Here is a 55,697-nt window from a genome sequence, read left to right as displayed (position 1 = left end):
GGTTTTCATCACGACGATCGTCATCATCGCCTCGGGCATCGTCAAGGTCTACGACCTTGTCGTGGCGCAGACGTCTGGCGGTCCCGGCATCTCGTCGGAAGTCCCAGCAAAATACGTCTATGACTACATGTTCCAGGCGCAGAACCTGGGGCAGGGTTTCGCCGCATCGACGATGATGCTGGTCACGGTTGCGATCATCATCGTTCCGTGGGCCTATCTGGAATTCGGAGGAGGGCGCAAGCGTGGCTAATATCGGAACCCTCAACACCACCGCAGCCGGCATCGATGCTGTCGCACCGAGACTTGGCGACGGCCCAAGCGGCCCGAAGCCGCGCCCGAGGCTGTCTGCGCGCAACATCATCCTCTACGGCACGCTGACGGTTGCAGCGCTTTATTACCTGCTGCCGCTCTACGTGATGGTCGTCACCTCGCTGAAGGGCATGCCGGAAATCCGCCTCGGCAATATCTTTTCGCCGCCGATGGAAATCACCTTTCAGCCCTGGGTGAAGGCCTGGGCGGAGGCCTGCACGGGCTTGAACTGCGATGGCCTGTCACGCGGTTTCTGGAACTCGGTGCGCATCACGGTGCCTTCGGTCATCATCTCGATCGCGATTGCCTCGGTGAATGGTTATGCTCTGGCGAACTGGCGCTTCAGGGGATCCGAGCTTTTCTTCTCGATCCTGATCATCGGCGCCTTCATTCCCTATCAGGTGATGATCTATCCGATCGTCATCATCCTCCGCGAAATCGGCATCTACGGCACGCTGACCGGCCTCGTCATCGTGCATTCGATCTTCGGCATGCCGATCCTGACACTGCTCTTCCGCAACTACTTCGTCTCTCTGCCGGAGGAGTTGTTCAAAGCTGCACGTGTGGATGGGGCGGGCTTCTGGCAGATCTTCCTGAAGATCATGATGCCGATGTCGCTGCCGATTTTCGTCGTGGCGATGATCCTGCAGGTCACAGGCATCTGGAACGACTTCCTGTTCGGTGTGGTCTTCACCCGGCCGGATACCTATCCGATGACCGTGCAGCTCAACAACATCGTCAATTCCGTCCAGGGCGTGAAGGAATACAACGTCAACATGGCAGCAACGATCCTAACCGGCCTGGTGCCGCTGATCGTCTATTTCGTCTCCGGGCGGCTTTTCGTTCGCGGCATCGCCGCCGGCGCAGTGAAGGGGTGATCACATGAACATGAATTCCACTGTCTCCAATGCGAGCGTCTCGATCAGAGACCTGTCGCTGAACTTCGGATCGGTCAGCGTGCTGAAGGATCTCAACCTCGAGATCAACGACGGCGAATTCCTGGTGCTGCTCGGATCGTCCGGCTGTGGCAAGTCGACCTTGCTCAACTGCATTGCCGGCCTGCTCGACGCTTCGGAAGGCCAGATATTCATCAAGGGCAAGAACGTCACCTGGGAAGAACCGAAGGACCGCGGCATCGGCATGGTCTTTCAGTCCTATGCGCTCTATCCGCAGATGACCGTCGAGAAGAACCTCTCCTTCGGTCTTCGCGTTGCCAAGGTGCCGCAGGCCGAGATCGACAAGCGCGTGGCGCGGGCGGCCGAAATCCTGCAGATCCAGCCACTCCTGAAGCGCAAGCCGGCCGAGCTTTCCGGCGGTCAGCGCCAGCGTGTGGCCATCGGCCGGGCGCTGGTTCGCGACGTCGACGTGTTCCTGTTCGACGAGCCGCTGTCCAACCTCGACGCCAAACTGCGCTCGGAGCTGCGCGTCGAAATCAAACGCCTGCATCAGTCACTAGAGAACACGATGATCTACGTCACGCACGACCAGATCGAGGCGCTGACGCTGGCCGACCGCATCGCCATCATGAAAAGCGGCATCATCCAGCAGCTCGACGATCCGACGACGATCTATAACCGGCCACGCAACCTCTTCGTCGCCGGTTTCATCGGCTCGCCGTCCATGAATTTCCTTCGCGGCGAACTGGTCAAAGCGGGTGACGGGATTGCCTTTGTGGCGAATGGGGTCAATTTCTCGCTCGCTGCCTACGATGCCAACGAGACTCTGCAGCCTGGCCGCAAGGTGGTGCTCGGCGTTCGCCCCGAACATATCAAGGTCAATGAGAATACCGGCGGCGAAGAACATGACGCCACCGTCGATATCGAGGAGCCGATGGGCGCGGACAATCTTCTGTGGCTGAAACATGCCGGCCACACGATGTCGGTTCGCGTCAACGGCGCGCGGCGCTTCAATGTCGGAGCCAAGGTGAAGCTGAGTTTCGATATGACCGTTGCCTCGGTATTCGATGCCGAGAGCGAGCTGCGTCTTTAGAGGAGTTTTTCGCGGGCAGGGTGTCTGAGATGGTGCTGCCTGCTTGCTGCAGCTGTTTATATGAATTCGACCGGCGCTTCACCCACCTTCCGGTCTGCGCGCGCTTGGCGAGAGGCCAACTCCGCGCTCCGTCATCCTCGGGCTTGACCCGAGGATCCATGCCGCGGCTGCTGACGGAGGGGAAGGGGTCATGACGACCGACAATTACCGGACTGCGGTTATGCGCCGCCCATTTCAAAATGCAAATCGGAAATGAAATCGTGACGCAACAAACGACCCCCTCCAGCATCGACCTTTCCGGTTCGTGGCAGCTCACCTCCGTTGATGGCGAAATCAAGAGCGTCATCACCTTGCCGGGCGACGTGCACACGGCGCTCCATCGCGCGGGGCTCATCCCCGATCCCTATTTCGGCCGTAACGAGGAGAAGGTGCAGTGGGTCGCCGAGCGTGAATGGGCGGTCGAGCGCAGCTTTACACTGCGGGAGGCCGAGGGCGACTGGTATCTCGACATCGACTATCTCGATACGGTCGCCAGCGTCTATGTCAACGGCTTCCTGGCGCTCGAAGCCGACAACAGCTTTCGCCGCTACCGGCCCGACGTGTCGAGCATGCTGAAATCAGGCGACAACAGCATCCGCATCGTCTTTGCCTCGAACGTCGCCGTCGGCGCCGAGCGGCAGAAGCAGCAGCCCTTCTACATCCCCTACAGCACCGGCAATTCGCCGATCCCCGACGGCAACATGCTGCGCAAGCCGCAATGCCATTTCGGCTGGGACTGGAACATCGCCATTGCGCCATTCGGCCTCTACGGCACGATCGCGCTGAAGAAGCTCGAGACGGCGCGCATCGAACATGTCGTCACCCGCCAGGTTCACAACAATGACGGCTCGGTCGACCTCACGGTCACCGCGAGCCTGTTTTCCAAGCATGCCGGCGTTGCCCAGGTCTATTTCGATCTCGACGGCGAGCGCGTACGCCTCGATGTCGGCGTCAAGGGCGAGACCGAGGTCAACTACCTCTTCCATATCGACGAGCCGCGCCTGTGGTGGCCTTCCGGCAGTGGCGAGCAGGCGCTCTATACGCTTTCCGTGGAAGTGTCCGATGAGCTGGTGACCAGGCAGATCGGCCTTCGCACCATCGAACTCATCACCACGCCAGATGCATCGGGTGCCCGCTTCGCCTTCAAGGTCAACGGCCGCGAGATCTTCTGCCGCGGCGCCAACTGGATTCCGGCAGACGCGCTCTACTCGCTCTCTTCGCCCGAGAAGACGGAAGACCTGCTGCAATCGGCGAAAGCCGCAAACATGAACATGATCCGGGTCTGGGGCGGCGGCTTCTACGAGCAGGATCATTTCTACGATCTCTGCGACCGGCTGGGCCTCCTGGTCTGGCAGGACTTCATGTTCGCCTGCAACCTCTATCCCTCGACCGAGGACTTCCTCGAAAATGTTGCAATCGAGGTCGATTACCAGGTGCGTCGGCTTTCTTCGCACCCCTCCATCGCGCTCTGGTGCGGCGATAACGAGCTTGTGGGCGCGCTCACTTGGTTCGAGGAGTCCAGGAAGGACCGAGACCGTTACCTCGTCTCCTACGACCGCCTCAACCGGGCGATCGAGCAGGCGGTGAAGAAGGCGCTGCCCGGCGCGCTCTGGTGGCCGTCGAGCCCGGCTTCCGGCTATCTCGATTTCGGCGATGCCTGGCATGCCGACGGGTCCGGCGACATGCATTACTGGTCGGTGTGGCACGAGAACAAGTCGTTCGACAATTACCGCTCCGTGCGACCGCGCTTCTGCTCGGAATTCGGCTTCCAGTCCTACACGTCGCTGCCCGTGATCAAGACCTATGCCGAGGCGAAGGATCTGAATATCGCTTCTCCCGTCATGGAACTGCACCAGAAGAATGCCGGCGGTAACGAGCGCATTGCCGCGACCATGTTCCGTTATTTCCGCTTCCCGAAGGATTTCCCGAACTTCGTCTATCTCAGCCAGATCCAGCAGGGGCTCGCCATCAAGACGGCTGTCGAATACTGGCGGTCGCTCAAACCGCATTGCATGGGCACGATCTACTGGCAGCTCAACGACACCTGGCCGGTCGCTTCCTGGTCGAGCCTTGACTACGGCGGTCGCTGGAAGGCGATGCATTATCTCGTCAAACGCTTTTTCCAGCCGGTGGCGGTCGCCGCCATTCCCGCCGAAGACGGCAGGACGATCCGCTTCTCGCTGGTCAACGACACGCTTTCAGATGTCAGCGTCGATCTTTCGATCTCGCTCCTGACGATGAAGGGCGAGCGGAAGCACCTGAAGGACGTGCAGGCCGTGTGCTCGCCGGATGCTGCGGTGACGGCTGCGACGATCGACGTGTCGGATATTTCAGAGGGAACGCTGCTTGCCTGGCATTTCACCGCGTCGAACGGCATGGGCGGTGAGGGGCATTATGTCAACGGCACCTACAAGGCGCTGGAGCTTGAGCCCTCCGGGCTGACGGTAACGCACGAGTATGTCGAGGCGAGCGGCGCCGTCGACATCAACGTCACCGCCAGGGGACTTGCGCTCTTCGTGATGATCGAAAGCGAGACGGACGGCAAATATTCCGACAACGCCTTCGACCTTGCATCAGGCGAAAGTCGCCGCATCACCTTCACGCCGGCAAAACCGCTCGAAAATGGCAGGCCGCCGGAATTCCGCTTCTACGACCTGCATTCCTGCCAATCGGCGGATTGATCCTTCCAAGAAATGGGCACGAGGCCCAAGGAGAACATGATGACTAAACTCAGCTACCAGCTCTACAGCGCGCGCAACTTCCAGCCCTATTCGGCAATTTTCGAAAAGCTCGGCAAGGCGGGCTATGCCGAAGTCGAGGGCTTCGGCGGCATCTATGCCGATCTCGACGATGCTGGCCTGAAGAGCCTTCGCGCAGAGCTCGACAAGAACGGCCTCGTGATGGCGAGCGGCCATTTCAGCCCGGACTTCCTGGAAAAGGAAGTTCAGAAGTCGCTTAATATCGCTAAGATCCTCGGCATGGATTCGATCTATGCACCGCATCTGGCCGCTGACCAGCGCCCTTCGGACGGAGCCGGCTGGCTCGCCTTCGGCAAGCGTTTGCAGGAAATGAGCAAGCCCTTCAAGGACGCCGGCTACGAATTCGGCTGGCACAATCACGATTTCGAATTCGTCAAGCTCGCTGACGGCTCACTGCCGATCGAGCGCATCTTCGAAGGCGCCCCCGACATTTCCTGGGAAGCCGATATCGCTTGGGTCATCCGCGGCGGCGCCGATCCGTTCGCCTGGATCGAGAAGCTCGGGCCGCGCATCACCGCGGTCCACGTCAAGGACATCGCGGCCCCCGGCGAGGCGAAGGATGAGGACGGCTGGGCCGATGTTGGTCACGGCAAGGTCGAATGGGCTAAGCTGGTTGCGGTGCTGCGCGGAACCAAGGCGAAACATTTCGTCGTCGAACATGACAACCCGAAGGACATCGATCGCAACATCAGCCGCTCGATTGCATCCTTCCAGACCTATTGAGGCATATCATGACCAAGGAACTTGGCGTCGGCATCATCGGATGCGGCAACATCTCCACCACTTATTTCTCGCTCGCACCGCTCTTCAAGGGGCTCAGAGTGCTGGCCTGCGCCGATATCAACCTGCAGGCCGCCGAGGCCCGCGCAAAGGAGTATGGCGTCGAGGCACAGACGATCGACGCGCTTCTCGCCAATGACGAGATCGACGTCGTCGTCAACCTGACGATCCCGGATGCGCATTTTCCGGTATCGAAGGCGATCCTCGAGGCCGGCAAGCACGTCTATTCGGAAAAGCCGCTGGTGCTAACGCTGGAGCAGGGCGAGGAGCTTCGCCGCATTGCCAAGGCGAGGAATCTTGCCGTCGGCTGCGCGCCGGATACCTTCCTCGGCGGTGCTCATCAGCTTGCCCGCAAGTTCATCGACGACGGTGGCATCGGCCGGGTGACGTCTGGCGCCTGCTACGTCATGAGCCCCGGCATGGAGATGTGGCATCCGAACCCGGACTTCTTCTTCCTGCCCGGTGGCGGCCCGATCCTCGATCTCGGTCCCTATTACATCGCCAACCTGATCAACCTGATCGGACCGGTGAAGCGCGTCGGCGCCATGACCTCGATGGCATCGCCGACCCGCACGATCACCAGCCAGCCGCGCCACGGCGAGATCATCCCTGTGAAGACACCGACGACAATCCAGGCGCTGCTCGAATTCGTCAGCGGTGCCACCGTGACGCTGTCGGCGAGCTGGGACGTGTGGTCGCACCGCCACGCGAATATGGAGCTCTACGGCACCGATGGCTCGCTTTACGTGCCGGATCCGAACTTCTTTGGCGGCACCGTCGAGGCCAGCGGCCGCGACAAGGATATCAAGGCGCTCGAGGCCTGGGAGCATCCGTTCGGCAAGATCAATCAGGAGAGTCCGAACGGCTCACGCGCCAACTACCGCACGGCCGGCTTAGCAGACATGGCGATGTCGCTGATCGAGGGCCGCGACGCACGCTGCTCGCTCGACCGCACGCTGCACGGTGTCGACGTCATGACTTCGATCCTAAAGTCGGGCGAGGAGGGTCGGTTCATCGATCTGACGACGACCTGCACCCAGCCGGCCGCGCTCGGCATCGAAGAGGCGCAGGCACTGTTGAGGTAGTTGAAACTGGCGCCGTTCGCTTGCCGTATCGGCGCGTTTGATCCAATAGTTTCGTCACGTTCGGGCATGTCCCACGGCTATCCGGCTTGCTCCGATGGCTGCCCCTCATCCTAGCCCTCTCCCCGTTTGGACGGGGAGAGGGGACGTGCCAAACGCAGTTTTGAGTTTGGAGGGAAGCCGGTGCGGCATCTCCCTTCGCCCCGTTTACGGGGAGAAGGTGCCGGCAGGCGGATGAGGGGCTGCAGTCGGCGATCTCTTGGGTCGAGGTGTGGAATGACGACGATATTAGTATTTTATCAGGAGTTATTCAGATGAACTGGCAACCGGCCGCAGACCGTTATTCGAAAATGAAGTATAACCGCACGGGCCGCTCCGGTCTGAAGCTGCCGGCCGTCTCCCTCGGCCTCTGGCACAATTTCGGCGGCGACACGCCGCATGACCGCAAGATCGACATGTGCCGCACGGCTTTCGATCTCGGCATCACGCATTTCGACCTCGCCAACAATTACGGCCCCCCTCCCGGCAGCGCCGAGAGCGCCTTCGGCGAGATCCTGCGCACCGATTTTTCGGGGCTTCGCGACGAGCTGATCATCTCGTCCAAAGCCGGCTACGACATGTGGCCGGGTCCCTATGGCGAATGGGGCAGCCGCAAGTACCTGATCGCCTCCTGCGACCAGAGTCTGAAGCGCATGGGCCTCGCCTATGTCGACATCTTCTATTCGCATCGTTTCGATCCGGAGACGCCGCTCGAAGAAACCTGCGGCGCGCTCGATTATATTGTCCGCTCCGGCCGGGCGCTCTATGTCGGCATCTCCTCCTATAATTCGCAGCGCACCCGCGAGGCAGCCGCCATCCTTAGGGAACTCGGCACACCCTGCCTGATCCACCAGCCGAGCTATTCGATGCTCAACCGCTGGGTCGAGGACGACAGGCTGCTCGATACGCTCGATGACGTCGGCATGGGGTCGATCGTGTTCTCGCCGCTTGCCCAGGGCATGCTGACGACAAAATATCTCGCCGGCATCCCCGATGACAGCCGGGCGGCGCAGAACCACTTCCTGAAGCGCGATTTCATCCGTCCCTCGATCATCGACAATATCAGGAAGCTCAACGAGATTGCCGAAAGGCGCGGTCAGACGCTGGCGCAGATGGCAATCGCCTGGGTGCTGCGCGGCGGACGCGTGACCTCGGCATTGATCGGCGCCAGCCGCTCCTCGCAGATCGTCGATTGCGTCAAGGCGCTGGACAATATCGAGTTCACGGCTGAGGAGCTGAAGGAGATCGATATCTATGCCAAGGAGGCCGATATCAACCTGTGGGCGAAGTCGGCGGAGCGGGAATAGCTAGGAGCGGCAACCGACTTCCTCATCTCTCTGCTCTCGTGCTAGCACGATGGCGCAGGGAATAAGCTGATGAAAGAGCATAGTGCCAAAAATGATGTACGTACCACAACGATAGCTTGGAGGAGCCGCCATGATCCGCAATCCCATTCTGCCTGGGTTCAACCCCGATCCGTCGATCTGTCGCGTCGGCGAGGATTATTACATCGCCACCTCCACCTTTGAATGGTATCCGGGGGTGCAGATCCATCATTCCAGAGATCTGGTGAACTGGACGCTGGTGCGCCGGCCGCTGGAGCGCGCCTCGCAGCTCGACATGCGCGGTAACCCCGATAGCTGCGGCATCTGGGCGCCTTGCCTTTCCTATGCCGACGGGCAGTTCTGGCTGGTCTATACCGACGTCAAGCGCTTCGACGGCAATTTCAAGGATGCACATAATTACATTGTGACTTCGCCGTCGATCGAGGGCGAGTGGTCCGAGCCCGTCTATGTGAATTCTTCCGGCTTCGATCCGTCGCTCTTCCATGACGACGACGGCCGCAAGTGGTTCGTCAACATGCAGTGGAACCACCGGACGGAAAGCTTCGGCGGTTCGCCGAAATCGCCGGCTTTCGATGGTATCCTACTGCAGGAATGGGACCCGGTCACGAAGGAGCTAAAAGGCCCGATCAAGAACATTTTCGCTGGCAGCCCGCTCGGCCTCGTCGAGGGGCCGCATCTCTTCAAGCGCAATGGCTGGTATTATCTGACGACCGCCGAAGGCGGCACCGGCTATGACCATGCCGTTACCATGGCGCGTTCGCGTCGCATCGAAGGACCCTATGAGATGCATCCGAACATGCATCTGATTACCTCCAAGGATCATCCGGGTGCGGTGCTCCAGCGGGCAGGGCACGGCCAATATGTCGAGACGCCGGACGGCGAGGCCTACCACACACATCTCTGCGGCCGGCCGCTGCCGCCGAAGCGGCGCTGCACGCTCGGGCGCGAGACCAGCCTGCAGAAATGCGTCTGGCGCGACGATGATTGGCTCTATTTGGAAAACGGTACATCAGTGCCCGATATCGATGTACCGGGTCTCTTCGGGGCTGTGCCGGTGGAGAAGCCGATGCGCACCGGCTACAGTTTCGATGGAGGCAGGCTGCCGGCCGATTTTCAGTGGCTACGCACGCCCGAGCCCCGCCGCATTTTCAACCTGACGGACCGCGCCGGCCATCTCAGACTGATCGGCCGCGAGAGCATCGGCTCCTGGTTCGAACAGTCGCTGGTCGCACGCCGGCAGGAGCACCATAGCTTCCGCGCCGAGACCGTGATCGAGTTTTCGCCCGACACCTACCAGCAGGCCGCCGGGCTGACGCATTACTACAACCGCCACAAGTTTCACGCGGTTGCGGTGACGCTCCACGAAACGCTTGGCCGCTGCGTTACCATCCTCTCCTGCGGCGGCGACTATCCGAATGGCCGCCTCAGCTTCCCCGCCGGAAGCGGCGTCGCGATCCCCGCCGACGGCCGTGTCCAGCTTGCCATGGAAATCCGTGAGAACGACCTGCAATTCTTCTGGCAGACGGAAGGCAAGGGGAGCTGGCAACCGATCGGCCCGGTGCTCGACGCCGGCGTCATCTCTGATGAGGGCGGGCGCGGCGAACACGGCTCCTTCACCGGCGCCTTTGCCGGCGTGTTTGCTTTCGATACGTCCGGGCGAGGGAAGACGGCGGATTTTGACTGGTTCAATTATGATGAATTGTGAGGAGTAGCATTTGATGCCTCTACCCGCCCTCGTCCTTCGAGGCCGCTGCAAGGCACCTCAGGAAAAGGGCTGATCGGTGTGCCATGTCGCTGAAGCTACGCAAAAGAAAAGCCGGCGCAGAGGCGCCGGCTAAGACGAACGCGGCTGAACAGGGGATACTGGCCGGTTCCAAGGACTTGGTGACTGACAATAACTTTCATTACATGCCGAGGCAGCGGAAAAGGGCGCAACGAGAACGCCGGAAGACGGCTCCGCAAAGGAATGGGCGGCGGGGCGGATGCCGGTGCTTGCCTCGGCTCTCTTATCCGGCATGAATATCACCGGATGATGACATTGCACGCCGGCCGTCGCCTTTCTTTTCGTCACAAGCTTCGTTGTCGCGGCGATAGCCGAAAGCCGGCTATTTAGATGGTATCACCGCCCAGTGACGTCTCTGCCATTGCAACGGTGTTGGTGCTGCGTGAATGCAGTGTTCACGTTCCCGAAGGATGTCAAAGGGCTGCTGACGAACTATATAGCGGGCCGAAATACCTTCCGAAACTGCAAGAGTCCTGCATGGCCCCGATCATTTCCGTTCAGAATCTCACAAAGACTTACGCCAACGGCTTTGAGGCCCTGAAGGGCATCGATCTCACTGTCGAAAAGGGCGAGATCCTGGCGCTGCTCGGGCCGAACGGCGCGGGCAAGACGACGCTGATCTCGATCATCTGCGGCATTGCCAATCCGAGCGGCGGCCAGGTACTGGTCGCCGGCCACGATGTTGTGAAGGATTTCCGCGCGACACGCTCGATGATCGGGCTGGTGCCGCAGGAGCTGACAACCGATCAGTTCGAAACGGTATTCAACACGGTGAGCTTTTCGCGCGGGCTGCATGGTAAGAAGGCCAATCCGGCCCATATCGAGAAGGTGCTGCGGGCGCTCTCTCTTTGGGACAAGAAGGACAATATGCTGCGCCAGCTCTCCGGCGGCATGAAGCGACGGGTGCTGATCGCCAAGGCGCTCTCCCATGAGCCTGATATTCTTTTCCTCGACGAGCCGACCGCCGGCGTCGACGTGACGCTGCGCAAGGATATGTGGCATGTCGTTGAAGAGCTCCGGGCTTCGGGTGTCACAATCATTCTCACCACCCATTATATCGAAGAGGCCGAGGAGATCGCCGACCGCGTCGGCGTCATCAACGGCGGCAAGCTGCTGCTCATCGAGGACAAGGCGGCGCTGATGGCCAAGCTCGGCCGCAAGCAGCTCATCCTCGATCTCGCCGAACCGCTCGAGCGGCTGCCGAACTGTTTTGCCGGCAACGGACTGACGCTGGAAGGGGGCGGCAATCGGCTGACCTATGATTTCGATGCTAGCAAAGAGCAGGAAAGTATCGCGGCCCTGCTGACCCGGCTCGGTGAAAACAATATCCACTTCAAGGATCTCTCGACCCGACAGAGCTCCCTTGAAGATATTTTCGTGGCGTTGGTGGGAGCGGGGAAATGAATTTCGAGGCGGTCAAATCGATCTATTTTTTCGAGATGGCGCGCACGCGCCGCACGCTGCTGCAGAGCGTCATCTCGCCCGTCATCTCGACCTCGCTCTATTTCATCGTCTTCGGTGCTGCAATCGGTTCGCGCATCGAGGAGGTTGGCGGCGTGTCCTACGGCGCCTTCATCACGCCCGGCCTGATTATGCTGACACTGCTCGGTCAATGCATCAGCAACGGCTCCTTCGGTATCTATTTTCCGAAATTCACCGGCACGATCTACGAGGTGCTGTCGGCGCCTGTGGCGATGGCAGAGATCCTGCTCGGCTATGTGGGCGCGGCGGCGACTAAAGGGATGATCATCGGCTTCATCATCCTCTTGACGGCCACTCTTTTCGTCGACGTCAGGATCGAGCATCCTTTGATGATGATCCTGTTTTTCCTGCTGACGGCGATCACGTTCAGTCTGTTCGGTTTCATGATCGGCATCTGGGCCGGCAATTTCGAGCAGCTTAACCTCATTCCCATGCTGGTCGTGCCGCCGCTGACCTTCCTTGGCGGCAGTTTCTATTCTGTCAGCATGCTGCCGCCCTTCTGGCAGGCGGTCAGCCATCTCAACCCGGTGCTCTATCTCGTCAGCGGTTTCCGCTGGAGCTTTTACGGGATCGCCGACGTCAATCCGGTCATCAGTCTGGCGATGATCACAGGCTTCCTGGCGATCTGCCTGGGAACGCTCGGCTGGATCTTCAAAACCGGCTACCGGCTGCGCAATTGATCCGGCCCTGAAGAAGCGCCCCAATTTCAACATCAAGATTGCCCAGCAAGATTCATCGGTCAGGGGGCAATTGGCTGCTGAGCAGCAATGTATTCGGGGTTTTTGCAATCGCATCCATCTGTTGCGTAGCCCCACAGCCAAGTCTGCCAGGGAGGCTGCCCATCCCATCAAGGTTACCTTTGCCGTGGTACTGGACGGAAAGGAGCCATTCGCCGCGCAGGTGTCATGTCTTCCGAACAGTCCCTGCAGTCTCGCCACATATGACGATGGCGACATCGATCTTGAAATCACCGTGTATTCGGGCTCACAAGCGCATGGTGACTTGAGTATTTCCTGTTCGCCGGATCCCTGCTCCTTCCGGAACTATCGATCGCGGATCGATTTCACCGGTCGGCGTTCGAGATCTTGTCCGGCGCGGCGGACGTAGGCACCGCGATCCCGCTGGTTATACGGCAACGACCGGAGATAGGCCACGTGCTTCTCGCGTAGTGAGCGTGTTGCCGTCGGGGTTTCGCCGAAGGACAACGCCGATCGGCGCGCGTTGCAGCTAGAACGCGCGTTGACGGAGTGCTAATTTCTCTTTAGCTGTAACGGTCATGAAGATCGCAATGGTTCTTGTCGTGGTGATAGGGCGCATGGGCAGGATGGTGTAACTATCCGGCGATCAGCCCCATGCGCAATAAAATCTAGCTCCTGACGGGGCTTTTTTTGTGCCCTGAATGTGCGCTTCGCCTCGTCGGATTTCCCGAAAAAATCTCGCTGAAAAGATGGGCAAGACCATGGCACGCGACGATTCCATCCAGAGTTCTCCCAGCAGCCTCACCGGAAAAGCGACTGCAGCCCCGATCGCAGCGCCCAGGCGCACGGTCCTTCTTCTGCTGACGGCGCTCTCCGTATTGCCGGTCAATATATATCTGCCGGCGCTGCCAAACATCGCAGCCACGTTCCAGGTCGATTTCGCGCTCGTCAATCTTTCGATTGCTGGCTACGCGATCATCAATGCGCTGACGGAAATCATCGCCGGCGCGATGTCGGATCGTTATGGGCGTCGGCCCGTTGCGCTGATCGCCGTATCGATTTTCATCATCGCCTCCATCGGCTGTGCCCTCGCTCCCAATATCGGCGTCTTCCTGCTGTGTCGCGTGATGCAAGCCTCCATCGCGGCCTGCTTCTGCGTCGCCCTCGTCGTTATCAAGGAGACGGCGGGCGAACGCCAAGCCGCCAACAGGATTGGTTACGCAGCCATGGGATGGGCCATCGCGCCGATGCTGGGGCCCACCTTCGGTGGCGTTCTGGACGAGATGTTCGGATGGCGGGCGATCTTCGTCGCTCTTGCGCTGCTCGGCGCAGCCATCCTCGCCATTTCCATGCGCGAGCTGAAGGAAACCGCCGGGCTCGCGTCGAGGCCGGGAGGCAATTATTTTGCCTCTTATCGGCAGCTTCTCGGTTCGCCGCGGTTCTGGGCGTATACGCTGTGCATGGCGTGCTCCACCGGCACTCTCTATATCTTTCTCGGAGGCGCATCCTTGGCTGTCGGTTCGTCGCTCGGCGGGTCGAGTGCGAAACTGGGCCTCTTCATGGGAATGGTTCCCGCGGGGTTTATTCTGGGCAGTTTTCTCGCTGCCCGATTGGCGGGCAAATCCCTGAGCACCACGCTCGTCATTGCGCGTTTGTCGACATGCATAGGTCTGTTGTTGGGACTGACCCTGTCGATCACAGGCGTGACGCATGTCCTGGCATTTTTCGGACCCTGTGTCTTCATCGGCATCGGCAATGGCTTGACCTTTCCCGCCGCCAATCTGGGCGTGATGTCGGTTCGCGCCAATCTCGCAGGCACCGCGGCCGGCTTTGCCGCAGCGATGTCGATTGCCGGCGGGGCACTGATCGCTTCGATCGCTGGGCTGTTTCTTCGGGAGGCAGGCACTGTTCCGACGTTGTTCGCGATGTTGCTGACATCGGCTTCGCTTGCCTTGTCGGCAGCGCTTTTCGCAGCTTTTGTCGATCGGCAAGCTGCAAGACGCGTTCCCGATGGAGAGCCTGCCGAAAGCGGATCGGGGGGATGATCTGGTCTGCCGGCTCAATCCCGCATGCGCAGTTCGTCGGTTTGCATCTGCAGCGAGCCCAGTGTTTCCAGGAAGCTCATGCCGAGCAGGCTCTGGTCGAGCCGGCCGTCCTCGGCGACGCTGGCTGCGACATTGTTGCGGACGATCGGCCCGATCGCCACCTGGTCGAGCGTGATGGGGGCTGCGCGGCTGCGGCCGTTGGCGGTCATGACCGTCATCGAATAGGTGAGGCCAGTGAGATCGATGCCGATGCGTTCGGCATCCTCGTGCGAGAGCGCCACCATGCTGGAGCCGGTATCGACGAGCATCTCGACCGTTCGGCCATTGACACTGACGTCGGCTTCGAAATGGCCGTTCAACAGCTTGTGCAGGATGATTTCCGCGCCACCCTCGCTCGTCGTGACGATGACGGCACGGCCGGGAACAAGGCCGGCGAGCACCCGGTTGCCGACCCCAAGCGCTTCCTGGCGATAGAGATAGACGGTCACAAGCCCCAGGATGATGACCAGCCAGATCATCATCTGGCGCATGGTTTCACCGGCGCTGCGCCGGCTTGCCCAAATCCCGGCTGACAGCATCAGCGCGATCGGCAGCAGATAGACAACGCGGCCGAAATCGTCGCTTTGCAGGCCGAGAATGCGGCCGCTGTCGTGGTTGAGGATCAGCACGGCCAGGCCGATGCCGATCACGGCGAGAAAGGCGGTGAAACGGATCATAGAGGCCGCTCCGGCAGCTCGGAGAGACGCATTTTTATCTGGCTCTTCGTGCCGGCGGTGGCGAGCCTTGCCGGCAGCTGCGCCATGATCCCGCGCCGCTCGGCGTCGGTATAGTTCATCCAGCCACCGATTTCCTGAAGAGTGCGGCCGCAACCGGCGCAAAATCCGGTGGCTGAAACCATCGTGCAGACATGAATGCAGGGTGTTTGCATGGAGGATATATCGGCGTTTCAAAGAGCCGTGGCAAGTGCGCAAAGGGTGGCGATTTCGCAAATCTGCTGCGTCGCGCCCAGTGTGTCGCCGGTGTGGCCGGCAAGCTTGCGGCGGATGACGACGGTGAAGGCAAATCCCGCGACGCCGGTGGCGAGCAGGCTGGCGACGAGCGGCCGCAGGCCGAATGCCGGCCAGATCAGAAGCGCTGCGAGGAAACCCGCGGAGACGAGCGCAAAATGCATCGCTGCCTCATTCGGCTGACCGGTCGAGGCAGCGACGCCATCGGCCTTTGCCGGCGGCAGCCGTTGCCAATGCCAGGCGATGCCGCCGCGGCTGAGCGCTGCGACGGCGGCAACGGCAAGGGCTGCGGCGAGCGGCGAGGAATGGCGGACGATGGCGGCGAGGGCTGCTGCACGGATGGCAAAGGAGAGAATCAACGCGATCGCGCCATAGGTGCCGATCTGGCTGTCCTTCATGATAACGAGGCTCTGTTCGCGGTTCGTGCCGCCGCCAATGCCGTCGGCCGTATCGGCCAGGCCATCTTCGTGCAGTGCACCGGTGATAAGAGCCTGAACGGAAAGCGCGACAAGCGCTGCCATCAGTGGATCGGCGCGCATGCCCGAAAGAATGACGAGGGCGAGCGCTGGGACAAAACCGATGACAAGGCCGGCGAGCGGAAAGGCGCGCACCAGCCGCCCGAGCCTGCCGTCATAGCCTTTGAACAGCGCCGGCGGCATGGGAAGGCGGCTCAGGAAGGCGACGGCGCGTGCGGTATCGACCGCATAGTCCTTGATCTTCATTCTGTTTCGTTCTGCCGGAGGGTGCGGCGCTTTTGATGTTGTTCGCTTCGTCCGCCGGCTTTAAGAGAGAGCCATCGCAAAGAAGCTGATTTGCGAGAAAAAAACAAGAATAGCCGATTCATAGGAAAAACCGCACAGATGAGCGTTTCAGGCCTGCCGTTCGACGATTTCCGTACCCTGCTCCGCGACCTGCCGGGGCCGGATGCCCGCGCGCTGGTGGCCGCGCGCGAACGCGACGCGCAACTGACCAAGCCGCCGGGCGCGCTCGGACGGCTCGAGGAGATCGCCTTCTGGCTGGCCGCGTGGACGGGCCGCCAACCTGCCGTCAACCGGCCGCTGGTGGCAATCTTCGCCGGCAACCACGGCGTTGCCAGGCAGGGCATCACGCCCTTTCCGCCCGCCGTCACGCAGCAGATGGTCGAAAATTTCGCCGCCGGTGGGGCGGCGATCAACCAGATCTGCGTCGCATACGATCTCGGGCTGAAGGTTTTCGATCTGGCGCTGGATTATCCCACCGGCGACATCACCGAGGAGGCCGCGCTTTCCGAACGTGACTGCGCCGCGACCATGGCTTTCGGCATGGAAGCGATCGCCGGCGGCACCGATCTGCTCTGCATCGGCGAGATGGGCATCGGCAATACAACAATTGCGGCCGCGATCAACTACGCGCTCTATGGCGGTTCGGCGCGTGACTGGGTGGGACCCGGCACCGGCTCGGAAGGCGAGATGCTGGAGCGCAAGATCGCCGCGGTGGAAAAAGCGGTAGCGCTGCATAACGACCATCTCGACGATCCATTGGAGATCATGCGCCGGCTTGGCGGCCGCGAAATCGCGGCGATGGCCGGCGCCATCCTCGCCGCCCGGATGGAGCGTATTCCGGTGCTGATCGACGGCTATGTCGCGACCGCCGCAGCGGCGATCCTGAAAGCTGCCAATCCCTCCGCGCTCGATCATTGCCTGATTGGCCACGTCTCGAGCGAACCCGGCCATCTGCGTGCGATCGAGATGCTCGGCAAGACGCCGCTTCTGGCGCTCGGCATGCGGCTCGGCGAAGGCACCGGGGCGGCGCTCGCCGCCGGCATCGTCAAGGCGGCGGCTGCCTGTCATTCCGGCATGGCGACCTTTGCTCAGGCGGGTGTGAGCAACAAACATTGAGGCTGCGGTCGGCGCAGTCGACCCACCGGGCTTTGCTTGCGCCGCTCCGGCGGATTCGCTATTGCCTATTTGCTGGCCAATAAGGGAGACGGCGGGGCTTTTCCCCGGTGGCGCAACGGGAAGAGGAGAGCGCGTCTTGACGAAGCCTGCGGTGACGAAAGAGACCGGGTTTCGGCATTTCATCGCCGCCGCCAGCTATTCCTGGGCTGGCTTCCTGCGCGTGCTGAAAGAAGCGGCCTTTCGCCAGGAGCTCGGTTTCTTCATGATTTCGATGGCAGCACTGGCGCTGGTGGGGGCGACGATTGGCGAGATCGTCGTCGCAGTGCTGTTGTTTCTCGGACTTTTTTCGATGGAAGCCATGAATACCGCCGTCGAAGAGGTGATCGACCGGATTTCGCCGGAGATTTCGATCGTCGGCAAACATGCCAAGGATCTCGGCTCCTTCGCGGTAACCTGCATGATCGCCGCCTGCTGTCTCTATCTCGGCTTCGTCATCGGCAAGCACGTGTTATTCGGCCCGGCGTGATATGCGCGAGCTCGATCAGGCAAAACTCTTGCGCTTGCGCGCGACCGCCTGAGCCTCTTCGACGGCCGGCAGGCTCTGGAGCACACGCTTGGCGGGCAGGATGGCAATGACCTCGGTGCCTTCACGCAGCTTCGATTTCAGCAGGAACTGTCCGTCGTGCTTGGCAAGGATCGCCTGGACAATCGGCAGGCCGAGGCCGGTGCCCTGTTCGGCGCTCTTGATGGCGATCGAGCCCTGGCCGAAGGCCGACAGGACAACGGGAATCTCTTCTTCCGGAATGCCGGGGCCGTTGTCCTTGATCGAAATGTACTGTCCCCCGCCGGCCGTCCAGCCGACCTTGACGTGGATCTCGCCGCCCTGCGGCGTGAATTTGACGGCATTGGAGAGGAGGTTCAGCACGACTTGGCGCATCGACTTCTCGTCTGCCCAGATGGCCGGCAGCTGCCGCTCGAACTGATCCGAAATGGCAATATTCTTGGCGCGGGCGCGCAGCTGGACCATGCCGATGCAATCCTCGGTGATATCGAGTAGCGAGATCGCCTCCTCGCTCAGCTCGTATTTGCCGGCTTCGATGCGCGACAGGTCGAGGATCTCGTTGATGAGATCGAGCAGATGCTGGCCGGAGCGATGGATATCCCCGGCATATTCCTTGTAAGTCGGATTGGCGAGTGGTCCCATGACTTCGGCTGACATCACTTCGGAGAAGCCGAGGATAGCGTTGAGTGGCGTCCTGAGTTCGTGTGACATGGAGGCAAGGAAGCGGGACTTGGCGAGGTTTGCCTCTTCGGCGCGGCGGCGCGCCTCGTCAGACATCGATTTCGCCACTTCCAGCTCGGCGATCAGGTCGTCCTTCTCCGACTGGTAGGAGAGGATCCTGAGGTTCGATTTGAAGAGTCGGTCGCTGATATAGTTGAAGAAGACAAGAGTTGTGGTGAAGAGCCCGGTCAGGCTGATTTCGAGGAGGTCGCGCGACAGGCCGCTCTTGGCGCCAAGCGCCAGGACAGCCGGCGCGAAGGCGACCAGCACGGCGGGAGTCAACATGAAGTTCGACATCGCCGTGACAGAGAGCGCAATCAACAATGTTGCGCCCTTATAGAGAATGAAGCTCGACGGCTCGCAGGCGTCGCATCCCTGCAGCGCGAAGACGGCCCAGCAGCAACCGACCAGGAATTGGCCGAGCAGCAGCAGGCGGCGCCATTTGCGGGCGCTCTCGGAGGTGATCTCCTGCCGGCGTGCGCGCCGGGCGAGCAGGATATTGCCCGTATGACAGGTGAGCGTCAGCAGCGCCCAAAAGAGCAGTCGGGTATCCTGAGTGAAATAGACGCCGAGGGCCGTGATAATAACGACGAAGAGCGGCATGATCGTCGCGCCCTGCATCATCGACGTAATATACATGTTGAGTACGTCACGGTCGAAGGCGGAACTGGACGCATGGCCGGACTGCAGGCGTTCGCGCGTCTGCCGCACAGCCTTGGAAACGGCCTTGTTGCGGTGGCTGCGCGACCTGTCGACGATAATCTTGTCGGTCGATGTGCTTACGCCGGTACTCATGTGCACGTTGAAACTTCATCCCAGGGTGGATAAGAGCTTAACCGGCAATTCTTAAGAAGATGTTTGCCATCTTTGCCAAGGATTTGTTTTTTAAGGAGGCGAAAGCGTGACACGGGTCCTGCGCGTGATTCGTGACGGCGTCATCGCTTTTGCATTGTTGACGCTCCTGGCGCTGGTTGCCGCCAAGGTCAACGATAGCGCAACAACCAAGCATGCGGGCGCCTTTCATGCTGCCGATGGCGACAGTCTGACCTTGGGGGAGGAACGCTTCCGCCTCGAAGGCATCGATGCGCCTGAGCTTAACCAGCGTTGCGAGCGGGGAGGAAAGGCGTGGGCTTGCGGGCGCGCGGCGCGCGAGGCGCTGCAGGAGATGGTGCTGGCATCGGGAACGCTTTGTCGAGGCAGTCGGCGCGACCGCTACGACAGGCTGCTTGTCGTCTGCCGGAGCGGGGCGGGCGGCGACATCAATGCCGCCATGGTGCGCCGGGGTATGGCCATTTCCTATGGCGGTTACGGCAAGGAAGAAATCGAGGCGAGGGGTGCGAAGGTGGGGCTATGGGCTGGAACTTTCGAGCGGCCGCGCGATGTGCGCGATCATGCCCGCCATAATTCCGGTTTCGATGAGGCGCTGCGCTTCATCGGGCGGATCGTCGGATGGGAGTAAAACGATGACCGACGAAGCCGAGCTGGAAACCCTGCGGCGGGAAATTGCCGCCTGCCGAATCTGTCGTGACGCCCCACAAAAAGGGCCTCATAACCGGCTGCCGCACGAGCCGCGGCCGGTGGCCGTAATCTCTTCGACTGCGCGCATCCTGATCGCCGGGCAGGCGCCCGGCCTTCGGGTGCATGAGAGCGGTCTGCCATTCGACGATGCCTCGGGCGACCGGCTGCGGTCATGGCTCGGCGTTGACAGGGCAAGCTTTTACGACCGCGAGCAATTCGCCATCGTGCCGATGGGCTTCTGTTTTCCCGGCTATGACGACAAGGGCGCGGACCTGCCGCCCCGTCGCGAATGTGCGCCCTTCTGGCGGCAAAGAGTAATTTCGGCGATGCCGCAGATCGAATTGGTGCTGGTCATCGGCCAATATGCGCAGGCCTGGCACATGGGCGGCGGAGGCAGGGGCGGCATGACCGAGACTGTGCGGGCGTGGCGCGGCAGCCTCCTGTCCGGCCGCTCGCCGGCGGTGCTGCCGCTGCCGCATCCGAGCTGGCGCAACAGCGGCTGGCTCAAACGCAATCCCTGGTTCGAGGAAGAACTGCTGCCGATCTTGCGGGAGCGGACGAAAACACTGCTTTCCTGAAACAAAATTCTTTTCGTCGCGCGGAATCGAGTTATACAAAGAAAATAATTCGAAAGGACTGACGTGCGCATGGACCGCCTCGACCGAAAAATACTGCGTCTTCTGCAAGAAGATTCAACCCTTGCCGTTGCCGACCTCGCCAAAAAGGTCGGGCTCTCGACCACACCGTGCTGGCGGCGCATCCAGAAGATGGAAGAAGACGGCGTCATCAAGCGCCGCGTCGCCATCCTCGATCCGGAGAAGGTCAATACCAAGGTCACGGTTTTCGTGTCGATTCGCACGGCTACCCATTCGATCGAATGGCTGCGGCGCTTTTCCGAGGTGGTCGCCGAATTCCCCGAAGTGGTCGAATTCTACCGGATGAGCGGTGATGTCGACTATCTCTTGCGCGTCGTCGTACCCGATATTGCCGCCTATGACGCCTTTTATAAGCGGATGATCGCCAAGATCGAGATTCGCGACGTCTCCTCCGCCTTTGCTATGGAGCAAATCAAGTATTCGACGCAGCTGCCGCTCGACTACATGATTCTCGAGAATGCCAAGTCCAACGAGGATTGACGTTCAGCGTGCGCGCTGCGATCGCCCGCGACCTATCCACAAGGTTGCATCGGACCGGCAGTCCGCAGTCGTTCCGTCGCGTCCGCTCGTGCCTCAAGCCAAGGCGTCCGAGGTGATTCGAGCGCACGCGGAAAGGCGCCGGCCGAAATGCGGCTTTCCGAAGAATCCGGCTCGGCTGCAGAAAAAGCCCGAAATATCGCGAAAAAAAGCTCCGATTTCGCCAAAATCCCGGAAATATATATAGCCTGGTAACGATTGCGAGGCTATATTGTGTGGCATCAGTGAGCGCTATGTCATCATTTTGTCTCATTGGTATCGAATTCAGAACACCATGTTCTACACCGCTGCCTTGTATATGTTCGTTAGTCGGCGGTAGAGTTTATGCACTTCACCAATATGTTCGACAGAGGTCGGACGGTGGAGAATTTGACAATGGGGTTTAGCGGTTGTGGCTTGCGATGAAGGTTTTCATCGGCGGGCCATTCTGCGCGTTTTTTTGACGCATATATTTGAAATTGTTGTATAAAAATCACGTCTGTAGCGAAAGTTGCTCAAGCAGACCCATCTGACATCCATCGCGAATTGCTTGATACGGCCTTCTATGTGATGACGGTTTGGCGGTTCGATCGATCCGCACGCCGAGATGGCTGTTCAAACTGGGCCGACTTCAAATCGACTACCCGATGAGACGTCAGCCCCGATCGACAAAGGAATGGATTGGTAAATGAACATCAGAATGGTTTTGCTCGCATCAGCAGCAGCATTTGCTGCATCGACGCCGGTTCTTGCAGCTGACGCTATTGTTGCTGCTGAGCCGGAACCGGTTGAATATGTTCGCGTCTGCGACGCTTACGGCACCGGCTACTTCTACATCCCCGGCACCGAAACCTGCCTCAAGATCGAAGGTTACATCCGTTTCCAGGTTGATATCGGTGAAGAGCCGCTCAACGGTTCGGAAAGCAACGACTCGGATTGGGATGCCCGCACCCGCGGTCAGGTTCAGTTCACGGCCAAGAGCGACACCGAGTATGGTCCGCTGACCGGCGTCATCGTCATGCAGTTCAATGCTGACAATGCCTCCGACCAGGATGCCATCCTCGACTCCGCTTACCTCGACATCGCGGGCTTCCGCGCTGGTCTCTTCTACAGCTGGTGGGACGACGGTCTCTCGGGTGAAACCGACGACATCGGCTCGATCGTAACGCTGCATAACTCCATCCGTTATCAGTACGAAAGCGGCACGTTCTACGCTGGCATCAGCGTCGACGAACTGGAAGACGGCTTCTACAAGACCGGCGAAGAGCCGAACAACGTTGGCGTTGCCTTCGGTCTCGGCGGCACTGCAGGTGCCTTCAGCTACCAGCTTACCGGCGGCTGGGACTTCGACAACGAAGACGGCGCTATCCGTGCAATGGGTACGGTTGAAATCGGTCCCGGTACGCTCGGCCTCGCAGCCGTGTACTCTTCCGGCCCGAACTCCTACTACTCCGCAGCTGAATGGGCTGTCGCTGCCGAATATGCTATCAAGGCAACCGACAAGCTCAAGATCACTCCTGGCGTCCAGTACTACGGCGACTACTACGTTGCCGGCGACGACTTCAGCGATGGCGACGCTTGGAAGGTTGGTCTGACGGTTGATTATCAGATCGTCGACAACTTCTACGCCAAGGCTTCGGTTCAGTACCTCGATCCGGAAGATGCTGACGACTCCACGACGGGCTACTTCCGTCTGCAGCGTTCGTTCTAATCCACTTCGTGGACGCCCCCGGTCTTCGGACCGGGGGCACTTCAAAACAGTTTCTGATCCGAGTGACCTCCGATCAGCTACGGGGACGGGTCCGGTCTTCCCTGCCGGGCCGTCCTTGCAGTGTTTTTGGCCAGCATTCTTATTGCGTCTTTTAAAGCCGCCATCCACATTGCTGTCGCACGTCGGCATCCTGCCAGCCTTCATTGAGGGCCATTTCCCGATCTCAAGAATACCGGCGCGTGCATCCGCCTCCGGTCGATGCTGATGCTGCAGGTGCGAGTTGCGCCTCCATAGGTGTTCCCGTACTGCCATTGGAAACCTCCTCTGTGAGATAGGGCGAGTATCCAAGAGGTGGGCGGGTTTCCAGCTTTTACCATTTCCGCCGAGCCAGAGCGCATGTTCTATCTCAGCCGCGCCAGCAGCTTTTCGCCGGCGAGCTCCCTGACGGCATCCTTGCCAATCCAGCGGGCGGTCTTATCGGGGCTTTCAGCCAGAAGCTTTGCCAGCTTCAGCGCCGGGCCGTGGCAGGCGCGATTGCGCTTGCCGATGCTGCGCAGCGCCCAGCTGACCGCCTTGCGCACGAAGTTTCTGGAATCGCCGGAATGGGCCTCGATCAGCGGCAGCCAGGCGAGGATGGCGGCGTCAGGTTCCTTTCGCCGATGAACGGCGGCGCCTGATATCATGGCGAAGGCCGTACGCCTGACAAATTCGCGCTCGTCGGCGGCGAATTCTGAGATGAGCTCGTCCAGGCGCGCCTCGACGAAGAGGTCGGCGGCGCAGTCGACGATTTCCCAGGAGTTGAAATCATCGGCCCAATGTCTTGCCTCGTCCAGCGTCAGCCGCTTCGGCTCAGCCGTGTAGAGGGCGAGCAGGCGGGCTTCGCGGATATCGCTTCGCCAGAGCAGCATTGCCCTGACGTGATTCCTCTTCGCCAGCCTGCCAATCGCCCTGATGTCGGGATTGGAGATGCCGAGGGCGCGGCCGGTGACAATGCCGAAGCGCGCCATGCCGGCGATGTTCTCCTCCGAACGCAGCGTTTCGAGATGGGCGATCAGTTCAGCCGGATCGGAGGAGGGGCCGATCATTTCTCGAGACGAGCGAGCAGCGAGGACGTGTCCCAGCGATTGCCGCCCATCGCCTGCACGTCGCCGTAGAACTGATCGACGAGAGCAGTGACCGGCAACTTGGCGCCGTTGCGGCGCGCCTCTGTGAGGACGATGCCGAGGTCCTTGCGCATCCAGTCTACCGCGAAGCCGAAATCATATTTGCCGGCGTTCATCGTCTTGTGGCGGTTTTCCATTTGCCAGGAGCCGGCCGCGCCCTTGGAGATCACCTCGACGACCTTTTCGATATCGAGGCCGGCGCGCTTGCCGAAATGCAGGGCTTCGGAAAGCCCTTGGACGAGGCCGGCGATGCAGATCTGGTTGACCATCTTGGTCAGCTGGCCCGAGCCGGCCGGCCCCATCAGGCCGACCATGCGGGCATAGGCTTCGATAACCGGTCTGGCGCGTTCGAAGACGGCCTCGTCGCCGCCGCACATGACGGTCAAGACGCCGTTTTCCGCGCCGGCCTGGCCGCCGGAGACAGGAGCGTCGATAAAGTCGACGCCTCTTTGCTTTGCCGCGCCATAAAGCTCGCGGGCGACCTCGGCGCTGGCCGTCGTGTTGTCGATCATGACCGAACCCGGCTTCATCCCGTGCAGGGCGCCGTTCTCGCCTGAGGTCACCGATCGGAGATCTTCGTCATTGCCGACGCAGACGAAGACGAAATCAGCGCCAGTGGCGGCCTCGGCCGGGGTGGGGGCGGATTTGCCGGAGAATTTCTCGGCCCATGCGGCGGCTTTTTCGGCCGTACGATTATAGACGGTGACATCGTGGCCGCCCTTCGTCTTCAGATGACCGGCCATGGGAAAGCCCATGACGCCGAGACCGATGAACGCGACTTTAGCCATATGTCCTATCCTTTTTCAGAAGTGCAGGCACGAGGATTAACCGAAACGGCGCGGGCAGAAAAGCCCGTGAAGACAGACTTCGGTAAGATCGGGATATCGAGGCTAGCTGCCGCTCGGTCGGGCTCTAGATTGGGGAGGAAGGCAGATGTTTCCGGGAGGTGACATGAGTGAAATTCCGACGATCAAACAGCGACGCAAAGGCCGCAGCGGGATGCAGGCGATGCTTATTCCATCACAGCAGATGGTCGTAGAACAAATTCGACAGGCGCCGGAAGGTGTTTTCACCGAAGTCGGCGTCCTGCGCCGCGGTCTCGCTGCCCGATATGGTGCGGATGCCTGTTGCCCGGTGACTGTCCAGAGGCATTTGCGTGCGATCGCCGAGGCTGCCTTCGGCGCATTGGAGAAGGGGGAGCCGGCTTCGACGGTCACGCCCTATTGGCGCATGGTCGATCCGGCAAGCCAATTTGCGACGCGTCTTGCAGGCGGCCCAAATTTTATCCGGGAGCGGCTGGCCGCCGAGCGTTCGAAGGGGTTGTGAGTTCAGGACGCCAAGAGCGCGAAAAAATTCCGCTCAAAGCGGCTTTTCCGGGCTGCATAATCTCGATCAAGTCGGAATATTGCAAATAAAATTGTCGATCTAAATTATAGATTTCATCATCATGGCATTCATAGTGACAAGCCGTCCAGCCGAAAACAGGCTCGGCACCGTTTAAAAAAGGGGATAGCCATGATTTCACGTCGACAAACGCTCGGGCTTTTGGCCGCAGCTGCAGCCACCACCGTGCTGCCGGCTGTCAGGCCGGCGCGCGCTGGCGCCAGCGAATTCCGTATCGGCTGGCAGAAGAACGGCGTGCTCGCCCTTGCCAAGCGGCGTAGTGCACTTGAGAAGCGGCTGGCAGATCGCGGCATCACCGTCAGCTGGTCGGAATTCACCTCGGGGCCGCCGCTTCTCGAAGCGCTGGGCGCCGGTGCTCTCGATTTCGGCGCGACCGGCGACGTACCACCGCTCTTTGCCCAGGCGGCCGGAGGGCAGCTCTATTATGTCGGTATTTACAGGGGCAGTCCGGCGGCTTCGGCCATCCTCGTGCGCAAGGATTCGCCGATCAAGACGCTTGAAGACCTGAAGGGTAAGAAGGTCGCCTTCAAGCGCGGTTCCAGCGCTCATAACGTAACCGTCAAAGCCTTGCGCAAGGCGGGCCTGAAGCCGGAAGATGTCGAACAGCTCGACCTCTCGCCGCCGGATGCCGCCGCGGCGTTCAAGAATGCGAGCATCGACGCCTGGTCGATCTGGGATCCTTATCTGGCGATTGCTGAAGCCGATCCGGAGACGCGCATCCTGGCGACAGCCGAAGGCATCGTCGATTCCTACAGTTTCTTCCTCGCCAACCGCGATTTCACCGATGCCAACGGGCAGGTGATCGTCGACGTGATCGACGAACTCGCCAAGGTCGGTAAATCGGCACAAAGCAATCTCGACGCGACGGTGAAGGAGCTTGCGGAAATCACGGGCGTGCCGGTTGAAGTAACTCAGGTTACATTAAGGCGCAAAGGCGCCGACCTCGGCAGCGTCTCCACCATCACCGATGCGGCCGCCGGCTTTCAACAGGCGCTCGCCGACGAATTCTACGGGCTCGGTATTCTGCCGAAGAAGCTTGTGACCGGCGATATCGTCTGGCGTCCCAAGGCGAGCTGACTTTTCGCGGTGTCGGGATTTCCGCGCGGTAAGGAGAGGGCCTTTATGCCGCCGAGCCGGAAAAATATTCTCCAAATTCGATTACAATAGCAAATTGATATTGTCGATCTAATTGATGGTCTATGGCAGTATCCTGGCGATCGACAGCGGGCGGGAACACCGTCTGGCCACCATCGGATCGAAGGATATTTCAGATGCTCGCGCACAAACATACCTCCGGCCTTCCCACGGCCTCTGCCGCCACCGCGATCCTCCCAAGCATCGGCGTGGCGGCGGCACTGGAACGCAGGCGGTTTGCGCCTCGCCAGTTGCCAAGGCCATCTCGACGACGTGAGCCGATTTCGAATTCCGCAGCAAAGGACCGTCTTTCATGACCGCAACCTCTGATCCCATCAATTTCCTCTGGTTCATTCCGACATCGGGCGACGGCACCTACCTCGGCTCCTCCGAGCTCAACCGTGCACCCGAGATCGGCTATCTTACCCAGATCGCCCAGGCCGTCGACCGGCTCGGCTATTCCGGCGTGCTGCTGCCGACCGGGGTTGCCTGCGAGGAATCCTTCGTGACGGCGGCTGCCCTCGCCGCCAAGACCGAGAAGCTGCAGTTCCTGGTGGCCATCCGCCCAGGCACTGCGTCGCCCGCCTATTACGCGCGCCTTGCGACGACGCTTGACCGCATCTCCAACGGACGGCTGCTGCTCAATATCGTCGTCGGCGGCAGCCCGGCAGAGCTTGCCGGCGACGGCATCCATCTCGAGCATGATGAGCGCTATGCTCACGCCGAGGAGTTCTTCACCGTCTTCGAGGAACTGCTGGAAAAGGGAACTGCAAGCTTTGACGGCAAATATATCAAGGCGACCAATGCGCGACTTGGTTTTCCCTCGGTTCAGAACCCGCGTCCGCCGCTCTATTTCGGCGGTTCGTCGGATGCCGGCATCGATTTCTCCGTCGGCCGCGTCGACAAATATCTGACCTGGGGCGAGCCGCCGGCACAGGTGGCTGAGAAGGTCGCCAAGGTGCGCAAGGCCGCCGCCGAACGTGGCCGCGAAGTGAGCTTCGGCATCCGCCTGCACTTCATCGTGCGCGAAACCGACGAGGAAGCGTGGGAGGCTGCGGAGCGGCTGATCCGCCATCTCGACGACGATACGATTCGTGAGGCGCAGGAGCGCTTCGTCCACGAGTCCGACTCCGTGGGTCAGAAGCGGATGGCCGCCCTTCACGGCGGCCGCCGCGACAGGCTCGAAGTTTCGCCAAACCTCTGGGCAGGCGTCGGTCTGGTGCGCGCCGGGGCGGGCACGGCGCTTGTCGGATCGCCGAAGACGGTGGCCGCGCGCCTTGCCGAATATCAGAAGATCGGCATCGATACGGTCATCGGCTCTGGTTACCCGCATCTCGAAGAGGCCTATCGCGTCGCAGAGCTGCTTTTCCCCGAGCTTGGCATCACGCGTGAGCAACAGCGCCTGGGCTTCAACAACGAGTTTGGCCGCAAGCAGGTCTTCGCGGGCGGCAGCCATGGCGGCAATCTGAAGGTCGTCTCCGGCTCCTGAGTTCGCAAGACACAGAGCGTGGCGCGCTGCAAGCGTTTACGGCTTGCGGCATCCGGCTCCCGATAAGCGCGAGGACAACACATGTCGACTTTCGATACTCCGTTCGTCACGACGGTCGCTTCCGACAAGGCCGGGAAGGCGGGTTTGCGCCTACTGCTGCCCGGGCGGGTGAAACTGGCGCCCTATCTGGTGCCGGCGGCCATCGTGGCATTCTGGCAGCTTGCCTCCTCGGTCGGCTGGATCTCCTCGCGCATCATGCCGTCGCCGGCCGATGTCGGCCTAGCCTTCTGGTCGACGACGGTTTCCGGCCAATTGCCGAACGATGTGCTGGTGAGCGCCGGTCGCGCCCTTGCCGGCCTTCTCGTCGGCGGCTCGATCGGCTTCCTGCTCGGCATCGCCAACGGCGTGTCGCGCATGTCCGAGCAATTGACTGATACGACGCTGCAGATGATGCGTACCGTTCCGCATCTGGCGATGATTCCGCTCGTTATCCTGTGGTTCGGGATCGGTGAGGAATCGAAACTGTTTCTCACCTCGCTTGGCGTGCTCTTCCCCGTTTATCTCAACACCTATCATGGCGTGCGCAATGTCGACCGTGACCTGGTCGAGATGGGCAAGGTCTACGGCATGGGCAGTTGGACGCTGTTCCGCAAGGTGATCTTTCCAGGTGCGCTGCCGTCGATCTTCGTCGGTCTGCGTTACGCGCTCGGCATCATGTGGCTGACGCTGATCGTATCGGAATCGATCGCCGCATCGTCGGGCATCGGCCATATGGCCAATGAAGCCCGCGAATTCATGATGACGGATGTCGTCGTGCTGGCTCTCGTCATCTATGCTGTGCTCGGCAAACTGGCGGACGTCATTGCCCGCGGGCTGGAGAGGCGGCTGCTTGCCTGGAACCCGGCCTATCAGAAATAGGAGAGACGCGATGACCATTGTTCGCCATGAGCGTTTCCATGCGCTTGCCGAGCAGCCTGATTACGAGCGCGCCGGTGCGACGGCGGTTGGCGCGAGGGCTGCGGCAATCAGTCTGACGGGGCTCGAAAAGAGCTTCGGGGCCAACCGCGTGCTTCGCGGCATCAACCTGCATATTCCGGCCGGTCAATTCGTCGCGGTGATCGGCAAGAGCGGCTGCGGCAAGAGCACGCTGCTGCGCCTGCTCATGGGGCTCGACGCGCCGAGCGCCGGCGAGCTGCGTTTTGAGGGGGCGGATGGCGCGACAGCAAGCCCGAATACGCGCATCGTCTTCCAGGAGCCGCGGCTTTTGCCCTGGCTCAGCGTCGCCGACAATGTCGCCATTGGCCTCGGGGATGGCATCAACGCCCAAGCGGCGCTGGAAGCCGCCGGCGTGGTGCTCGCCGACGTCCAGCTTGGGGAAAAGGCCCGGGAATGGCCGGCGAAGCTTTCCGGCGGGCAGAGGCAGCGCGTGGCGCTAGCGCGGGCTCTGGTGAGCCGGCCAGGGGTGCTGGCGCTCGACGAGCCCCTTGGCGCGCTCGATGCGCTGACCCGGATCAGCATGCAGGAACTGATCAACCGCGTCTGGCGCGACCTCGGCTTCACCGCCGTGCTCGTCACCCACGATGTCAGCGAGGCCGTGCACTTGGCCGACCGGGTCATCGTGCTTGACGAGGGTCGCGTCGCGCTTGATCTTGCCATTCCCTATCCGCATCCGCGCCGGCATGGCCATTCCGGCCTTGCCGAGCTCGAAGGCCAGTTGCTTGCTGCAATCCTGGGGTCCGACGCCAGGCAATGATCGAAATCCTTGCGGCCTGACGGCGATGCCGTTCCGATTGGCGGGGCAGGGATGGCAGGCAGATTTCGGCTGATCGTTGAATTTTCACGGCCGGCTGGGCGCGGCCACTGATCCCGGTCCTGTTCACAAAAGGTTGGCTTGGATGGCGCGATGCGCGGTACAGCTCCGGCGCGCAACCGATACGAAACGCATCGATATATAGCTTGTGAGCTATCTGGAAACTGCGCGACTTTTGGAGTGCATTGCGTCGCACGCCTTTCTGTGCCCAAGGTTTGTCGCTTGACATACATATGCCTCGTCAGCTATCCGTCAATCCATAGCTCCTTGGGTATGGATTTTCGATGAAAAATGCTCACGACGTGCTCTTCCGGACACTCGCCGATCCAACCCGGCGGGCTCTGTTCGAGCGGCTGTGCCGGGAGGGAGAGAAGACGGTCGGGGCGCTGACGGCTCGGGCGGGTGTCTCGCAGCCGGTTGTTTCGAAACATCTGGGGATCCTGAAGCAGGCCGGATTGGTACGCGACCGCCACGAGGGGCGGCAGACGCATTACAGTGCGCAGCTTGGCGCGCTGGCTCCGCTGGTCGACTGGACGAGGGAGATGGCCGGCTTCTGGCAAAGCCGCTTCAACGATCTCGAAGATTTGCTGAAAAGGATGGATCAATGACCGACACTTCGACAGAAACGCGCTCCGTCGTCATCGAGCGGGAAATGCCTTTTCCTTCGGAAAAGATCTGGCGGGCGCTCACCCAGCCGCATCTTATTCAAGAGTGGCTGATGAAGAGCGACTTCAAGCCTGCCGTCGATCATCGCTTCAGTTTCAACGCGGATTGGGGGTCTGTCGATTGCAAGGTGCTGGAGGTCGAGCCGAACAAGACGCTGTCCTACACCTGGGAAGCTTACGGACTGCAAAGCGTCGTAACCTGGACCCTCACCACGACCAGCGCCGGCACGCATCTTCGGATGGAGCAGTCCGGCTTCAGACCGGACCAGCGGCAGGCTTACGGCGGCGCGAGGAGTGGGTGGACGCAATTCTTTGCAAATCTGGAGCAGGTTCTGGCTCGGCTGGCGTGAGGTTGTCGCAGGGCGAACCGCCGGTCGCCAGAACTTTCACGCGGAGGAGGTTTTATTGAAATGGAACAGCGGGTTTCGGCAGGTTCATCGCTGGTTGTCCCTCGCCTTTACCGCGGCGGTCATCGTCAATATGATTGCCATGCTGCAGGAGAAATCGACCGTCTGGGTAGGCCTCTTGGCGCTGCTGCCGCTCGGCCTTTTGATGCCGACCGGTCTTTATCTGTTCCTGCTGCCTTATGCCGCGATGTGGCGCCGGAGATAGGAGCGAACGCGATGGCCGAGAAGCAATCCAGGACGGTAGCCAAGGCGACAAAACAAACGGTCGTCGAACCGGTCGTGGCGCCGAAGCTTCTGTCGGGCGGCAACCCGCAGATCGCCAAGGGCTATGGCGATGCGCCCGTGCAAGCCTATATCGCCGCCATGCCGGGCTGGAAAAGCGAGATCGGGCGTCGCCTCGATGCGCTAATCAGCAGGGCTGTGCCCGGCGTGTGCAAGGCGGTCAAGTGGAACTCGCCCTTTTATGGCATGGAAGGGCAGGGCTGGTTCCTCGGTGTTCATTGCTTCAATCACTACGTCAACGTGGCCTTCTTCCGCGGCGCCTTGCTCGATCCTCAGCCACCGGGAAAGTCCAAGCAGAACGAGGTGCGCTACCTCAACATCCGCGAGAACGACGATATCGACGAAGCCCAGTTCGCCGCCTGGGTGGAGCAGGCGAGCCGCTTACCCGGCGAGCGGATGTGAGCGGGCACCAAAATTATCAACGCGTGGGGCAATTGTGAAAGCGACGGCAACGATGAAGACAAGCGAGACCGGGACAGGAAAAGAGGGAGCATCTCCCTCCCAACTGATCGATGCGAGAATCGAGGAGCTCGGTGACTGGCGGGGCGATACGCTCGCCCGAGTCCGGGCGCTCATCAGGCAGGCCGAGCCTGAGGTGGTCGAGGAATGGAAGTGGCGAGGGGTTCCCGTGTGGGAGCGCGCCGGCATCATCTGCACTGGCGAGACCTACAAGAGCGCGGTGAAACTGACCTTCGCCAAAGGTGCCGCGCTGGAGGATCCTTCGGGTCTCTTCAACTCCAGTCTCGACGGCAACATCCGGCGCGCCATCGATATCCACGAGGGCGACGCGATCGACGAGGAGGCGTTGAAGGCGCTCATTCGCGCAGCCGCCGCGTTGAACACCTCAGCCAAGGCATCTCGTTCCAAGAAGTGATGCAACATCTGACCGGCTAATGGACCGGACCCGTCTCCCGCTCGAGAAAGAGCGCGAGGTTGTCGAGGCCGATCTCGGTGCCCTGAAGGCGGGCGCCGTTATCGGCGTAACCGTCGAGGAACACCGCCTGCTCGGTGAAGAGCATCATCGTCCCACCGGCTTCGGCTTCGAAAGTGACGGTGGCAAGTGAGACGGAGATGCGGGCCTCGCCAAGCCTCATCTCATAGGCATAGATGATGCGGGTATCGGGCACGATGTCGATGTAACGCGCGTCATAGGCGTGCAGGAGCCCGTCGGTATCGGCGACATGGTTCCTCTCCAGGCCGCCAGGGCGGAAATCGAGACCGTATTCCAGCGGCACCCAATCGCCGTGGCAGGCGAACCACTGGCGCTTGGCTTCCGGCGTCGACCAGGCGCGGAAGACGCGGGCGACCGGCGCCTTCAGGTGGCGTTCGATGACGATGGTGGCGTGTTCTGCGGATCGTGTCGTCATTCGGGCAGTGTCTCCGGCTCATCGGCGAGAAATTGATCCAACCTGTCAAAGGCGGTGGTCCAGCGGGTCTTTCGCTGTTCCACCCAGCGTTCGATGGCGGCGAGTGCATTCTGCTGCAGGCGGTAGGTCCGCACCCGACCGGATTTTTCCGAGAGTACGAGGCCGCTCTCCTCCAGTACCTGCAGATGTTTCATCACCGTCGGCAGGGCGAGGGCGAGCGGCGCAGCCAGTTCGGTGACCGAGGCCGGGCCGCGACCGAGGCGGTCGATCATGCCGCGGCGACTCCGATCGGAAAGCGCGTGGAACATCCGGTCGAGATCCGCCTGACCTTCGATCATTCCGCCGCATCCCGAAAGCGGGCGGGCAGCCTGTCGTGGTAAGGATAGAATTTGAAATAGGGGCGTGCCTCTTCCAGCGTCCTGGCGAAGGAACGACGCGCCAACAGCCTGGTGTAATAGGCGCGAAGCTTCGGTTGATCCGATGAAAAGGGAACCAGCGTTTCGGCGTAGAAGAGAGAGGGGGCGGCGGCGCAGTCGGCCATGGTGAAGGCCTCGCCCGTTATCCATGGGCTTTCGCCCAGTTGCTTTTCGATCATCGCATAGGCCGTAGCGAGCGTTGCCCGGGAAGCAGCCATTTCGATTTCGTCCGCCTTGCCTTCGGGACGCCGGTGATTGCTGACCAGCGTCTGCATGGGCACCTGAACATAGTGGTCGAAGAAGCGGTCCCAGAGACGGACCTGCAGCGCCCGGTCGATCTCCAGTGGCAGCAGGGCTACCGGACCCGGATAATAGTGATGAAGATATTCGATGATGATCGAGGTCTCGGGAATGGTGCTGTCTCGGGCTTCATCGCGCAGCAGCGGCATTTTGCCGATCGGCCAGAACCGGAAGAGATCGGCCCGTGAGGTTTCGTCGGACAGATCGACGATACGGTTCTCGAAGGGCGTGCCATTTTCGTAAAGCGCGATCAGCACCTTATGGCAGAAGGAGGCAAGCGGATGCCCATAAAGGACTAGCGACATGCGGCGACCTTTCCTGTCGTTGCGATAAACTTCACCGATCGACTAAGTATCAGATAGGGAAGTTTCGCGCAATGGATACTTCGCCAATCGCGCAACTATTCCCTTAGCCGACATATTTGGCGATCACCAGATGGCCGGGAGTCGGCTGGCCGTCTTCCATGCGCACGTTGATATCCGATATCTCGACGAGTTCGAAACCGGTAGCCGTCAGCCTTTCCCTCACATAGCTGTCGGCATGGACGAAGCGCTGATGCGGGCCGACGATATAGGCGCGGCCGGCGAGGGCCTCCTCAGGCAGGGTCTCCGAGGAGAAGATAAACAGGCCACCCGGCGTGAGGTTTTCGGCGGCGCCGAAGAATAGTGGCTCAAGCGCGCCGAGATAGGGCAACACATCGGTCGCAGTGATGATGTCGAAGGCTTCCTCGTCGTTGTCATCGAGGAAGTCCTCGACCTCGGCGACGAAAAGCGTCTCGTAGAGATCCTTCTCATGGGCAATCTCGACCATCTTCTCCGATATGTCGATGCCGGTCATATCTTCGCAGAGGTCGCGCAGGGCGCCGCCCGTGAGACCGGTACCGCAGCCGAGATCGAGCAGCCGCTTGAACGGTCCGAGCTGCAGCTGCTGCAGGCGCTGGCGCACCAGCATCGGTACGTGATAGCCGAGCTGCTCGACGAGCACGTCCTCGAAGACCTCGGCGTGCTGGTCAAACAGGGTTTCGATGTATGCGTCCGGCGCCTTGGCCGGCGTCTCGCCTCGGCCCATCGCGGCAATGCGGACGGCGGCCCCGCCGTGGTCGTCGGGATCGATCGCCAAGACTTGCTCATAGGCCGCCACGGCCGCGTCGACGTCGCCGGACTTCTCCAACGCCAGTGCGCGGTTATAGGCCTCGGCAAGGGCTTCTTCGTCAATTTTCTTTGCCATCGCGGTCTATGTCCTTCTGTTTTCAGGTTTGGCTCTACGGCGGCTTTCGATCTTTTGCAATGGCGCGGCGATAGGCGCAGAATGGCCAAAAGGAAGACGGCGGGAGGAAATACCATGAAGGCGGAGCAAGATAGGATGCCACCGGCAAGCGAAGAAGAGGGTGAGCGCCCCTTGCTGCTGCCCACGACGCCGGGCGAGACCACCAACACGCTTATCCATTATTACCGCGGCGAACTCGGACGGATGACGAGCTGGCGCGACCGCATCGACCGAACGTCCAACTGGGCGATCACCGTGGTGGCGGCGCTGCTCTCGGTGTCGCTGTCGACGCCGACCTCGCATCACGGCGTGCTGGTGTTCGGGATGATGCTGATCACGCTGCTTCTGATGATCGAGGCACGGCGCTACCGTTTCTTCGACATTTACCGGGCCCGCATCCGCCAGATTGAGCGCTCCTATTTTGCGCAAATTCTGGCGCCCGACCCAAAGCGCGGCACCGAATGGGCCGCGGTGATTGCCGGCAGTCTGCGCCATCCGCGCTTTCTGCTGAGTTATGGCGAGGCGATGCATCGCCGTCTTAAACGCAATTACGGCTGGATGTATTTCATCCTGCTGCTTGCATGGTGCCTGAAGATTTCGACGCCGAAACTGCAGACTGAGGGCGTACCGACGCTGCAGGCGCAGTCATGGACCTATGTCATAGACAATGCCGTGCTCGGACCGATTCCCGGGCTAGCGGTCATCGCGGCGGTCGTCGCCTTCTATGTCGGCATGCTCTGTTTCGCGCTGCGCCCGGATCGCGACGAAGGCGAATTCGGGCATGGCGAGGCGCATGTCTGATCAGTGCAGGATGAACTCGCCCTTCAGGGCCCGCCACTCTGTTGCCGAGATCAGCTTGCGGTGGACGTAACGTACCGAATGCAGCGGCCCGTCGAGCTTTTCCTGCCAGAATTTCAGGAAACCGCGCATTTCGGGAAAATCGGGGGCGAGGTCATAGTCCTGCCAGACGTAAGTCTGCAGGATCGTCGGATGGTCCGGCAGACGGTAGAGGATCTGGGCGGTCGTCAGACCGTAGCCCTGCAATTGCTTTTCCATGTCCTTGTGCATTGTATTCCGCTTCTTCTTGTTCCCACTCTCGCGCTTATTAGTGCTATGTAAAATGAAAGCATGCGAGTGGTTAACGCAAGATTAACAGATGCGTTGCACAGGGAGTATTCTTTTTTGTTTTCAATGCCTTGGCAGCATAAGACGGAGAGTGCTGCCAGTCGTTTCACCGCTTGAGGTGCCGCGTCAGGCGGCGCTCGATCCAGCCCCAGAGATGTCGCAGCGCCTCGACGATGGCAAGGTAGAAAATCGCAGCCCACAGATAGGTCTGATAGTCAAAGGTGCGGGAGAAGGCGTAGCGGGTTTCGCCCATCAGGTCGAGCACGGTAATGATGGCAACGACCGCCGACCCCTTAATCAGCAGAATGATTTCGTTGCCATAGGGGCGCAGCGCGACGATGAAGGCCTGAGGAAGGATGATCTTGCGGAACGCGATGACCTTGTGAATGCCGAGGGCGGCTGCCGCCTCGCGCTGGCCGTGGGGTACGCTTTCGATTGCGCCGCGCAGGATTTCCGCCTGATAGGCCGCGGTGTTGATGGTCATGGCGAGCAGGCCGCAATACCAGGCGTCGCGGAAGAACCACCATAGGCCGACAGCCTCCAGCTGAGGGCGGAACACGCCGAGGCCGTAATAGACCAGGAAGAGCTGTGCAAGCAGCGGTGTGCCGCGAAAGAAGTAGATATAGCCATAGGATAGAAAGTTCAGCAGCCTGCTTTTCGACAGGCGCGCCATGGCAAGCGGCAGCGACAGCACGGCACCGCAGACCACAGAAATGGCAACCAGACTGAGCGTCACCCATAGGCCGTGCAGATAACGCGGCCCGTAGCGCGTGAATTTCTCGATATCCCAGCCATTGATGACCGTGAAGACCAACAGCGCGGCTAGCAAGGCCCAAAAACCGACGAAGATATAGCCAGCGAGGCGTGCCGCCGTCATCGGCTTCGCTACCTCACGCGGCGCGGGCTGCGGCGGGATCAATGTTTCGGCGAAACTCATCGGCGGACCTCCGAACGCTTGGCCCAGCGATCGACATAGGCGAGCAGGAAGGAGGAGAGGATGGCGAGCGCCAGGTAGAGACAGCATGCGATGCCGTAAAAGAAGAAGGGTTCCTTGGTCACGCGAACGGCGACATTCGTCTGGCGCAGGATGTCGGCAAGGCTGATGATCGAGACGTAGGACGTGTCCTTCAGGAGCACCATCCAGAGATTCGTCAGGCCGGGGAGAGCAATGCGCACCAGTTGTGGCAGAACAATCAGACGGAGCGTGCGGCCGCGATGCAAGCCGAGCGCATCTCCCGCCTCATATTGGCCCTTCGGAATAGCGCGGAAGGCCGAGAGCAGCACTTCCGAGCAATAGGCGGAAAAGACGACCGACAATGCAATCACGCCGGCAAGGAAGGCGTTGATCTCGACCGGCGGCCCCACGTAGCCAGCGAGCTCCAGAAGAGACTGGATGAGCATTTGCATGCCGTAATAGATGATAAAGAGCGTCAGAAGCTCCGGCAGGCCGCGGAAGATCGTCGTGTAGATGCCGGCCGCCAGCCGCAGCGACTTTTCTTCCGACTGCTGGCCGAGGGCTACGAGGAAACCGATAACGAGACCGATCGGGAGGGTGACGATCGCCACCGAAACCGTGACCTGAAGTCCAAGCGCGATCTCGTCACCCCAGCCGGTGTCGCCACAGGCAAGGATCGTCGACGGACCCAACCAGGTGAAGATCCCGACAGGTCCGCAGAGCGGATCGAAAATGTGCACAAGTGAGCTCCAGAAGGAGCCAAGCGCGGAAAACAATCCGCCCATGCGAGAATTCCCCTCACGGCTTTTGCCGTTTTGATCTTGCCACCTTTGTCAAACAAAAATGGCGGAAGAGCAAGCCTTCCGCCATTCGCTTGATCGGCCAGATACCGAATTTCTCAGTCGCCGTAAACGTCGAAATCGAAGTACTTATCCTGGATCTTCTTGTACTCGCCGCTGGCGCGGATCGCCGCGATCGCCGTGTTCAGCTTTTCTTTCAGCGGATCACCCTTGCGGACGGCGATGCCTGCGCCTTCGCCGTTGATTTCCTTGTCGACCGGCAGGGTCGTCAGGATCTTGCAGCAGGCGCCGGCGTCGGACTTGACCCATTCGGAGAGAACGACGACGTCGTCGATGACGGCATCGACGCGGCCGCTGGAAACGTCGAGCTTGTATTCGTCAGCCGTCGGATAGAGCTTCAGTTCGGTGTCGGCGAGGTGCTTCTCGGCGTAGTTGGCATGCGTCGTCGAGGTCTGCGCGCCGATCACCTTGCCCTTGAGGCCAGCGACGTCGGTGACCTTGGAGTCCTTCGGCACGGCGATTGCGGGCGGGGTGTTGTAATACTTGTTGGAGAAGTCGACGAGCTTGAGACGCTCCGGCGTGATCGACATCGACGAAACGATCATATCGAACTTCTTGGCATTCAGCGCAGGGATAATGCCGTCCCAGTCGGTGCTGACGAAGGAGCATTCGGCCTTCATCTCGGCACAGAGCGCCTTGGCAATATCGATGTCGAAGCCCTGGATGGTGCCGCTGGCATCGACGAATTCGAAGGGCGGATAGGTCGAATCGGTGCCGATCACGTATTTCTCGCCATCGGCCATGGCCGAACCGGCAAAGAGCGACATTGCCGCGATCGAGGCTGCCGCGAAGATACGGGTGGAGTTAAACATAAGGATCCTCTCTGTTGGTGGCCGCTGCCTGTTTTTGTCTTGGACTGGCGACCGCAATTCAACGGTGTCGACACCGCCTTGTGGCGATAATCAGACTTTTTTTCATGGAATTGCAACACAAATTCCCGCGCAATTGTGCGGTGCAAATAACAGGCGAGATGAACGAAAGCAGACTGCAACATTCACGCGAGGTTAATCCGCGGCTTCCTAGAACCGGAACAAATCGGCGGCTTGGCGCTTTGCCAATTCGCCGTTTCGCCTCATTGCGAAGCTAGGGGCGAACCAGCTCAAACAGGATCGAGGAAACCCGATGGGCAAGAAATCAACATTGTTTGCTAGCGCAGCTTTTCCGCTGCTCTCCCTATCGCTAGCTCTCCAGCCGGCCACAACGATGGCAGCGCTACGCGATCCAGCGGCGCCCGCCGCGGCCGTGCAGCAGGCGGAACAAGGCAGTTTTCAAGTGGCGCAGGATGCGCCGTCCGAGGAGGAGCTCCTAAAGAAGAAGCGCAAGCAGAAGGAGGAGGCCCCCGCCGAACAGGCGCCGGCAGCCGAGCAGCCGAAGGAGGCTCCTGCCGAGAAGCCCAAGGCCGAGCGCAAGGAGGCGCCTGCGCCTGAACCGAAGGCAGAGCCGGAACCGCCGAAGGCCGAAGCGCCGAAGGAGGAGCCCGCGCCGAAAGCCGAGAGCAAGCCTGAGCGCAAAGCCAAGCAGGCAGCCGAGCCGCAGCCGGAAGAACAACCGGTAACGCAGGAAAAGCCGAGAAAGTCGAAGAAGCAGCAGACGGAGCAAGCCGAGCCGGAGGTTCAGCCGGCGCCCGAACAGCAGCCGGCCGCCAAGGAAGTTCAGCCCGAGACGGAACAAGCACAGCCCGAGGCGAAGCCGGAAGGCGGCAAGCGGGAAAAGGGCCAGGATAAGGCCCAGAGCCGAGATAAGGGCAAGGCAAAGACCGAGACGGCCGCTCCCGAGACAGTGACGCCCAGCGAGGAACAGGCCAAGCCGGAAGCCAAGCCGGAGGCAAAACCCACAGCCGAAGCACCTGCCGAGCAGAAGCCGAAAAAGGGCGAGGCTGCGGCACCCGCGAAGAAGGCAACCGAAGACAAGGCGGCCGCTCCGGAAGCAACGCCCACCGAAACGCCCACGGATGGCACGGCTGCCAAGCCTGCCGCCAAACAGCCCGCGGGCGAACAGCCCGCCGGAGAACAGCCGGCTGCGCCCGCCACCGACACGGCCCTGCCGCTGCCGGATGCCAGCGGTGGTCAGCAGGTCGAGCAGGCGATTCCGGCGCCGGAAAAGGTTTCTCCCGAGGAGCTGGAGCGTCGGAAGAAGATCGCCGCAGATCCGGCCAAGAGCAACGAGACCGTCGTGCTGCCGGTTGAGAATGGTGCGGCCGTGCTCGACAGCGACAAGGATGCCGACCGCAGCAAGGGCCGGGAAGGTCGCCGTGACCGCGACAAACTGCGCGCCGAGAGCCAGGAGGTAAAGGTGCCGACCTCGGATGCGGATGCGCAGGCCCCTGCCGCCGCTGCAGCCCCGGCGATCAAGCTCGAGGCGGTGACCAGCGAGAAAGGTACGAGGCTGGACACGCGGCCGCAATTTGCCAGTCCCGAGGGGGCGCGTATCGACGGCAGCACCGACGACAACCGCGTGATCATCCAGTACAACAATCAGGTGATCGTGCGCAGTGACGACGACAGGCGATTCCTTCGTGACGGCGAGCGGCCGATCTATGAGGAATTGTCGGGCGATCGGTACCGCGAGACGATCACACGGCCGGAAGGCTATCGCATCGTCACGATCCGCAACCGCTACGGCGATATCATCCAGCGGTCGCGCGTCGATGATCGCGGACGCGAATATGTGCTCTACTACTCGCCCGATCTCTATGAGGATCCGGATCGCGGTTATTTCGAGGATCCAGGCGCCGATCTGCCGCCGATGCGACTGCGCGTGCCGCTTGAGGACTATATCATCGACACCAGCAGCGATCCGGACCGGGACTATTACGAGTTCCTTAGGGAGCCGCCCGTCGAGCAGGTGGAGCGTGTCTATTCGCTTGACGAGGTGAAGTATTCCGCCCGTATTCGCGACAAGGTACGACGCATCGATCTCGATACGATCACCTTCGCGACCGGCAGCGCCGAAATTCCGATGACCCAGGCGCGCACATTGCGCAAGGTGGCCGATGCGATCAACAAGGTGCTGGAGAAGGATCCGAGCGAAACTTTCCTGATCGAGGGTCACACGGATGCCGTCGGATCCGACCAGAGCAACCTGGTTCTTTCCGACCAGCGGGCGGAATCGGTCGCCAACGTGCTCACCGACGTCTACGGCATCGCGCCGGAGAACCTGGCGACGCAGGGCTATGGCGAACGTTACCTGAAGGTCAACACGTCGGGCCCCGAACAGGAAAACCGCCGCGTCACCATCCGCCGCGTCACTCCGCTGGTCCGTCCGGTCGCCGCCAACCAGTAGGTGCTTTCGCCCCTCCCTCACGTGAGGGAGGGGCGCTGACCTCCTCTTTGCCCGCCGGGAGAAGAGGAGGTGGCCCTGTCTACCCTCTCCGTTGACCAGCCTTCCCAGCCGCCTGCTCGATAACATCGGCGACTTTTTCCGCCTGCGATGCGAAGACGGCGTGACTGCCCTTGATCTCCGTCACTGCGCTGCCTGCTCGTCTGGCCATTTCACGCTCCAGCTCGGGGTTGATGGAGCGATCCTCGGTGGCAACGATCGCCCAGCTCGGCTTCGTCCGCCATGCAGGCTCTCCGATCTTGGCGGAAAAGGCCTGCTTCGACGCGAAGACCTGCGATCTTGCCAGGAAATCCGTTTCGGCTTTCGGCAGGTCGGCTGCGAAAGCCGCGGCGAAGGCGCCGGGATCGAGATAAAGATATTTGCCGTCTTTCGTTTCCTTGATGTTCATACTGCCGGCCGGCTTCGAGCTGGTAAGGCTTAGCAGGCTTTCCCCCTTGTCGGGCTGAAACGCCGCGACATAGACGAGGCCAGCAACATGCGGATCGTTGCCGGCTGCGGTGATGACCATGCCGCCATAGCTGTGGCCGACGAGCAGCGTCGGTCCTTCCTGGAGGTCGAGGACCCGCTTCGTCGCCGCCACATCGTCGTCGAGCGAGGTGAGAGGCTCCTGAACGATGGTGACGTTGAACCCGCGCTTTTCGAGGATTTCGGTCGCTTTGCGCCATCCCGAGCCATCGGCCAGCGCGCCGTGGACGATCACGATGTTCTTGACCGCCGCAGCCTCGGCCGCAAACGCGATTCCGGCGGTGGCAAAGGCAAGGGCTGCGATGAAAGTCAGATGCTTGGTCATGGTATTATTCCTTATGGTCGATGGTGAAGGCCGGGGCATGAAGTGGTCGCGGGTTCAGCCGAAGGTGAAGGCGTAGGCCTGAACGCCCGGATCGAGGAAACGGATTTCGAAAGTGCGGGCAGCGACGGTGCCGGACTGGCGAACGAGCTGGTAAAGCCTGGTCGCAGTGACCGTGCCGTTGCCGTCGGCATCGATGTCGGAGCCGTGATCCGGTCCGGGCGCCTTGCCATCGATCTTCACCTGGAACCGGATCGGTTTGGTGTCGGCGCCTGGTCCGAGAACCAGATGCAGATCGCGGGCGCTGAAACGATAGGCGATGCTGCCGCCCGGCTGGTCGAGCGTTGCCTGATCCTTACCGACGGTCCAGGTGCCGGACAGGCCCCATGCATTGATGCCGGGCTTGGCGATCGAATAGCTCTGCGGCGTATCGGCCTGCAGCCCTTCGGGAGAGACGAAATTCGCGGCCTGTCCATAGCCGAGATAGGTCTCGCCGGAGCCGATGTTGGCGAGGTCGGGACCCGCTTCCACACCCTTGGCATCGGGCGCGACCGGGGCCGTTTCCGCCATCTGGCTGCCCCCTTCGCGCAGCAGATCCTGGATGGCCTTCTCAGTCCTGCCGTAATTGCCCTCGCCGAAATGGTGATAGCGGATCTGACCTTTGGCATCGATCAGATAGGCGGCAGGCCAGTAGCTGTTCTCAAAGGCGCGCCAGATTTTGTAATCATTGTCGATTGCAACGGGATAGCCGATCTGAAAGTCGCCGACGGCCTTCTTGACGTTGTCGATCTTCTTCTCAAAGGCAAATTCCGGGGCGTGCACGCCGATGACGACCAGCCCCTGATCGGCGTATTTTTCCGCCCAGGCCCTGACATAGGGAATGGTGCGAATGCAGTTGATGCAGGAATAGGTCCAGAAGTCGACGAGCACCACCTTGCCCCGCAGCTGCTCCGGTGTCAGCGGCTTCGAGTTCAGCCATTCGACCGCGCCGTCGAACGAGGGCGCATAACCTTCGACGGGCAGGTCACTGCGGAAAGGTTTCTTTGCATCGGCCGCAGGGATGGTGTCGTTGCTCGCTAACTCAGAGGGTGTGCCGACGGCGGGCTTGGCATGCAGCCTGTCCAGCACGGCCTGTTCCAGCGAGGCGGTGCTGGCATAGGAAAGGCGCGCCAGCAGGCTGGTGTCGAGGCCGAGTGCGATGACGGCGACGCCCGCCAGCACGGCGCCGCCGACCACCTGGCGAATTCTGTCACCGACGCCAAGCGAGCGCTTCATGGCGGCAAAGATTTTACCGCCGACCAGCAAGGCGACCGAAAGGGAGGTCGCAGCACCGGCTGCATAGGCGATCAACAGGAAGGTCGTCTGCAGGTTGGCGCCCTGCAACGCCGCGCCGGTCAGCACGAGGCCGAGAATTGGTCCGGCGCAGGGCGCCCAGAGCAGGCCGGTGGCGACGCCGAGAATGAGGGGGCTTTTGACGGTCGGCTGGGCGCGTCCGCCGCCGCTGGCGTTCACGAGGTAGTTGCCGAGGTCGACGATCGGCCTGGCGAGCGTACTGGCGAAGCGCGGCGAAAGCAGGCTCGCGCCGAAGAGCGCCAGCAGCACGATCGCCGCAAGCCGGCCATATTCGTTGGCGCGGATCGCCCAGCTGCCGCCGATGGCGGCGAGGGTCGCGACCAGCGCGAAGGTCGTGGCCATGGCGGCCAGCATGGGCAGCGTGCTTTTGACAAAGGGTTGTCCGGCGCGCGCGAAGACGAAGGGGAGGATGGGGAGGATGCACGGGCTGAGGATCGTCAGCGCCCCTCCGAGATAGGCAACAATCAGAAGTGTCATCATCGTTTCCTCTGAAACCGATTGATTGGGCTCTGGACGGCGATGGGCCTGAACCAGCAACGGCGGGGATATGGCCGAGCGGACGTATCCCCGATGTGTCCGGTTTCGAGGAAAAATGTACCGAACTATTGCCGTGGCGTGCGGTCGATACAGAGCGATACAAACGAGCGGCACCGTCGCCGGCAGCGGCGAAAGCAGGTGCTGCCGGACGGTGCTCTCCTTCGGTCGGCGCGATTGTATCGGAATGTATCATGACGGGCGGAAGCTACATCCGCATTCAAAACGGACGGCACGCGACATATCAGGGATACAAGGGCAACACTAAACCGGGATCGTTATCCATTTGACAGGAGAGACCGATGTCAGAGCAAATCAACCATCACCGCCGCCGCTTCTTCGGCATGACGGCAATCGCGCTTGCGGCCGTCGAATTCGGGCTGACTGGCGCGGCCGTTGCTCAATCAGCGCCCGCCGCATCCCTGCCTGGCTTGAAGGCCGGAACAAATACGTCCTTTGCAGCGCTGAAGCAGGTCAAAACCGACGTGCTCGATATCGGCTATGCCGAGGCTGGGAAGGCGGATGGTCCGGTGGTGCTGCTGCTGCACGGCTGGCCCTACGACATCTATAGTTTTGTCGACGTCGCGCCGCTGCTTGCCTCTGCCGGCTACCGGGTGATCGTGCCTTATCTCCGTGGCTACGGCACGACCCGATTCCTGGACGCCGCCACACCTCGAAACGGCCAGCCCTCGGCGCTCGCCGCCGATATGATCGCCCTGCTCGACGCGCTCGATATCGAACGGGTGATCGTCGCCGGCTATGATTGGGGCGGGCGGACCGCCAATATCATGGCCGCACTCTGGCCCGAACGCTGCAAGGCGATGGTATCGGTCAGCGGCTACCTGATCGGCAGCCAGGAGGCCAACAAGAAGCCGCTTCCGCCGAAGGCGGAGCTTGCCTGGTGGTACCAATTCTACTTCGCCACCGAACGCGGCCGTCTTGGCTATGCGGCCAACACGCATGATTTCGCAAAGCTCATCTGGCAGACGGCCTCGCCGAAGTGGAATTTCGACGATGCGACATTCGACAGGTCTGCCGCAGCCTTCGACAATCCCGACCATGTGGAGATCGTCATCCATAACTATCGCTGGCGTCTCGGGCTCGTCGAAGGCGAGGCCAAGTACGATGCCTATGAGAAAAAGCTTGCCGCTCTGCCGATGATCTCGGTGCCGACGATCACCATGGAAGGCGATGCAAACGGTGCGCCGCATCCGGAGCCTTCCGCCTATGCCGGCAAGTTCTCCGGGAAATACGAGCACCGCACGATCGGCGGCGGCATCGGCCACAACCTGCCGCAGGAGGCGCCGCAGGCCTTCGCCCAGGCGGTCATCGACGTCGATCGCCTCTGATCGGCGGCAGAGGCTCGTTGCCCGGGCCGGCGGAATATGCGTAGGTCGCGTCTGGCGCTTGGACGTTATGAACGAAGCGGCGGGCGCGGCCGCAATCGTTGAGGAATAGGCAAATATGGATCATGTCGATCACATCCTGATCGTCGACGACGATCGTGAAATCCGCGAGCTGGTCTCGGGTTACCTGCAGAAGAACGGTCTCAGGACCAGCGTCGCGGCCGACGGGCGTCAGATGCGCAGTTTTCTGGACGCCAATGCCGTCGACCTGATCGTGCTCGACATCATGATGCCGGGCGACGACGGGCTGGTGCTGTGCCGCGAACTGCGCGCGGGCCGGCACAAGGCGATCCCGATCCTGATGCTGACGGCCCGCACCGACGAGATGGACAGGATCCTCGGTTTGGAGATGGGCGCCGACGACTATCTTGCCAAGCCTTTCGCCGCGCGCGAGCTTCTCGCCCGTATCAAGGCGGTGCTGCGGCGCACGCGCATGCTGCCGCCCAACCTGCAGATCAGCGAGGCGGGACAATTGCTGACCTTCGGCGACTGGCGGCTCGATACGGTTGCCCGTCACCTTCTCGACAAGGAGGGGACCGCGATTGCGCTGAGCGGCGCCGAATACCGGCTGCTTCGCGTCTTCATCGACCATCCGCAGCGTGTGCTCAATCGCGACCAGCTTCTGAGCTTGACGCAGGGCCGCGACGCCGACCTCTTCGATCGCTCGATCGATCTTCTCGTCAGTCGCCTGCGCCAGCGGCTGGGGGACGATGCGCGCGAGCCAACCTATATCAAGACAGTGCGCAGCGAAGGTTACGTCTTCTCGGTTCCGGTCGAAATTTCGGAGCCGCGCCAATGAGGGCCGAGATTCCCATTCTGCCGGGCCTGATGTGGCCGAGCACGCTGCGATCCCGGATCTTTCTGATTCTTTTGATCGGTCTGGCCCTGGCTTATGGGCTCTCCTTCAGCGTTCTCTACATGGAGCGCTACATGTCGGCCAAGGCGGTGATGCTCGGCACGCTGGAGAACGACGTTGCGACATCAATTGCTGTTCTCGACCGGCTTCCGCCAGGTGAGCGCGGCGACCTAATGGACTGGCTGAGCCGCGGCAATTACCGTTTCGAGCTCGGGCCTGGCCTGGCGGGTGTGCCTGACACCTCCAGCAAGGGCAGGGAGATCGCAGGAAAGATAGAGGCGGCCGTGGCGCACCGCTTTCCGATCCGCATCGAGCGGATACCGGGCGAGGTGAACCGGCTGCAGGCGCATCTGACGCTGAGCGACGGCAGCCCGCTCACCGTTGATGTGACGCCGAGGGGCGTCATGCCGATCGCGGAATGGCTACCCTATGTCTTCGCCGTCCAGATGGCGCTGCTCATCCTCTGCACCTGGTTTGCGGTCCGCCTGGCGATCCGGCCGCTCGGAGAGCTCGCCGCCGCCGCAGATGCGCTCGATCCTGATAGCAACGGCCCTGGTTTGAGCGAAACGGGGCCGAGCGAAGTCGCGCATGCGGCGAGGGCGTTCAATGCGATGCGGGAGAGGATCGCCCATTACCTCGAAGAGCGCGTCCAGATATTGGCGGCGATCTCCCACGATCTGCAGACACCGATCACCCGCATGCGGCTGCGCGCCGACATGGCGGAAGATTCACCCGAGAGGGACAAGCTGGTGAGTGATCTCGCCGAGATCCAGCGCCTCGTGCAGGACGGGATCGCCTATGCGCGCAGCGCCCACGGCAGCGGAGAAAAGAACACCCGCATCGACCTCTCCTCGTTCATCGACAGCATAGCCTACGACTATCAGGACACCGGGAAGGCCGTCACGGTCGTCGGGCTGGTCGATGGCGCCGTCTTCACAAAGCCGCATGCCCTGCGCCGCATCCTGTCGAATTTCATCGACAATGCGCTGAAGTTCGCCGGCGCTGCCGAGATCAGCGTCGAGCGCGGCGCAGATAATGCCGTCGTCATCAGTGTTATGGATCGCGGACCCGGCATTCCGGACGATATGCTCGAAGCGGCGATGCAGCCCTTCTTCCGGCTCGAGCAATCTCGTAACCGGGAGACAGGCGGTACCGGTCTCGGACTGGCGATCGCCCAGCAGTTAACGGCCAAGATCGGCGGTTCGCTCAGGCTCTACAATCGCTCCGGTGGCGGACTTGCTGCAGAAATCACCCTTCGGTGACAAGTGTTTGTGGGAGAAAATCGCAAGGCATTTGTAAGGCAAGATGTACGGAATAGCCGGCGCTACATTCTGTGACATTTAGCAAAATTTCAGAAACATGGGCGATACATCGGCCAGTCAAACCACACTCCGTCAACCCGGCCGCACAAGGCGGCCCAGTCGCGGAAAGCGATGCAAACAAGGAGTGTTCCATGACCAAGATCGACAAGGTTCTTTATACCGGCAAGACCCATACGACCGGCGGGCGCGAAGGCGCTTCGCAGAGCGACGACGGCCAGCTGGATATCAAGCTCTCACCTCCCGGCAGCGCCCGGCCCGGGACCAATCCGGAACAGCTTTTCGCGGCCGGCTGGTCGGCCTGCTTCATCGGCGCGATCGGCATTGCCGCGGGCAAGCTGAAGATTAGGCTCCCGGCAGAGACCGCCGTGAACGCCGAGGTCGATCTCGGAACGACCGACGGCGACTATTTTCTGCAGGCCCGTCTCAAGGTTAGCCTGCCTGGCATCGAAGCGGATGTCGCAAAGGCGCTGGTGGATGAGGCGCATCGGAGCTGCCCCTATTCGAAGGCGACGCGCGGCAACATCCATGTCGAATTGACCGTTGCCTGACCAACAAGGAGGTCGGTCGGCCTCCCGATGGAGCATTTGATGAGACTGATGATCATTTGCATTCTGGGAGCGGCGGTCTTCGCCGCGCCCTGCGTCTACGACGTGCGCTCGCGCGAGCCTTCGCCGCTTGCGGGCCTTGTCACGGCGGCGTCCGCAGCCTCCTCAGGTCAACATGGAGAAAGACAGTGAAACTCTACCAGAACGAAATATCGTCGGCGACTTCGAGGGTCCGGATCGCGCTCGCCCTGAAGGGATTGACGGCCGAAGCGCTGCCGGTCGGCATTCTCGGCGAAGAGGCCGAGAGCCGGCAGGCGGGATATCGCAGCGTCAACCCACAGGGGCTGGTTCCGGCCTTGCTGACGGATAGCGGTGTTCTCATCACCCAGTCGATGGCGATCGTGGAGTATCTCGACGAGGTTCAGCCTGAGCCGCCGCTCCTGCCCTGTAACGCCGAAGACAGGGCGCAGGCCCGCTCGATCGCGCTTGCGATCGCAGCCGAGATCCACGCGCTGCTGCCGCCGCGGATCGGCCTGCATCTGAAGGCTGCCTTTCAAGCCGATGCCGACGCCGTTGCCGCCTGGAGCCGTCATTGGGTCGGCGAGGGAATGGCCGCGGTCGAGACGATGATTGCCGGCCGCAGGAATGGCGCTTTCGCCATCGGAGACCGGCCTGGCATAGCCGACATTTTCCTCTTTCCGCAGGCAATCAGCGCAAGACGCATGGGCTTCGATCTCGGTCGATGGCCGAATGTTGCAGAGATTGTCGGCAGACTCGAGGCGATACCGGCTTTTCTGGAGAATGCGCCGGCACCGAGGAAATGATCAGGTGGTGAAGATGCAGCCACAAAAGGACATGGCGGTGGTCGGCGCTGCGCCGTGCCAGTGCCTTTCGCCGGGCGGGAACCAGATGACGTCTCCTGGCCGAATCTCCTCGATGGGGCCGCCGTCGCGCTGGACCCGACCGCAGCCCGAGGTGACGATCAACGTCTGGCCAAGGGGATGCGTGTGCCAGGCGGTGCGGGCGCCGGGCTCGAAGGTGACGCTGGCGCCGGCGGCGCGAGCCGGATCGGTGACGGAGAACAGCGGGTCGATGCGCACCGTGCCGGTGAACCAATCCGCCGGTCCCTTGGCCGATCGCTGTGAGCCGTTTCGTTTGATTTCCATGATCGTGCTTCCTGTGTCTTGGGCTGCGAACCCAATCGTCCGCGGTGGACCGAGAGCGTCCGCGATAGAGCATAGTTAGCGCGTGGCGTCAGCCTCGATAAGGTGGCGTCGGTGGCAAGGACCTATGAGAAAGTTTCATGAATGCCGCGTCCTGGCGGGAATGACCTGACCGCCTTCCTCGCCGTTGCGCGTGAACAAAGCCTCACGAAGGCGGCGGGAAAGCCGTGCAGGCACATCTGGAAAGCGGGCAGCTGGTGCCTTTGTCGAAGACCGGTGTCCGCCTTTCGTCCCATCTTTTTATTCCAGCCGCAGGCTCCCCTCGGCAGCCTTTGCGGTCGTCGCCGATGCGCTTCACTATGGCGGATGGAGGCTTATTTCAGCCTGGCGGCAACCTATTGAGGAAGCCCGAAGTCTACTGTGCGGTCTATTTGACATTCCATCGTTCGCTACTAGTTCAAGCTTAAAAACGAAGGAACCAATAGATGAATACTGCTCTGCCTGCCACGAAAGCTCGGACCGGAGTGTCCGGTTTGGACACAATCCTGGCGGGCGGCCTTTCTGTCGGCCACGTGTTTCTCCTCGAGGGAAATCCAGGAGCCGGCAAGACCACCATCGCACTGCAGTTTCTGGTCGAAGGCGCGCGGCTTGGCGAGCGCGGGCTCTACATCACGCTCTCGGAAACCGAGAGCGAACTGCGGGCCGGAGCTGCGTCGCACGGCATGATCATCGACGGCAATATCGAGGTCTTCGAGGTCGTGCCTCCGGAGAGCCTGCTGGATTCCGACCAGCAGCAGAGCCTGCTTTATTCGTCAGATCTGGAGCTTGGGGAGACCACCAAGGAAATCTTCGCGGCGTTCGAGCGGGTGAAGCCAAGCCGCGTGGTTCTCGACAGCCTGTCGGAGATAAGGCTGCTGGCCCAGAGCTCGCTGCGCTATCGCCGGCAAATCCTTGCGCTCAAGCATTACTTCGCCCGCCAGGGCGCGACAGTGCTTCTGCTCGACGACCTGACGTCCGACTTGCTCGACAAGACGGTGCACAGCGTGGTGCACGGCGTGATCCATCTCGAGGAACTGGCACCCGGCTATGGCTCCGAGAGGCGACGCCTGAGGGTCATAAAATATCGCGGGCAGGCCTTCCGGGGTGGCTACCATGATTTCACCATCCAAACCGGCGGCGTCGTCGTATTTCCGCGCCTGGTTGCGTCAGAGCACAGGACGAGTTACTCCCGCGACAACGTTTCGAGCGATATTGCGGAACTGGATCTTCTCCTGGGTGGCGGACTGGAGAGGGGATCAAGTACGTTGATCCTCGGGCCCGCCGGCACCGGCAAAAGCACCTTCTCCTTTCAATTTCTGGCAGCAGCGATCGGGCGAGGAGAGAAGGCGGCGGCCTTCATTTTCGATGAAGAACTCGGGCTGCTCTTCGGACGGCTCAAGGCGCTCGGCATGGATATCGAGGCGATGAGGGACTCGGGTCTCGTCCATATCGAGCAGGTTGACGCAGCCGAATTGTCGCCCGGCGAATTTGCGTATCGCGTGCGGGATTGCGTCGACAAGTCGGGTGCCAAGACCGTCCTCATCGACAGCATCAACGGATATCAGGCGGCGATGCCCGATGAAAATTCGTTGATCCTCCACATGCACGAACTGCTGCAATATTTGAACCGGCAAGGCGCGAACACCTTCCTGACCGTTGCCCAGCACGGGCTCGTCGGCGACATGAAGTCGCCGGTCGACGTCACCTATCTCGCCGATACCGTCATTCTGCTGCGTTATTTCGAGGCGGCCGGCAGGGTCCGCCGTGCCGTTTCGGTGATCAAGAAGAGGACGGGTTTCCACGAGGATACGATCCGGGAATATCGCATCGACGCGTCGGGCCTGACATTCGGAGGACCGCTCGCCGGATTCCAGGGAGTGCTGCGCGGCGTTCCGGAGTTTGTTTCAGACACGATGTCCCTCATGTCGCGCGATGGCGGGGATAGCGGCAATTCCTAATTCCGGCAAACCAAAGGCGCTGATCTACACTCCAACAGGGCGTGATGCCCTGGTGGCGGTATCTCTCGTGAACGAAGCCGGCGTGACAGCGGTTACTGCTCCGGACCTTCCGATGTTCGCAGCCTTGCTCGATGACGATGTCGCATTCGGCGTGCTGACGGAGGAGGCTGTCCGCTCAAGCGATCTGAAGCAGGTTGCAGCCTGGATTTCGGCGCAGCCAAGCTGGTCGGATCTGCCGTTCATCGTGCTCACCACGCGGGGCGGAGGGCCTGAGCGGAATCCCGCAGCTGCCAGACTTTCCGAGGTTCTTGCCAACGTTACCTTCCTGGAAAGACCTTTTCACGCGACCTCCTTCATCAGTATTGCCAGGACCGCGTTTCGGGGTCGGCTGCGGCAATACCAGGCACGCGCCCATCTCGAGGCGCTGAGCGAGGGGGAGCGGCGATTGCAAACCGCGCTTGCTGCCGGGCGCCTGGGTGCATGGGAGCTCGAACTCTCCTCGATGAATTTGTCAGCGTCCGATACCTGCAAGGCAGTCTTCGGCCGAGGGCCGCACGAGGAATTCACCTATGAGGACCTGGTAAAGAGCATCTATCCCGACGACCGACACCTCGTGCAGGCAAGCCTGGACCGGACGATCGAAACAGGACGCGATTATTCGGTCGAACACAGGACGATATGGCCGGACGGCTCTATTCACTGGGCGGAGGTGCACGCGCAGCTCTACACGGATCGCTATGGATCGGCAAAGAAGCTCGTCGGCGTTTCCTCCGATGCCACGGCGCGCAAGACCAGCGAGGAGAACCTCAGGCGGCTGAACGAGAGCCTCGAAGAGCGGGTGAGGGAGCGAACGGCCGAGGTCCATGCGGCTCACCAGAGCCTGCTCGAGCAGGTTGCCCAACGTGAGAAGGCGGAGGAGCAGCTTCGCCATTCGCAAAAGATGGAGGCCATCGGCCAACTCACCGGCGGCGTCGCACATGATTTCAACAATCTGCTGATGGTCGTTCTCGGCAATCTCGAACTGCTCGGCAAGCATGTCGCGGGAGACCGGAAAGCGTCGCGCTTGATCGATGGCGCGCTTCAGGGCGCCCGCCGCGGCGCGGCCCTGACGCAGCGTCTGTTGGCTTTCGCCAGACGGCAGGATCTGCAGGTGAAGCCAGTCGATCTGGCCGAGCTGGTATCGGGCATGAACGACCTGTTGCGTCGCTCGGTAGGATCGTCCGTCAGCATTGAAGCCCAGCTTCCGCCGGCGCTGCAGCCGGCGCTGGTCGATGCCAACCAGGTCGAATTGGCGCTGCTCAACCTTGCCGTCAACGCGCGCGATGCGATGCCGGATGGAGGCTCGCTGTCGATCTCGCTGCGCGAAGAACAGGTCATGGCTGTCGGCGGCGACCTCGGCCAGGGGACCTATATCGTCCTCAGTGTGACCGATAACGGCAGCGGGATGGACGAGGCGACGCTGAAGAAGGCCGTCGATCCCTTCTTCTCGACCAAGGAGCTTGGAAAGGGCACGGGCCTTGGGCTGTCGATGATCCATGGCCTTGCCGTTCAGCTCAACGGGGCGTTGCGCCTGGCGAGCAAACCCGGCGTGGGAACGACTGCCGAATTATGGCTTCCGGCGACGGAACGGCGCCCCGAACAGCCGGCTGAGACCGATATGGCCCCTGCGCAGGCCGCATCCAGGTTGAAGATCCTTCTGGTCGATGATGACACCTTGATCGCCATGAGTTCGGTCGAGATGCTTGAAGATCTCGGCCATGATGTCGTGGAAGCAAACTCCGGCTCGCAGGCGCTGGAACTTATCCGAAGCGGTGGGCATTTCGACGTGATGATTACCGACTATTCGATGCCCGGCATGACCGGCGCGCAGCTTGCACAGGCGGTGCGGACCATTCGGCCGAAACTGCCGATCGTGCTGGCGACAGGTTATGCCGATCTTCCTGCCGGCGCAGAGGTCGATCTTCCAAGGCTGGCAAAGCCGTACAACCAGGCCAAGCTTGCGAGGGAAATTCACAAGGCGTTGGCAAGCGAGATGGATCTGCCTCTGAAATCGGCGAGCTAAGGTCGAGCCTCAAGACCGACGATCTCAGCGATGAAATCGGCGATGGCGGCGGTGTCGTCGAGGTCGAAGACGGGCAGGGCCGTGTCCGTGACGGGATGATCGGTGGCGATGGCCGCGATATAGGGATCATCGGGCGCAAGCGGCGTACGGTTTGCCGCTTCGAGGCGGCGAGCCTCGATCTTCGGGATGGGCTCGCGCTTGTAGCCCTCGATCAGGACGAGGTCGCAGGGGGAAAGCCGGGCGAGAACCTCGTCGAATTCCGGTTCGGCGGCGCCTCGCAGCTCGTGCATGATGGCGTAGCGGGTGCCGGAGACGATGGTGACTTCGTGAGCGCCGGCCTGGCGGTGGCGGTAGCTGTCGGCACCGACCTTGTCGATGTCGAAATCATGATGGGCGTGCTTGATCGTCGAGATTTTATAGCCGCGGCGGGTGAACTCGGTCACCAGCCGGACGGCAAGCCCTGTCTTGCCGGAGTTCTTCCAGCCGGCGATGCCGAAGACTTTTGGTGCCGTCATGTGCGAAGGGCCTCCAGCCAGCGTTCCGCCTCGACGAGGTCGTCGGGCGTATTGATGTTGAAAAAGGGGTCGAGCAGGCTGGCGCGTGTCGGATGAAGCGGGAATGCCACTTCCGTAACGTCATGCCGCAACAGGAAGTCGCGCACGCGGCGCTTTTCGTCCGTGGCGATCCAGGCTTCGAGATCGGCCGCCAATGTCACCGGCCAGAGACCGAAGACCGGGTGGCTGCGGCCTTCGGAGGCGGCAATGGCGATCTGCGACGGGCGCTCGATCGCCGCCGCCAGCCGGACGACGAGATCGGCCGGGAAGAACGGGCAATCGACCGAAACAGTGACGACATGGCTGACCGAAGGGATGCCGGCGGCATAGACCATGGCTGCATGGATGCCGGCCATCGGCCCGGCCTTGCCGGCAATATGGTCGGGAACGACGGGCACATTCTCGCTGGCGGCATCGGCATTGACGGCAACGGAGAAGACCTGCGGCGCGAGCCGGGCCAGCACGTGGCGGAGCAGGCTCTGAGGCCCGAGGATCACGCCTGATTTGTCGCGGCCCATGCGCTGGGAGCGGCCGCCGGCCAGCACGACGCCTGCTATGTCGGATCCATCCAATGAGAACTCAGCCATCATCCTGCCTCGGAATGCTTCGTCACACCGGCACGCGCGGTTCGGATTCCTGCGCGATGGATGAAACGTGGCGCTTGGCCTCACGATAGAACGTATAGAGGCCGGAAGCGATGACGATTGCGGCACCCATCAGCGTCCAGCCGTCCGGCACTTCGGCGAAGAAGAAAAAGCCGAGCAGCGAGGAGAAGATCAGGCTGGTATAGCGGAACGGTGCAACGAAGGAGATTTCGCCGGTGCGCATGGCAAGGATGACCGACTGGTAGCCGACGAGGACAAGTACCGAAGCAAGCATGAGATGCCCGAGCGAGGTAAGGCTGACCGGCTGCCAGCCGCCGAGCACCGGGATGAGCAGCGCCCCGAAGAAGGAGGCGGAGGTGGCGGTGATGACGGTGATCATCAGCGAGGGAACTTCCGGATCGATCGAGCGGGTGGCGAGATCGCGGCCGGCCGTCGTCAGAACCGCGCCGACACAGAGGAGGGCGGCGGCGGTGAATCCTTCAGGGCCGGGGCGGATGATGATCATCACCCCGACGAGGCCGACAAGGATCGCCGACCAGCGCCGCCAGCCGACGGGTTCGCGGAAGAACAGCGCGGCGCCGAAGGTGACGACCAGCGGCAGCGACTGCAGGATCGCCGAGGCATTGGCGATCGGCATCATGCCGAGCGCGGTGATATAGGTGACGGCCGAGAGCATCTCGCAGACGATGCGGAGAATGATCATCGGCTTCAGCACGACACGCCAGGAGCGCAGCGCGCCCATTTTCCACGCGATCAGAAAGACGAGCAGGCTGGTGAAGAGGCCGCGCAGGAACATGATCTCGCCGGCATTCATATAGGCGATCACTGATTTGGAGAGTGCGTCGCTGGAGGAAAAGCCGGCCATCGCCATGCTCATATAGATGGCGCCCTCAGTATTGCGTGACCGCGGCATGAAGAGATTCCCTTACCTGTGCGCCCCTTCTTAGTCGGGAAGCTACATGAAGGGAATCGAATGAATGTCACACCCAGGATAAATCGATGATGCAGTGCACAAGGTCGCTCACGCTGCGGCCGGGGGCTCTTCGAAAACCGCGGCAAATGACCGTTTTATTTGGCGAATCCTCACTTCCCTCTCGACTCGGTTGCGAAACTCAGCGCTGACCAAGGCCGTCCGCTATCGGCGGCTTTGCTTCTGCGCGCGGGAAACGGGTGGCTGCGCCGCCTGATGTTTGAGATCTGGGATGCCTCAACAACCGAGGAGAAACGGACATGACGCTTCTGAAGGACAAGATTGCAATCATCACCGGTGCAAGCTCCGGCATCGGCCGCGCCGCGGCGAAGGTCTTTGCGCGGGAGGGCGCGAAGCTGGTGATCAACGGGAGGCGTGAGGATGCGCTCAACGCCGTCGTCGCAGAAATCGAGATGGATGGCGGCGAGGCTGTCGCCATTGCGGGCGATGTCAGGGACGAGGCGCTGCAGGTGAGGCTCGTCGACATGGCCATCTCGCGCTATGGCAGGCTCGATATCGCCTTCAACAATGCCGGCAGTATCGGCGAGATGGGGCCCGTCTCCGGCCTGTCGCTGGGGGGCTGGCGCGAAACGATCGAGACCAACCTGACCGCGGGCTTCCTCGGCGCCAAACATCAGTCGGC

The 55,697-nt window shown here is 61.3% G+C and carries 58 protein-coding genes (2 of these 58 only partly in view); 38 read left to right on the top strand and 20 right to left on the bottom strand.

Translation table 11 applies throughout. From position 1 onward, the window contains the following. The 11 genes from J0663_RS21895 to J0663_RS21845 form a co-directional block, all read left to right on the top strand. Positions 1–250, top strand: partial view of a carbohydrate ABC transporter permease gene (locus J0663_RS21895; RefSeq protein ID WP_207242430.1) — the 3' end only. Its footprint begins 656 nt before the window's first position; the window shows 250 of its 906 coding nt (coding positions 657–906); the start codon falls outside the window, past its left edge; the stop codon is at positions 248–250. Further along, a complete protein-coding gene (locus J0663_RS21890; RefSeq protein ID WP_207242429.1) occupies positions 243–1,187 on the top strand; it encodes a carbohydrate ABC transporter permease in 945 nt (314 codons plus the stop codon). The genes J0663_RS21895 and J0663_RS21890 overlap by 8 nt, the downstream gene beginning before the upstream one ends. A 4-nt stretch (positions 1,188–1,191) precedes the next feature. Next, positions 1,192–2,298, top strand: a complete 1,107-nt coding sequence (locus J0663_RS21885) for an ABC transporter ATP-binding protein (protein WP_207242428.1) — start codon at positions 1,192–1,194, stop codon at positions 2,296–2,298. 260 nt (positions 2,299–2,558) lie between these two features. After that, entirely contained in the window at positions 2,559–5,018 is a 2,460-nt protein-coding gene (locus J0663_RS21880) for a beta-mannosidase (RefSeq protein ID WP_246590331.1), read from the top strand. A gap of 39 nt (positions 5,019–5,057) precedes the next feature. Next, a complete protein-coding gene (locus J0663_RS21875; RefSeq protein ID WP_207242426.1) occupies positions 5,058–5,819 on the top strand; it encodes a sugar phosphate isomerase/epimerase family protein in 762 nt (253 codons plus the stop codon). An 8-nt stretch (positions 5,820–5,827) separates the two neighbouring features. Continuing rightward, positions 5,828–6,961, top strand: coding sequence for a Gfo/Idh/MocA family protein (locus J0663_RS21870; RefSeq protein ID WP_207242425.1), 1,134 nt, complete (start codon positions 5,828–5,830; stop codon positions 6,959–6,961). A gap of 311 nt (positions 6,962–7,272) precedes the next feature. Beyond that, positions 7,273–8,304 (top strand): L-glyceraldehyde 3-phosphate reductase, encoded by a 1,032-nt coding sequence (gene mgrA, locus J0663_RS21865; protein WP_207242424.1) that lies wholly within the window; start codon positions 7,273–7,275, stop codon positions 8,302–8,304. A 130-nt stretch (positions 8,305–8,434) separates the two neighbouring features. Next, complete coding sequence (locus tag J0663_RS21860) at positions 8,435–10,048, top strand: glycoside hydrolase family 43 protein (RefSeq protein ID WP_207242423.1); 1,614 nt, start codon at positions 8,435–8,437, stop codon at positions 10,046–10,048. Between the two features lie 555 nt (positions 10,049–10,603). After that, positions 10,604–11,530: an ABC transporter ATP-binding protein gene (locus J0663_RS21855; RefSeq protein WP_207242422.1), complete on the top strand. Its 927-nt coding sequence runs from the start codon at positions 10,604–10,606 to the stop codon at positions 11,528–11,530. Then, positions 11,527–12,288 carry an ABC transporter permease gene (locus J0663_RS21850; protein ID WP_207242421.1) on the top strand — a complete coding sequence of 254 codons (762 nt, stop codon included), beginning with the start codon at positions 11,527–11,529 and terminating at the stop codon, positions 12,286–12,288. Before J0663_RS21855 ends, J0663_RS21850 begins: the two co-directional genes overlap by 4 nt. A 779-nt stretch (positions 12,289–13,067) precedes the next feature. Next, complete coding sequence (locus J0663_RS21845) at positions 13,068–14,351, top strand: MFS transporter (RefSeq protein ID WP_207242420.1); 1,284 nt, start codon at positions 13,068–13,070, stop codon at positions 14,349–14,351. A 14-nt stretch (positions 14,352–14,365) separates the two neighbouring features. On the opposite strand, the gene J0663_RS21840 is transcribed toward J0663_RS21845, so the two are convergent. The 3 genes from J0663_RS21840 to J0663_RS21830 are packed head-to-tail and all read right to left on the bottom strand — an operon-like array spanning position 14,366 to position 16,080. Beyond that, positions 14,366–15,067 (bottom strand): TIGR02281 family clan AA aspartic protease, encoded by a 702-nt coding sequence (locus J0663_RS21840; protein ID WP_207242419.1) that lies wholly within the window; start codon positions 15,065–15,067, stop codon positions 14,366–14,368. Next, positions 15,064–15,279 carry a DUF1289 domain-containing protein gene (locus J0663_RS21835; RefSeq protein ID WP_207242418.1) on the bottom strand — a complete coding sequence of 72 codons (216 nt, stop codon included), beginning with the start codon at positions 15,277–15,279 and terminating at the stop codon, positions 15,064–15,066. The genes J0663_RS21840 and J0663_RS21835 overlap by 4 nt, the downstream gene beginning before the upstream one ends. A gap of 18 nt (positions 15,280–15,297) precedes the next feature. Then, entirely contained in the window at positions 15,298–16,080 is a 783-nt protein-coding gene (locus tag J0663_RS21830; protein ID WP_207242417.1) for an adenosylcobinamide-GDP ribazoletransferase, read from the bottom strand. 138 nt (positions 16,081–16,218) lie between these two features. Between J0663_RS21830 and cobT the strand changes: the two genes are divergently transcribed. Beyond that, positions 16,219–17,235 carry a nicotinate-nucleotide--dimethylbenzimidazole phosphoribosyltransferase gene (gene cobT / locus J0663_RS21825; protein WP_207242416.1) on the top strand — a complete coding sequence of 339 codons (1,017 nt, stop codon included), beginning with the start codon at positions 16,219–16,221 and terminating at the stop codon, positions 17,233–17,235. Between the two features lie 136 nt (positions 17,236–17,371). Beyond that, the gene (locus J0663_RS21820) at positions 17,372–17,761 is read left to right on the top strand and encodes a diacylglycerol kinase (RefSeq protein ID WP_207242415.1); all 390 of its coding nucleotides are present in this window, start codon (positions 17,372–17,374) and stop codon (positions 17,759–17,761) included. Positions 17,762–17,776: 15 nt separating this feature from the next. On the opposite strand, the gene J0663_RS21815 is transcribed toward J0663_RS21820, so the two are convergent. Further along, the gene (locus J0663_RS21815) at positions 17,777–19,312 is read right to left on the bottom strand and encodes a sensor histidine kinase (protein ID WP_207244567.1); all 1,536 of its coding nucleotides are present in this window, start codon (positions 19,310–19,312) and stop codon (positions 17,777–17,779) included. 106 nt (positions 19,313–19,418) lie between these two features. On the opposite strand from J0663_RS21815, the gene J0663_RS21810 reads away from it, so the two are divergent. The 4 genes from J0663_RS21810 to J0663_RS21795 all read left to right on the top strand — a co-directional run bounded on the left by J0663_RS21810 (position 19,419) and on the right by J0663_RS21795 (position 22,918). After that, complete coding sequence (locus tag J0663_RS21810; RefSeq protein WP_207242414.1) at positions 19,419–19,976, top strand: thermonuclease family protein; 558 nt, start codon at positions 19,419–19,421, stop codon at positions 19,974–19,976. 4 nt (positions 19,977–19,980) lie between these two features. Continuing rightward, the gene (locus J0663_RS21805) at positions 19,981–20,613 is read left to right on the top strand and encodes a uracil-DNA glycosylase family protein (RefSeq protein WP_207242413.1); all 633 of its coding nucleotides are present in this window, start codon (positions 19,981–19,983) and stop codon (positions 20,611–20,613) included. Positions 20,614–20,682: 69 nt separating this feature from the next. Beyond that, a complete protein-coding gene (locus J0663_RS21800) occupies positions 20,683–21,171 on the top strand; it encodes an Lrp/AsnC family transcriptional regulator (protein WP_004678404.1) in 489 nt (162 codons plus the stop codon). Between the two features lie 724 nt (positions 21,172–21,895). After that, a complete protein-coding gene (locus J0663_RS21795; RefSeq protein ID WP_207242412.1) occupies positions 21,896–22,918 on the top strand; it encodes a porin in 1,023 nt (340 codons plus the stop codon). Positions 22,919–23,319: 401 nt separating this feature from the next. Here the strand turns inward: J0663_RS21795 and J0663_RS21790 are convergent, their stop codons facing one another. Both J0663_RS21790 and J0663_RS21785 read right to left on the bottom strand, forming a co-directional pair. After that, positions 23,320–24,003 (bottom strand): DNA alkylation repair protein, encoded by a 684-nt coding sequence (locus J0663_RS21790; RefSeq protein WP_207242411.1) that lies wholly within the window; start codon positions 24,001–24,003, stop codon positions 23,320–23,322. Then, positions 24,000–24,869: an NAD(P)-dependent oxidoreductase gene (locus J0663_RS21785; protein WP_207242410.1), complete on the bottom strand. Its 870-nt coding sequence runs from the start codon at positions 24,867–24,869 to the stop codon at positions 24,000–24,002. The genes J0663_RS21790 and J0663_RS21785 overlap by 4 nt, the downstream gene beginning before the upstream one ends. Before the next feature lie 163 nt (positions 24,870–25,032). On the opposite strand from J0663_RS21785, the gene J0663_RS21780 reads away from it, so the two are divergent. From J0663_RS21780 to J0663_RS21735, 10 genes are all read left to right on the top strand, one after another. Beyond that, positions 25,033–25,407: a hypothetical protein gene (locus J0663_RS21780; RefSeq protein ID WP_207242409.1), complete on the top strand. Its 375-nt coding sequence runs from the start codon at positions 25,033–25,035 to the stop codon at positions 25,405–25,407. 189 nt (positions 25,408–25,596) lie between these two features. Beyond that, positions 25,597–26,562, top strand: a complete 966-nt coding sequence (locus J0663_RS21775) for an aliphatic sulfonate ABC transporter substrate-binding protein (protein WP_207242408.1) — start codon at positions 25,597–25,599, stop codon at positions 26,560–26,562. A gap of 370 nt (positions 26,563–26,932) precedes the next feature. Continuing rightward, the gene (gene ssuD / locus J0663_RS21770; RefSeq protein ID WP_207242407.1) at positions 26,933–28,108 is read left to right on the top strand and encodes an FMNH2-dependent alkanesulfonate monooxygenase; all 1,176 of its coding nucleotides are present in this window, start codon (positions 26,933–26,935) and stop codon (positions 28,106–28,108) included. Between the two features lie 81 nt (positions 28,109–28,189). Beyond that, a complete protein-coding gene (gene ssuC / locus J0663_RS21765; protein ID WP_207242406.1) occupies positions 28,190–29,026 on the top strand; it encodes an aliphatic sulfonate ABC transporter permease SsuC in 837 nt (278 codons plus the stop codon). Between the two features lie 10 nt (positions 29,027–29,036). Next, positions 29,037–29,861 (top strand): ATP-binding cassette domain-containing protein, encoded by an 825-nt coding sequence (locus J0663_RS21760; RefSeq protein ID WP_207242405.1) that lies wholly within the window; start codon positions 29,037–29,039, stop codon positions 29,859–29,861. Between the two features lie 341 nt (positions 29,862–30,202). Beyond that, the gene (locus tag J0663_RS21755) at positions 30,203–30,526 is read left to right on the top strand and encodes an ArsR/SmtB family transcription factor (RefSeq protein ID WP_207242404.1); all 324 of its coding nucleotides are present in this window, start codon (positions 30,203–30,205) and stop codon (positions 30,524–30,526) included. Continuing rightward, on the top strand, positions 30,523–30,933 hold the full coding sequence (locus tag J0663_RS21750; RefSeq protein WP_207242403.1) for an SRPBCC family protein: 411 nt from the start codon (positions 30,523–30,525) through the stop codon (positions 30,931–30,933). The genes J0663_RS21755 and J0663_RS21750 overlap by 4 nt, the downstream gene beginning before the upstream one ends. A 55-nt stretch (positions 30,934–30,988) precedes the next feature. Next, complete coding sequence (locus tag J0663_RS21745; protein WP_207242402.1) at positions 30,989–31,195, top strand: hypothetical protein; 207 nt, start codon at positions 30,989–30,991, stop codon at positions 31,193–31,195. An 11-nt stretch (positions 31,196–31,206) separates the two neighbouring features. Beyond that, complete coding sequence (locus J0663_RS21740) at positions 31,207–31,674, top strand: DUF1801 domain-containing protein (protein ID WP_207242401.1); 468 nt, start codon at positions 31,207–31,209, stop codon at positions 31,672–31,674. 31 nt (positions 31,675–31,705) lie between these two features. After that, positions 31,706–32,146: a DUF1801 domain-containing protein gene (locus J0663_RS21735; protein ID WP_207244566.1), complete on the top strand. Its 441-nt coding sequence runs from the start codon at positions 31,706–31,708 to the stop codon at positions 32,144–32,146. Between the two features lie 16 nt (positions 32,147–32,162). On the opposite strand, the gene J0663_RS21730 is transcribed toward J0663_RS21735, so the two are convergent. The 4 genes from J0663_RS21730 to J0663_RS21715 all read right to left on the bottom strand — a co-directional run bounded on the left by J0663_RS21730 (position 32,163) and on the right by J0663_RS21715 (position 34,582). Next, positions 32,163–32,639 carry an SRPBCC family protein gene (locus tag J0663_RS21730; protein WP_207242400.1) on the bottom strand — a complete coding sequence of 159 codons (477 nt, stop codon included), beginning with the start codon at positions 32,637–32,639 and terminating at the stop codon, positions 32,163–32,165. Then, positions 32,636–32,977 (bottom strand): ArsR/SmtB family transcription factor, encoded by a 342-nt coding sequence (locus tag J0663_RS21725; protein ID WP_207242399.1) that lies wholly within the window; start codon positions 32,975–32,977, stop codon positions 32,636–32,638. The genes J0663_RS21730 and J0663_RS21725 overlap by 4 nt, the downstream gene beginning before the upstream one ends. After that, entirely contained in the window at positions 32,974–33,660 is a 687-nt protein-coding gene (locus J0663_RS21720; protein ID WP_207242398.1) for a glutathione S-transferase family protein, read from the bottom strand. The genes J0663_RS21725 and J0663_RS21720 overlap by 4 nt, the downstream gene beginning before the upstream one ends. A gap of 103 nt (positions 33,661–33,763) precedes the next feature. Then, positions 33,764–34,582: a class I SAM-dependent methyltransferase gene (locus tag J0663_RS21715; RefSeq protein WP_207242397.1), complete on the bottom strand. Its 819-nt coding sequence runs from the start codon at positions 34,580–34,582 to the stop codon at positions 33,764–33,766. Positions 34,583–34,696: 114 nt separating this feature from the next. Between J0663_RS21715 and J0663_RS21710 the strand changes: the two genes are divergently transcribed. Next, positions 34,697–35,422 (top strand): DUF2270 domain-containing protein, encoded by a 726-nt coding sequence (locus J0663_RS21710; RefSeq protein ID WP_207242396.1) that lies wholly within the window; start codon positions 34,697–34,699, stop codon positions 35,420–35,422. Here J0663_RS21710 and J0663_RS21705 read toward each other — a convergent pair whose 3' ends face one another. From J0663_RS21705 to J0663_RS21690, 4 genes are all read right to left on the bottom strand, one after another. Continuing rightward, entirely contained in the window at positions 35,423–35,689 is a 267-nt protein-coding gene (locus tag J0663_RS21705; protein WP_085778420.1) for an usg protein, read from the bottom strand. A 163-nt stretch (positions 35,690–35,852) separates the two neighbouring features. Further along, positions 35,853–36,683 (bottom strand): ABC transporter permease, encoded by an 831-nt coding sequence (locus J0663_RS21700; protein WP_207242395.1) that lies wholly within the window; start codon positions 36,681–36,683, stop codon positions 35,853–35,855. After that, positions 36,680–37,486 (bottom strand): ABC transporter permease, encoded by an 807-nt coding sequence (locus J0663_RS21695; RefSeq protein WP_207242394.1) that lies wholly within the window; start codon positions 37,484–37,486, stop codon positions 36,680–36,682. Before J0663_RS21695 ends, J0663_RS21700 begins: the two co-directional genes overlap by 4 nt. Positions 37,487–37,599: 113 nt before the next feature. After that, positions 37,600–38,373, bottom strand: coding sequence for a transporter substrate-binding domain-containing protein (locus tag J0663_RS21690; RefSeq protein ID WP_207242393.1), 774 nt, complete (start codon positions 38,371–38,373; stop codon positions 37,600–37,602). A gap of 310 nt (positions 38,374–38,683) precedes the next feature. Here J0663_RS21690 and J0663_RS21685 point away from each other — a divergent pair, with 310 nt between their 5' ends. After that, a complete protein-coding gene (locus J0663_RS21685; protein ID WP_207242392.1) occupies positions 38,684–40,843 on the top strand; it encodes an OmpA family protein in 2,160 nt (719 codons plus the stop codon). Between the two features lie 79 nt (positions 40,844–40,922). Here J0663_RS21685 and J0663_RS21680 read toward each other — a convergent pair whose 3' ends face one another. Then, on the bottom strand, positions 40,923–41,690 hold the full coding sequence (locus J0663_RS21680; RefSeq protein ID WP_207242391.1) for an alpha/beta fold hydrolase: 768 nt from the start codon (positions 41,688–41,690) through the stop codon (positions 40,923–40,925). A 54-nt stretch (positions 41,691–41,744) separates the two neighbouring features. Beyond that, a complete protein-coding gene (locus J0663_RS21675) occupies positions 41,745–43,517 on the bottom strand; it encodes a cytochrome c biogenesis protein DipZ (RefSeq protein ID WP_207242390.1) in 1,773 nt (590 codons plus the stop codon). A gap of 359 nt (positions 43,518–43,876) precedes the next feature. Between J0663_RS21675 and J0663_RS21670 the strand changes: the two genes are divergently transcribed. From J0663_RS21670 to maiA, 6 genes are all read left to right on the top strand, one after another. Then, positions 43,877–44,923 (top strand): alpha/beta fold hydrolase, encoded by a 1,047-nt coding sequence (locus J0663_RS21670; protein ID WP_207242389.1) that lies wholly within the window; start codon positions 43,877–43,879, stop codon positions 44,921–44,923. A gap of 115 nt (positions 44,924–45,038) precedes the next feature. After that, a complete protein-coding gene (locus J0663_RS21665) occupies positions 45,039–45,779 on the top strand; it encodes a response regulator (RefSeq protein WP_207242388.1) in 741 nt (246 codons plus the stop codon). Beyond that, entirely contained in the window at positions 45,776–47,098 is a 1,323-nt protein-coding gene (locus tag J0663_RS21660) for a sensor histidine kinase (protein WP_207242387.1), read from the top strand. The genes J0663_RS21665 and J0663_RS21660 overlap by 4 nt, the downstream gene beginning before the upstream one ends. A gap of 191 nt (positions 47,099–47,289) precedes the next feature. After that, positions 47,290–47,706 (top strand): organic hydroperoxide resistance protein, encoded by a 417-nt coding sequence (locus J0663_RS21655; protein ID WP_207242386.1) that lies wholly within the window; start codon positions 47,290–47,292, stop codon positions 47,704–47,706. A gap of 39 nt (positions 47,707–47,745) precedes the next feature. Next, complete coding sequence (locus J0663_RS21650; RefSeq protein WP_207242385.1) at positions 47,746–47,895, top strand: hypothetical protein; 150 nt, start codon at positions 47,746–47,748, stop codon at positions 47,893–47,895. Beyond that, a complete protein-coding gene (gene maiA / locus J0663_RS21645; protein ID WP_207242384.1) occupies positions 47,892–48,527 on the top strand; it encodes a maleylacetoacetate isomerase in 636 nt (211 codons plus the stop codon). The genes J0663_RS21650 and maiA overlap by 4 nt, the downstream gene beginning before the upstream one ends. Here maiA and J0663_RS21640 read toward each other — a convergent pair whose 3' ends face one another. Further along, positions 48,528–48,869, bottom strand: coding sequence for a (R)-mandelonitrile lyase (locus J0663_RS21640; RefSeq protein WP_207242383.1), 342 nt, complete (start codon positions 48,867–48,869; stop codon positions 48,528–48,530). A gap of 482 nt (positions 48,870–49,351) precedes the next feature. Here J0663_RS21640 and J0663_RS21635 point away from each other — a divergent pair, with 482 nt between their 5' ends. Continuing rightward, positions 49,352–50,863, top strand: coding sequence for an ATPase domain-containing protein (locus J0663_RS21635; protein WP_207242382.1), 1,512 nt, complete (start codon positions 49,352–49,354; stop codon positions 50,861–50,863). Further along, on the top strand, positions 50,838–52,925 hold the full coding sequence (locus tag J0663_RS21630) for a PAS domain-containing hybrid sensor histidine kinase/response regulator (RefSeq protein ID WP_207242381.1): 2,088 nt from the start codon (positions 50,838–50,840) through the stop codon (positions 52,923–52,925). The genes J0663_RS21635 and J0663_RS21630 overlap by 26 nt, the downstream gene beginning before the upstream one ends. On the opposite strand, the gene mobB is transcribed toward J0663_RS21630, so the two are convergent. From mobB to J0663_RS21615, 3 genes are read right to left on the bottom strand one after another with little or no spacing between them, the layout of a single operon-like run. After that, entirely contained in the window at positions 52,922–53,440 is a 519-nt protein-coding gene (mobB, locus tag J0663_RS21625) for a molybdopterin-guanine dinucleotide biosynthesis protein B (protein ID WP_207242380.1), read from the bottom strand. The two genes, J0663_RS21630 and mobB, sit on opposite strands and share 4 nt — an antisense overlap. After that, positions 53,437–54,066 carry a molybdenum cofactor guanylyltransferase MobA gene (mobA, locus tag J0663_RS21620; protein ID WP_207242379.1) on the bottom strand — a complete coding sequence of 210 codons (630 nt, stop codon included), beginning with the start codon at positions 54,064–54,066 and terminating at the stop codon, positions 53,437–53,439. Before mobA ends, mobB begins: the two co-directional genes overlap by 4 nt. Before the next feature lie 22 nt (positions 54,067–54,088). After that, positions 54,089–54,997, bottom strand: coding sequence for a DMT family transporter (locus tag J0663_RS21615; protein WP_207242378.1), 909 nt, complete (start codon positions 54,995–54,997; stop codon positions 54,089–54,091). A gap of 317 nt (positions 54,998–55,314) precedes the next feature. Between J0663_RS21615 and J0663_RS21610 the strand changes: the two genes are divergently transcribed. Further along, positions 55,315–55,697 carry the 5' portion of an SDR family oxidoreductase gene (locus J0663_RS21610; protein ID WP_207242377.1) on the top strand. It continues 382 nt past the right edge of the window, so only the first 383 of its 765 coding nucleotides appear in the window; it begins with the start codon at positions 55,315–55,317; its stop codon lies beyond the right edge, outside the window.

The sequence above is a fragment of the Rhizobium lentis genome, from assembly GCF_017352135.1.
GTDB classification, from domain to species: domain Bacteria; phylum Pseudomonadota; class Alphaproteobacteria; order Rhizobiales; family Rhizobiaceae; genus Rhizobium; species Rhizobium lentis.
Note: the sequence above shows the minus strand (reverse complement) of the source record. Positions and strands in the feature narration are given on the sequence as shown.

Excerpts from the sequence above, each read along its gene's own strand:
- J0663_RS21700 (WP_207242395.1), bottom strand. The coding sequence starts at position 36,683 with ATGAGTTTCGCCGAAACATTGATCCCGCCGCAGCCCGCGCCGCGTGAG.
- J0663_RS21840 (WP_207242419.1), bottom strand. The coding sequence starts at position 15,067 with ATGATCCGTTTCACCGCCTTTCTCGCCGTGATCGGCATCGGCCTGGCC.
- J0663_RS21640 (WP_207242383.1), bottom strand. The coding sequence starts at position 48,869 with ATGGAAATCAAACGAAACGGCTCACAGCGATCGGCCAAGGGACCGGCG.
- J0663_RS21855 (WP_207242422.1), top strand. The coding sequence starts at position 10,604 with ATGGCCCCGATCATTTCCGTTCAGAATCTCACAAAGACTTACGCCAAC.
- J0663_RS21795 (WP_207242412.1), top strand. The coding sequence starts at position 21,896 with ATGAACATCAGAATGGTTTTGCTCGCATCAGCAGCAGCATTTGCTGCA.
- J0663_RS21860 (WP_207242423.1), top strand. The coding sequence starts at position 8,435 with ATGATCCGCAATCCCATTCTGCCTGGGTTCAACCCCGATCCGTCGATC.
- J0663_RS21695 (WP_207242394.1), bottom strand. The coding sequence starts at position 37,486 with ATGGGCGGATTGTTTTCCGCGCTTGGCTCCTTCTGGAGCTCACTTGTG.
- J0663_RS21725 (WP_207242399.1), bottom strand. The coding sequence starts at position 32,977 with ATGATCGAAGGTCAGGCGGATCTCGACCGGATGTTCCACGCGCTTTCC.
- J0663_RS21830 (WP_207242417.1), bottom strand. The coding sequence starts at position 16,080 with ATGAAGATCAAGGACTATGCGGTCGATACCGCACGCGCCGTCGCCTTC.
- J0663_RS21740 (WP_207242401.1), top strand. The coding sequence starts at position 31,207 with ATGGCCGAGAAGCAATCCAGGACGGTAGCCAAGGCGACAAAACAAACG.
- J0663_RS21800 (WP_004678404.1), top strand. The coding sequence starts at position 20,683 with ATGGACCGCCTCGACCGAAAAATACTGCGTCTTCTGCAAGAAGATTCA.
- J0663_RS21780 (WP_207242409.1), top strand. The coding sequence starts at position 25,033 with ATGAGTGAAATTCCGACGATCAAACAGCGACGCAAAGGCCGCAGCGGG.
- J0663_RS21710 (WP_207242396.1), top strand. The coding sequence starts at position 34,697 with ATGAAGGCGGAGCAAGATAGGATGCCACCGGCAAGCGAAGAAGAGGGT.
- J0663_RS21805 (WP_207242413.1), top strand. The coding sequence starts at position 19,981 with ATGACCGACGAAGCCGAGCTGGAAACCCTGCGGCGGGAAATTGCCGCC.
- J0663_RS21660 (WP_207242387.1), top strand. The coding sequence starts at position 45,776 with ATGAGGGCCGAGATTCCCATTCTGCCGGGCCTGATGTGGCCGAGCACG.
- J0663_RS21850 (WP_207242421.1), top strand. The coding sequence starts at position 11,527 with ATGAATTTCGAGGCGGTCAAATCGATCTATTTTTTCGAGATGGCGCGC.
- cobT (WP_207242416.1), top strand. The coding sequence starts at position 16,219 with ATGAGCGTTTCAGGCCTGCCGTTCGACGATTTCCGTACCCTGCTCCGC.
- J0663_RS21690 (WP_207242393.1), bottom strand. The coding sequence starts at position 38,373 with ATGTTTAACTCCACCCGTATCTTCGCGGCAGCCTCGATCGCGGCAATG.
- J0663_RS21815 (WP_207244567.1), bottom strand. The coding sequence starts at position 19,312 with ATGAGTACCGGCGTAAGCACATCGACCGACAAGATTATCGTCGACAGG.
- J0663_RS21870 (WP_207242425.1), top strand. The coding sequence starts at position 5,828 with ATGACCAAGGAACTTGGCGTCGGCATCATCGGATGCGGCAACATCTCC.
- J0663_RS21685 (WP_207242392.1), top strand. The coding sequence starts at position 38,684 with ATGGGCAAGAAATCAACATTGTTTGCTAGCGCAGCTTTTCCGCTGCTC.
- J0663_RS21785 (WP_207242410.1), bottom strand. The coding sequence starts at position 24,869 with ATGGCTAAAGTCGCGTTCATCGGTCTCGGCGTCATGGGCTTTCCCATG.
- J0663_RS21670 (WP_207242389.1), top strand. The coding sequence starts at position 43,877 with ATGTCAGAGCAAATCAACCATCACCGCCGCCGCTTCTTCGGCATGACG.
- J0663_RS21760 (WP_207242405.1), top strand. The coding sequence starts at position 29,037 with ATGACCATTGTTCGCCATGAGCGTTTCCATGCGCTTGCCGAGCAGCCT.
- ssuC (WP_207242406.1), top strand. The coding sequence starts at position 28,190 with ATGTCGACTTTCGATACTCCGTTCGTCACGACGGTCGCTTCCGACAAG.
- mgrA (WP_207242424.1), top strand. The coding sequence starts at position 7,273 with ATGAACTGGCAACCGGCCGCAGACCGTTATTCGAAAATGAAGTATAAC.
- J0663_RS21775 (WP_207242408.1), top strand. The coding sequence starts at position 25,597 with ATGATTTCACGTCGACAAACGCTCGGGCTTTTGGCCGCAGCTGCAGCC.
- mobA (WP_207242379.1), bottom strand. The coding sequence starts at position 54,066 with ATGGCTGAGTTCTCATTGGATGGATCCGACATAGCAGGCGTCGTGCTG.
- J0663_RS21650 (WP_207242385.1), top strand. The coding sequence starts at position 47,746 with ATGAGACTGATGATCATTTGCATTCTGGGAGCGGCGGTCTTCGCCGCG.
- J0663_RS21635 (WP_207242382.1), top strand. The coding sequence starts at position 49,352 with ATGAATACTGCTCTGCCTGCCACGAAAGCTCGGACCGGAGTGTCCGGT.
- J0663_RS21835 (WP_207242418.1), bottom strand. The coding sequence starts at position 15,279 with ATGCAAACACCCTGCATTCATGTCTGCACGATGGTTTCAGCCACCGGA.
- J0663_RS21675 (WP_207242390.1), bottom strand. The coding sequence starts at position 43,517 with ATGACACTTCTGATTGTTGCCTATCTCGGAGGGGCGCTGACGATCCTC.
- J0663_RS21630 (WP_207242381.1), top strand. The coding sequence starts at position 50,838 with ATGGCGGGGATAGCGGCAATTCCTAATTCCGGCAAACCAAAGGCGCTG.
- mobB (WP_207242380.1), bottom strand. The coding sequence starts at position 53,440 with ATGACGGCACCAAAAGTCTTCGGCATCGCCGGCTGGAAGAACTCCGGC.
- J0663_RS21730 (WP_207242400.1), bottom strand. The coding sequence starts at position 32,639 with ATGACGACACGATCCGCAGAACACGCCACCATCGTCATCGAACGCCAC.
- J0663_RS21875 (WP_207242426.1), top strand. The coding sequence starts at position 5,058 with ATGACTAAACTCAGCTACCAGCTCTACAGCGCGCGCAACTTCCAGCCC.
- J0663_RS21680 (WP_207242391.1), bottom strand. The coding sequence starts at position 41,690 with ATGACCAAGCATCTGACTTTCATCGCAGCCCTTGCCTTTGCCACCGCC.
- J0663_RS21845 (WP_207242420.1), top strand. The coding sequence starts at position 13,068 with ATGGCACGCGACGATTCCATCCAGAGTTCTCCCAGCAGCCTCACCGGA.
- J0663_RS21720 (WP_207242398.1), bottom strand. The coding sequence starts at position 33,660 with ATGTCGCTAGTCCTTTATGGGCATCCGCTTGCCTCCTTCTGCCATAAG.
- J0663_RS21885 (WP_207242428.1), top strand. The coding sequence starts at position 1,192 with ATGAACATGAATTCCACTGTCTCCAATGCGAGCGTCTCGATCAGAGAC.
- J0663_RS21655 (WP_207242386.1), top strand. The coding sequence starts at position 47,290 with ATGACCAAGATCGACAAGGTTCTTTATACCGGCAAGACCCATACGACC.
- J0663_RS21615 (WP_207242378.1), bottom strand. The coding sequence starts at position 54,997 with ATGCCGCGGTCACGCAATACTGAGGGCGCCATCTATATGAGCATGGCG.
- J0663_RS21755 (WP_207242404.1), top strand. The coding sequence starts at position 30,203 with ATGAAAAATGCTCACGACGTGCTCTTCCGGACACTCGCCGATCCAACC.
- J0663_RS21665 (WP_207242388.1), top strand. The coding sequence starts at position 45,039 with ATGGATCATGTCGATCACATCCTGATCGTCGACGACGATCGTGAAATC.
- ssuD (WP_207242407.1), top strand. The coding sequence starts at position 26,933 with ATGACCGCAACCTCTGATCCCATCAATTTCCTCTGGTTCATTCCGACA.
- J0663_RS21715 (WP_207242397.1), bottom strand. The coding sequence starts at position 34,582 with ATGGCAAAGAAAATTGACGAAGAAGCCCTTGCCGAGGCCTATAACCGC.
- J0663_RS21705 (WP_085778420.1), bottom strand. The coding sequence starts at position 35,689 with ATGCACAAGGACATGGAAAAGCAATTGCAGGGCTACGGTCTGACGACC.
- J0663_RS21790 (WP_207242411.1), bottom strand. The coding sequence starts at position 24,003 with ATGATCGGCCCCTCCTCCGATCCGGCTGAACTGATCGCCCATCTCGAA.
- J0663_RS21750 (WP_207242403.1), top strand. The coding sequence starts at position 30,523 with ATGACCGACACTTCGACAGAAACGCGCTCCGTCGTCATCGAGCGGGAA.